Here is a 57,671-nt window from a genome sequence, read left to right as displayed (position 1 = left end):
CAAATTTACCAACTACTTTTTTCTCACGTAGTACTTGAGTTACTTTAAGTGCTAAGTCAGTAGCCGTTGTACCTTCAGGGAAACTACCTGTTAATTTAACCCCTACTACTTCTGGTGTTGGGAAGTAAGATGGTTGACCAAGCATTCCAGCTTCAGCTTCAATACCACCTACACCCCAGCCTAATACACCAAGACCGTTAATCATCGTCGTATGAGAGTCTGTACCAACAAGTGTGTCTGGGAACGCATCATACGTACCATCTTCTTGTTGTTGCTCATGTACAACGTTTGCGATGTACTCTAAGTTTACCTGGTGAACGATACCAGTTGCTGGTGGAACTGCACGATAGTTATCGAACGCTTTTTGAGCCCAATGTAGGAACTCATAACGTTCTTTGTTACGATCGAACTCAATTTCCATATTTGCTTTAAGAGCATCTGGTGTACCATATTTATCAACCTGTACAGAGTGGTCGATAACTAAATCTACTGGTACTTCTGGATTGATTTGATCAGGGCTTCCTCCCATATCAACCATTGCTTTACGTAGTGAAGCTAGGTCAACCACTGCAGGTACCCCTGTGAAGTCTTGTAAGATTACTCGTGAAGGTTTAAAAGGAACATCTACAGAGTCCCCATTACCCCATTGCGCTAATTTTTCAACGTGTTCGTCTTTAATGACATGACCATCATGTTGACGTAAAACAGATTCTAAAAGCACGCGGATTGAGAAAGGAAGACGAGAAATCTTGCCTAAACCTTTATCTTCTAATGCTTTTAGATGGTAATAGTTATACGTCTTACCATTCAATTCAAATTGCTTTTTCGCATTAAAGGCATTTGTGTTCACGTTTTTACCCCCTTAATGAAAATATGTAGTTTAATAGATGATTCTTACAATAGAATCACTCATTTTCTGCACTTCTACATTTTATATGAAAATATTGTAGAAGTAAAACATTTGGAAACAATTTTTATAGATTTAACGTTTTAAAGCCTTGAACATTAACCATTCACTTAATTTCTACCAATTTTTTCAAAACAATGTCCTCTTCATTCTCACTAATCGTCCTAAAATCCATCAAAACTTGTTCATCTTCTATTCTAGTGATAATCGGTGGATTCATTTTCCTTAATAAATCCTTAAGTTCTTTTGAGGTATACTGTTCACTATTGATTGTCACCCCATAAGAGTCTAAATTGATCTCTGGTAACGTGCCCCCTCCTATTTTTGAAGATAAAATCTTTTCATTTAAGACTAGCGATGTATCGTCATAAGTTAAATATCGTTCTATAAACCTCTTAACACGAATTTTTAGTTCCTCTCGAGTTAATAGAATATCTCTTAAGGTTGGGATATTTTTGTTTTGATTGATGAAAATCCATTGTTTTAATGTTTCTTCTAAAGCTGCATAAGTCATTTTATCTACTCTTAACACTCTAGCTAGCTGGTGTTTTTTTAATTGATTGATATATTCCTTTTTACCTGCAATAACTCCAACTTGGGGTCCACCTAATAACTTATCTCCACTAAAAGAGACAAGATCAATGCCTGATTCTATAATATCCCTAACCAACGGCTCCTGACCAATACCGTGCTCAGTTAAGTCATATACCATTCCACTTCCGAGATCTTCATAAGTTAAGACATCATGTTCTCGAGCCAATTTTACTAGGTCTGTTCTTTCGACTTGTTTTGTAAAACCAATCATATGAAAATTGCTCGTATGCACTTTCATCATCATGCTCGTATGCTCATTTATAGCTTGTTCATAATCATACAAGTGGGTTTTGTTTGTCGTTCCAACTTCTTTAAGAGTGGCTCCACTCTCTTCCATAATGGATGACACGCGAAAACTACCGCCAATTTCAACTAATTCTCCTCTAGATACGATCACTTCGCCACCTTTAGAGAAAGCGGATAATACCATATACACACTTGCAGCATTATTATTAACAACTATAGCAGCCTCAGCACCTGTTAAATCTTTTATATACTGTTCTACTAAGTCATGTCTTGAGCCTCGATCTCCTGTTTGTTTGTTATATTCTAGAGTCGAATAATGTCTTGCCACCTCAACTACACGTTGAATAGCTGCTTCGGATAAGCGAGCCCGTCCTAAATTTGTGTGTAAGACTGTCCCTGTAGCATTTATGACTGGTTCAATTTGGTTTGACATATAGGACTCAATCGAATCTTTTGTATTAGATAGGATATAATCACGGACTTCTTCCCTGCTTTCAAATGTCAGTTCTTTACTTAAAATGTCTTTGCGAGTTTGATCAGTCTGTTGTTGGATAACTCTTTTTACAAATGGCTCATTCAAATTATGCTCATCAACTAAATGTTTTAAAGTTTTCGATTGTAGTAACTCATGAATGGGTGGAATCAATCTAACGACATTTGACATTTATCATATTCCTTTTCGTATATTTTTTAAAATCAAGTTAATTAAAGTAACTCATACGTATTCATTGTTTTCTTTATTTACAAAATAACTATTAATCGTCTCAACCAAATCTTCTGATGAACAATCAAGGTTTTTAACCATTATATTAACTTGAGTATTAATCAAGCCCTTATTCATACGATTAATTACTCGCCTCAATCCAGAAGCACGGTTAATAATTAATTCCGGGTCTTTTGTATAAATTCCAAGAAATTGTTGACTACCAAACCTAACAAACTCGAAACCTTCGATCTCATCCCATCTTATTAATCCAGGCCCTAAATAACTAGAGTAATCACTTATTCCTTCATCCGAAATAATTAATGCAGGTTTACGTTTTATTAAAACTTTTATGTAATAAAACAAGCAAAAGCCAAAAATTAAAACTAAGAGGAAACCAATAACCGTAAGTGTTAGATCATCTTCAATTAACCCTACATTATAAAAAATGATACCTAAAATAACAAAAAGCAAGGACAAAATTCCAAAACCTATCATTCTTCCTCTTTTAGGATAAATGACTAGCTCATTCACAATATGTTTCTCCCCTTTTAATCTCTATCAATAACTGAGATTATGAATTTATTGGAATTTAAATCGTTATGAAAAAGGCTGTCGAAGGTTGTTCGACAGCCTACAGTTTAACAGCATTTATCGCGTACTTTCTTCCTTTTCTTTAAGTCGTTCTATTATCTCATCACTGTCAGGAAATACCCCAGTATCCAGTTTCGAGTAAACTTTTTCACCATCCACTAAAACTTCAAAAGCTCCTCCAGATGAAGGTGTTAAGGTCATTTCTGTGATAGTATGTCGAAACTCTGAAAATAAACTTTCTGCGAGACTCGCAGCTTTAGGTGCGTAGTTTCACATCATACAGAACTCAATTGATACTTTGTAACTCATCCGTATTACCTCCTATCATTTCTATTATTAGAATATTAAAAGAGTTTTACTTTTTCAACTTTTAACTACTTTAGTATAATGACATTATATAACCTAAGGGGGTGAATAATTTGAGTCGAGATCAAGAAGAGATTTTAAAATTAACTTCTCTATCTTCAAAAGCTGGTTGAGGATGTAAACTCGCCCCGAGCGAATTGACTCAAGTTTTGAGTCAGGTTCAAACACATCAAAAAGATCAAAACGTTCTTTTTAGTCAAAATCATTCTGATGATGCTGGAATTTACTTATTAACCGACGATATAGCTCTAGTCCAAACTGTTGATTATTTTACCCCTATTGTAGATGATCCATACACATTTGGCCAAATTGCGGCTGCAAACGCATTGAGCGATGTTTATGCGATGGGTGCTGAAGTGAAAACAGCCCTAAACATCGTCGGTTTCTCGGTTAAAAAATATGGTAGTGATATTTTAGCTCAAATTTTACAAGGTGCTGAAGATAAAGTTCATGAAGCAGGAGGTTCGATCATTGGAGGACATTCAATTGACGATGATGAACCGAAATTTGGATTGTCTGTAACTGGGCTTGCACATCCAAATCAGATTGTACGAAATGATCAAGCAGAAGTTGGTGATGTTTTAGTATTAACAAAGCCAATTGGAATTGGTATCATCACAACTGCGATTAAAAAAGGGCTAGCCCCAAGTGACATATCAGAACTTGCTATAAAATGGATGACCATGCTAAATAGAAAAGCAAGTCAATTATTTCAGCAGCATGATGTACATGCTTGTACAGATGTAACTGGGTTTGGTTTACTGGGTCACGCCTATGAGATGGCTAAGGGTAGCCAAGTTAGTTTGGAAATATCCTATCAAGATGTTCCTGTTATTCATGGAACTAAAAAGTTAGCAGAAAAGGGATCGATCCCTGGTGGTTCAAAAGCAAATTTAAAATGGTTGAGTCAAAACGTATCTTTTGATCCCGCATTTGACCAAATAGACCAATTAATATTATCTGATGCCATCACTTCTGGAGGGTTATTAATATCAATGAGAGAATCAGAAGCTGAACAATACATTAAAGAGTTTGGAGAGCCTGCATCGATTATTGGGAAGGTAACAGAAAAACGTGAGCATACGATATCTGTTTACTGATCAAAAAACATCTGGATTTAACTCTAATTAGGTCATTTTTGAATTGCAAAAACCAAGTAAACTTCAAAACAAACACTCTAATCCATAAGTGAATTAGAGTGTTTGTTTTTGTTGATGTTGATATAAAGAGTTTTGAGAGGGGGATTATTCCCTAATTAACAGCACCATTTTTAGAGAGTAAATCTATTACATCCTTATATGACAAATAACAAAAAACATTAACCTATAGGTATAAATAAGTATAATAGAAGGAATCAGGCTTCCTCTACTCATTATATTGAAGAGAGATATTATAAAGTGTGTGATGAAATAAGTCTGGATCTTCAAATGGTATATTATGTGATAATCCATTAAAATAGACCATTTCTTTATAAGGGGCTTTTAAGGATTTATAAAATTCTTTTACTAATTGATTTGGAGTATTATAATCAAATTCACCCATCAAAAAATAAACAGGAACCTTTACGTCCTTAATTTGTTTCAATAGATTAACCTCTAAGACCTCCGCCCACATAGTTTTAAGAGAAAAAGAGTTTCCTTCTTGTAGTCTTTTGAGATCATTTTCGTTATACTCTGGCCTTTCTTGAATTAAATCTCCGAGCTTACTAAAAAAATCTCGATCGTTTGCTACAACTCCACCAAAATAATTTAGCCATTTTCTTTGAGTAGATAACCCTTTAATCATATCTTTATATGGGGGTTTCCCAATCTCAGTTAATTCTTGTATTGCCTCATCTATATTATTTGTTTTTGCTTGTTCTAGCGTGAAATCATAGCTTAAAGACTCTCCACGTTGTAAATGTACGCTCTGCCCTACACCAATATAAGCATGAAATAACTCAGGGTACTTTTGTATTAATGACATTCCAATAATAGTTCCCCAAGAATGACCCACAATAAATATTTTACGTTTATTAAACCTTTGTACTAAGTATTTGGATAGATCGTACGCATCATGAATAAACTGTTTTATATTCATTGATTCTTTATTTAAATCGTCATAATATGAAAGGCCCGCACCACGTTGATCCCAATTAACAACAATAAAGTTTTTTTCTAATTTGGATTGAAAATTTGGCGCCCAACCTATTTGTGCATTACCTGGTCCACCATGAAGGCATAAAACAATAGGACTACTAATGTCCTCACCCCTAATTAAAATCCATTGTTTCAAATCACCTAAAGTTACACTCTCTAGAACACTAATACTTGATTTACCTTTAATTAATGGAGTATACCCGCTCATAAAACACCTCATTTGTATGGCGTACAGAATTCTGAAAATTAACGCAACTATAGTAGCGTATCTATAAAATATTTTCAACTCCCTATCTCATTAAAAATGAGGTGCGAATTACGCCTTAATAAATTTTTGATTTTATTAGTTGACTAACCACTTTCTTATATTCTCAAATCGACGTGTATACTGAAGTTTATCCAGTTTTTCTAAAAAAGGGATGATATATTTGCGAGAAAGCTCTAATACACCCTTTGCCTCTTTCACTTCAAACTCATCACCAGTTTCTACTCTTAATCGCTTTATTGCATCTTCAAAAACATTACGTTCTACAAATAACTCATCTGTTAAGGAAACAATATAATTATGTTGAATTAAAAACTTAATCCACTCGTCTATATCGTTTATCTTTTGATGACTTAAATAATGATGAATGGATTCTACCTTTAGGTCATCCCGCTTTAATTCATCTAAAATACTATTTAATTTCCGTTGTTGATCTGATGAAAGATTGACTTCGAATGTATTTAAACTAATAAAATGTTGATTTTGTTTAATGAGACCTTGGTTAATGAAGTAATCAAATAATAATTTTCCTTCACCTGTCTTCAAGGATAATTTTGACATAATTTCTGATTTGTCTTCCCCAAGTAGTAATGGATGCTGCTCATGAAACGTTTTTAATATTTGAACAAGAGATGACTCGATAGATTCTATATATTGTTTCGTAAATAACAGATTCTCAAGTTTAATAACTTGCTTTTGATGAATTAATTGATGGAGGTTTTCTTTAGTAACGAGTTCTCCTAAATCATTTAAAGTAGAACCAGGTTGCTGTTCAATTAAGCTTAATGCATACTCCTCAGGACTAAAGGAAGCTTTCTCCTTTAAAACGTCTATCGTTTCCTGAGTATGTGAATGTTTTTCAGCAAACGGATCTATAATTTTCCCTCCACCAATTAATTCAACTGGAGTTGCACGCCTTAAGATGAATCGTTGATCTTTCATAACATAAATTGATTGATCTAATTGAAGTTGAACATACATAATCTCTGAATTTGGTTCTAGCTTATGACGGTCAAAGAAAATAATCCTTCCATAAACTTCACTCGTCCCAGTATGTAATTTGATTGGAGACCTTTGCTTAATCGTTGACTGTAAAAGAGAACTAACGTTAAGTTCGATATCAATTCGATCGGAAGCTTTTGCCCATTTATAATCCGTTAATACCGTTCCACGCTTAACTTCATCTAACTCAACATTATTTAGAGCAATAGCCGCACGTTGTCCAGCAAAAGCCGATTGAACAGAGTGATTAAAATGATGAATGCTTTTAATTTGTACTTTCTTACCTTCAGGCATTAAATAAACGGGGCGATCTACATCAATGCTCCCGTTTGCAATCGTTCCTCTTACAATCGTACCTATACCATGTAAGTGAAAGCTTTGGTCAACTGGTAAAAACAAGGATCCTCGATGTGATTTCGGCTCTATCTTAGCTAATCGTTCTAGAAGGTTTTGTTTTAAAGGATCAATCCCATTAAGAGTCATTGAATCAACTTCAAAGATAGGTTCTCCTTCAAATACGGTCCCTTTTGTAGCTTCTAATATATCCTCTCTCACAATGTTTCTTAATTCTTCATCTGCTTTAGTTATTTTAGTCATGACGATGATGCCATTACTGACTTTTAGATGATTCAAAATATCTAAATGCTCTAAAGTTTGTGGCATGACACCTTCATCTGCTGCAATAGCTAATATCGTCAAATCTATTGATGTGACACCAGCAATCATTTGTCTAATAAACTTTTCATGTCCCGGTACATCAATAATCGATACATCTAAATCATCGGTTTCAAATAAAGGGGCATAGCCTAACTCTATTGATATTCTACGTTCTTTTTCTTCTTTTAATCGATCTGTATCAATATTAGTCAGTGCTTTTACTAATTCTGTTTTTCCATGGTCTATGTGCCCAGCCATTCCAATAGTAAAATGCCGTTTCTTCATGTCGTTACACCAACTATCAATAAAATCTAATTCTGAAAATGCTACCATTTTCTTCGTTATCGAGTACACTTAGTGAAGCATGATGCTTGTCTAAAATTTGTTTAGTTACCATTAAACCTAAACCAGTTCCTTTTTCCTTAGTAGAAAGAAAGGGTTCTCCTATTCGATCTTTAAGTTCAACAGGAACGCCTTCACCTTCATCTATGACATCTACTGTTAAAACGTCATCTTGGTATACTTTCACTTGGATGGTTCCAGGTTCTTTCATCGCTTCAATTGCGTTCTTAATTAAATTGATAAAGACTTGTTTAATTTGAGACCGATCACAGTTGAGATGATATTGTTCTTCTTCAGATATAAACTCAATACTGATTTCATTTAACCGAGCTTGTGACCTCATCAATAAACATACTTCTTTTATAATGGTTGTTAAATCTTCATTTTGCACCTTATTTGGTGAAGGTTTTGCTATGTATAATAATTCAGAAGTAATAGATTCAATCTTCTCAATTTCTTCAGTCATGATATCAAAATAAACTTTTTGTTCTTGTGTATCTTTTTCTAGTAATTGTAAGAAACCTTTAATAGAAGTTAATGGATTCCTAATTTCGTGAACAACACTTGCAGCTAACTGGCCAACGGATGATAGTTTTTCGGAATTCATTAACATTTTACGGGCCGTTTTTAACTCCGAAATATCATTTATGATCCCAATATAGTAAGTCTTGCCTTTATGATTATCTATAATTTTACCTAGATGAGTTGAGGTATGCACTGTATTTCCATCACTGTTTTTAAAAGCTATTTCAACTGTGACTCGGTCGAAACCTAATGAATTGACACTCTTTTTAATCAGGTCTATGTGATCCTCGCTTACATAGTCCAACAAATGACTGCCATATAAACAATCTTTTGTATATCCGAATATAATTTCTGCTGAATAAGATATATAAACGATTTTATAATTCTCATCAAAAATCAGTTTAACATTCGTTGAATGGTTATCGAACCACTGAAATGCTGATGTAAGTATATCTTGGTCAACTTCAAATTGGTCATCCTTATTAACCATTAGCGAGTGTTTTTTCATTCGATTAATCCCCCCAAAAAACGACCATATATAGTAAAACTTTATGAAACCTTTTGCACATTATTACACAATTCTTATTTTAACCAATAATTGTCTGAAAGGCAAAAAAACAATTAATAATAATTACAATTTTTAGAATATTCATTTGTGGCACTAATCTATCATTGTCTTATGACTTGTATTCTATTATTTAACATTCTATAATGATGAGAGAAATGGGGCTGGTTACAATGCTGGTGCTTGTCACGGTCTTCAAAACCGCCTGGGAGACGCGTGTCGTCTTCGGTGGGTTCGATTCCCACACAGTCCCGCCATTTAAATGAATTAAAGAGAGTGAAATATATGTCTGAAACTGTAGGATATTTAATGATACTATGGGGCCTCATCATGATCACCTTATTGGGGATTGGTGGCTTCTTTATGTTTCGAAAATTTCTTAAAAAACTTCCAAAAGACGACGGGAAGTCCATTATTGATTGGGAAGAATACTATGTTGAGCAAACGTTGCACATGTGGGGAGAAGACGAAAAGAAGTTATTAAATGAGCTCGTAGAACCTGTTCCCCAACTATTTCGTGATGTAGCTAAACAAAAAATCGCGGCTAAAATTGGTGAGGTTGCGCTTCAGAAAAAGAAGAGAAAAATTACACTAGATACGATCATAGAGGGTTACATACTTGCTACGCCTAAACGTGATCACAAATTCCTTATCAAGCGATTAAATGAAAAAAATATTGATTTCTCCCCTTATGAACACCTATTAGAAAAGCAATGAGTGTAAAGAGATACACTCATTGCTTTTTTATTTGGGTAAAGAAAACCAAAACTCATTTATATGATTTGTTGAATTTAATCCAATTTTTCCATTATGTTTATGAATGATTTCTTTAACAATAGCAAGCCCTAAACCAGTTCCACTTGATTCATTTGAAGTTGAAGATTGTAATCGATAGTACCTTTTAAAAATGTTCTCATGTTCAGGTTCTGGAATTTCATTTCCCCTACTTCTGATTTTGAATTCATAACTTTGTTCATGAGATACACCCTTGATTTGGACGGACCCTTGTCCCTCATGATATTTCAAAGCATTATCTAACAAGTTGTTAATGACTTGTTGAATTCTTTCCTCATGGATTTCAATTACACATTTTTCAACCTTGACATCCAACGGTATCTCAGCGTTTTCAAAATTCCACTGGTAGACTGCAATACATTGGTGTATAACGTTGGCAATATCTATTTTAGATTTTTGTATAATTGATTCTTCTCTGATGAGGTCCCAGTCTTTTAATTGATCGAATTGATTAATTAACTGCTTTAACCTCTGCGATTCATTAAATAAAGATTTCGTCACTTCTGTTGTAGGAGCCATGTCACCATTCTTAAGTGCATATAGGTAACCATTTAAATTTTGTACAGGTGTTCTAATTTCATGAGAAAGGTCTGTGATCATCTTTTTTCTAAGTTTATTGTTTGTTTCAAGTTGTTGTAACAAATCATTATATTGGTCAACGAGTTCACCAACTTCATTGTTAGAATCATAATCAACTCTTTTAGGTGTTGCTCCCTCTTTTACTTGTTTAGTTGAATGAATTAGTTGTCTGATAGGCCTAATTAGATTTTTGGTCATATAGAAATGGAGTAAGCTACCTATCGAAATGGTTAGTAAACTAAAGACAATTAAATATTGTAACAACAATGATTCAAATTGAGTTTGCCGTCCTGGGTCTAATTCACCCATTGACTCAACTAATAAACAAGCCGTTTGGTAGATGGCAAAGCTGCTTATTAAAATACTTAATGTAATCATCAAAACATTTAATGAGGTTAATCTAAATAGTAAACCTTTAAACATGTTGTTTTTCCGAAACAAATTTATACCCCATTCCTCTTACTGTTTGAATTCGTTGAGGATGATTTTGATCGTTAATTTTCATACGTAACTTCTTTATATGCGCATCAACCGTTCGATCTAATACCTCGTGTTCATGGCTTGGGTATAATTGATTCATGAGCTGTTCACGGCTGAAAACAGTATCAGGATTAGACATAAAAAAGTACAATAAATTAAACTCATGTTTTGTCAGATTTACGTGTTCTCCGTGTAAAGTTACTTCACCTTTCCTCACCTTAATACATAGTCCATCATGGACAAGCTTTTGACAATATCGTCCTGTTCTTCTTAAAACAGCTTCTATATGAGCTAACAGTTCATCAGGATTAAAAGGTTTGGTTATATAGTCATCAGCTCCCATTTTTAATCCATCAATTTTGTCATTGACTTGTGACTTAGCCGATAACATGATAATGGAAACATCTTGTTGTTCCTTTCCTCTAACCCATTCACAAAATTCTTCACCAGATAATTTAGGTAACATTAGATCTAAAATAATGAGGCAAGGATGATGTTTGAGAAACAGTTTCTGAGCTTCTTCACCATCAGCAGCTTCAATGACATGATAATTCTCTTTTTCTAAATATAATCGAATTAGATTTCGAATCATCTCATCATCTTCAACAACTAAAATGGTCTGTTCCATCTCTATCACTCCTTTACCTCACTATTATAGAAAAAAATCTTAGGTTAATCCATTTTCTCGTATTCTTTAATCATCATTTCATAATTCATAGCACCCATTGACTTATGGGAGATGATTCCTTCTGAGTCAACAAAATAAGATGTTGGTATAGGTAGGATTTGGTATTCAGTTGATACGTCACCTTCGTCAATCAATATTGGGAATGTTAACTTGAAATCATCTCTAAAATTACGGACATCCATTAGACTTTGTTCAGTTTCAAATAAATCAATAGCTAAAATCTCAATATCTTTCTCTTCATAAAACTTTTGCATGTCTGGCATTTCGGCACGACAAGGCGGACACCAAGTTGCCCAGAAATTAAGCATAACTTTCTGTCCACGATAGTCGGATAACTTTACTGTTTCACCATCAAGATTCTCCAATTCAAAATCTGGTGCTTTGCTACCGACGTCTAAACCAACTTTAGACTCATCTACCTCCTCACCTTCTGGATCGCTACTAATCATAAAACCATCTTCTTCTACGTTTTCCTCATTCGTACCAGACTCATCACTCTCTGAAACGAAATCATAAATAGCCCAACCGAACATACCAACTAACACAGCAATAATAATGTACTTTTTCATTAGGACTCCCTCCTACTAACCTAAATTAGCCATCCAAGTATCTTGGACAATTCGTAATAAGAAGCTTGATATTCTTGACATTTGACCAGTAAATAATAAGACACCCATGATAATCATTATCGTACCGCCAGTCTTCATAATAATGCCACTATATTTGACAATCCATCTTGCTGATCCAATGAAAAAGGTTAAAACTAAAAATGGTAAAGCAAATCCAATTACATAAAAGATCGTATATAAAGTACCTTGTGTTGGATTACTAGCAGCAATCATTAAAATTGATCCAAAAATAGGGCCTATACAAGGTGTCCAACCTGCAGCAAAACCCATTCCTATAAACACAGTTCCTAAATAGCCACTCGGTTTATTAGCAAACTGAAAACGTTTTTCTTTCATAAAGGTCGTAATATTCAACCAACCTGCAACAAATAACCCCATAATGATAATAAATATACCTGCTATTTGCTGAATAAATTTACCGGACTCACCTACTAGAAACCCTTGTATCCATTGTCCTAAATAAGATGCCCCTAAACCAAGTCCAATGAAGACTAAAGACACCCCAAACAAGAATAAACTAGAGTGAATTAATAATAGCGATCTTACCTTTAAGCTTTTGTCATTTTGTAACTCTTTTACACTAACGCCAGTAATATATGAGAGGTACGCAGGAAAAAGTGGTAATGTACAAGGTGACAAAAAGGACAACACTCCTGCCCCAAACGCTAACCATATTGTTAAATCTGCTGTATCTACCATTATGACCCCTTCTTTCTTTTGCTTTCTATAGTTATAACGACAATGCCTAGTAAGCTAATTAATATGAAAAACCAAAAATCAATAAGATAACCAAAAACAGTTGTGAATGGTAATATGATTGATAACATTGATTGAACAAGACCATAAATAAAGAGAGCCAAACCACTCATTATGTTATATGATGTGCGATTTGAAAAAATTATATATAGTAGGGACAACCCAAATAATAGTGAAAGATAACGCCATGTGTACGAGTTATCATGCCATACGAGGTCGATAAACTCATAGAAAAATGATGATAAGATGAAAATGACCACCAATGTGTACATAAACGACTCAAATTGAATTGAACCATTTCTAAATTTCCAAGTCATAAGCAAGGCACTCAAGATAACGGCTATGTAAAACGCGCCAGAGAAACTAGGGTAAGCGAGTACTGCTAATGGATCACTCATAAATAAATCTAAGTTCCAGATAATCTTCCCTACCCAAATAAAGATAATGAAATTAACAAAGAAAGAAAAAACATCCTCCATGTTCTTCTTTTTCTCTTTTACCGTCTGTTGATCCGTGATAAAAAACACAAAAGCTCCCATGATAAAACTTACAATTAAAGTAGCTACTGAAATTAACACAGATGTTGCTGCCATGTCGTCACCTTCCATTCTAAATATATCTTATACCACTTATATGAAAGTTTGATGAAAATGAAATATAAAAAAAGTTCACGATCATTTAGTTTGATCGTGAACTTAAATTAACATTAAACTCCATGTTTTGTTTTATTTTCATGAATTTAATTAGCATAGCTACTCGCCACGTAAATAACATGCCAAATGCTAGCAGATAAAACATACCACTCGTTTCTCCTACTGATATACCTTGTCCGAGATATATTTTAAGTACAATCCTAAATAATAGAAGAAAAACTAAAATAAAAACAAAAGCTTTTGATGGTTTCAAGTAAATATCTTTACCTTTGATTTCAAAATTTGAAGTCCAAATTAAGAGTATAGAAAATAATACTCCTACCGAAATAGCTTCTAAAACCTGCAGCCAAGATACTTGAAAGTAGGGAAAAATAAACATCAGAGCTCCTGTACTCATAGCAAGAGGTGGTATAATAATTTTTTTAACAGTTGCTGGCTTCTTGGAAGCTCTTGATCGCACAATAATCATGGTAACGGCGATAAAGACAAACATCACAGAAGTTAGCACAGCAAATAACATACTCTCAAAGAACACCATTAAACACCTACATTTTGATTAGACTCATCTTCTGAATCTGTTGCAATTGAAAGTATGATGGTTAACGTAATTCCAACCACCACTAAATAAACACCTAAATCAAATATTAGAGCAGTAGCTAAATGTTTCTCACCAATTAGAGGTAGATGATAGTAACCATCAGCATGTGATAAAAAAGATGCACCGAATAACATAGAACCCATGCCTGCTAAGACAGCGATCAATAACCCTGTCACGGTTAAAGTTCTAAAGTTGATTGGAATAATCTTTTCAATCTTTTCAAAACCGTAAGTCATATACATAAGAATAATAGCAGCTGACGTCATTAACCCACCGATAAAACCACCGCCTGGTGCATTATGCCCTGCAAAGAATAAATACACTGAAAAACCAAGTAACATAAAAGCAATAATTTGAGTCGTAGTTCGTAATATTAGGTCGTTTGATTGCTTCATAACATAACTCCTTCACGATTCATGTTAGTTTTATTCTAATACACTTATTATATGAATGACAAATATTATTAAAAACCAGTAAACCCAAAGAAATTAGCTAAATATAATGTGAAATCTCTTAGCCAATCAAAGAACAGAGCGATTCCTAAAAAGATTAACACATAACCACCGATTTTTGTAATTTTTTGTGAGTTACGTTTTAACCAACCCATTTTGCCTATAAAGAATGATAATACAAAGAATGGGATGGAGAATCCTAACGAATACGCTGACATTAAGACTACGCCAGATTGAGGTTCTGTTGCTGCTAATGATATAACTGCACCTAGAATCGGACCTGTACAAGGTGTCCAACTCATCGAAAAAGCCATACCAATTAATAAAGTTCCGATATAACCAGCAGGTCTATTTTTAATAGTAACTTTTCGTTCTTTCATTAAGAACTCAAAATTAAATACACCAATCATGACGAAACCAAAGAAAATGATTAAAATTGCCCCTAATTGACGGATGAGATCTTGATGTTGTATGAAGAATTCTCCAACTAAGTATGTTGAAAAACCGATCATAATAAAGATTGATGAAAAACCAATTAAAAAGAACAAAGTATGTAATAAACTTCTTTTTCTCAACATAGCATTCTCAGTTTTCAACTCTTCTACGCTCATCCCAGTGACGTACGACAGAAACACAGGATAAAGCGGTAAGACGCAAGGTGAAATAAATGATAAGAACCCCGCACCAAAAGCTAAGAAGATATTGACATCCATTGAAACCCCTCCTTTATCAGACAACCTAATGCTATCGTACCAAATAAATCATATTCTTGTTGCGTTAAGGCTTGAAAATTTAGTGAAAACTAAAAAAGGATAGACTCTCTGCCTATCCCCTTTCAAGTTATTTTTTATTCGGTTGATCCATTTGTTGGTTCATTGCTCTCATCATTTGATTAATTTTCTTCTGTGAAGGTTTTTGACCCATCTGCATCATCATTGTGCGTAACATTTGTTCGTTAATTGGTGGGTTCTTCTTTAAGTAGTTCATCATCGTCTTACGAGCAATAAAGAAGCCTAAAACGAGACCAAGAATTAACGCACCTAGAGCAATTAATACGACCCATATTGTGCTCATTATTAAATTTTCCTCCTTCTAGTTGTCTCTCTCAATAAGTATATTAAAAGAACTGCCGTATGACAATATAGTTTTTATAGTGAATAGATTTGCTTTCCAACAAGCGGTGTAATCCATCCACATTCGTATGTTTCATAATTAACCGCAAAGATATGCGGATGAAACGTTTTAAGATACTGAAATAATAATTTATCTACATCCACAATAGACTCAGCTAATATAGTCATATCAAAATCGTTAACTTCGATATAGACTTGTTGTTGATTATAACTAACGGTAATTTGATTACGATCAATATTTAAAGAAATATCATGACTGACCCAATAATTTAAATGTAAGAAAACATCCTTTGCGTTAGCCTTGTCCAAAACCATTTTATACTGGTCTTTAGTTCGATCCGGGTTCTTCATCATTTGTTCATATAAAAAGCGATAAACGGTATCAATCTTATAATAAAAGTGCTGTGCATAATCTGACTTAACTAGATATAAAGAATATTGATACATGATATGTCCCCCTTTTGGGACATATCGTATCAACATTTTTAAGCGAAATTTGTCAAAGTTTAAAGCTTAACTTAAATTATTTTTGTCAAATTTTCTTATTTTAATAGCTCTTTTGCGCGTGAGACAACGTTCTCAACCGTAAAACCATATTCTTCGATAACTTTATTTCCTGGAGCCGATGCCCCGAATGTAGAAATGCCTAGTACATCTCCGTCAATTCCTGTGTAACGTTCCCAACCGAATGGAGAAGCCATTTCAACTGCTAGACGAGCTTTTACATTTTTAGGTAATACGGATTCTTTATATGCTTCATCTTGTTGGTCAAAAAGATACCAAGATGGCATACTCACGACTTGAGCATTAATCCCTTCTTCTTTCAATTGTTCACTTGCTTTGTGAATCAATTGAACTTCAGAGCCTGAAGCTAATAATAGAATATCTGGGTTTTCAACCTTATTTAATGCATACGCACCTCGGCGTACACCTTCAGATGCTTTATCTGCTATTTCCGGTATTACTGGTAATCCTTGTCTAGTTAGGACAAGAGCTGTTGGTGCATCTTCAGCTTGAACAGCAATCTCCCACGCAGCTTTTGTTTCGTTTGCATCTGCTGGACGTACTAAGTTTAAATTCGGCATTGCACGTAGTGAAGGTAATTGTTCAATTGGCTCGTGGGTTGGACCATCTTCACCAACTGCAATGGAGTCGTGTGTAAAGACATACGTGACCGGCGTACCCATTAAAGCGGATAAACGAACGGCAGGACGTAAATAATCGCTAAATACGAAGAATGTTCCACCATATACTTTTAATCCACCATGTAACGCCATTCCGTTAAGTGCACAAGCCATAGCGAATTCACGTACACCAAACCAAATGTTACGCCCTGAATAATCAGGATATTTAAAGTCGTCTTCATCTTTTAACATAGTTTTATTAGAACCTGCCAGGTCTGCACTACCACCGATTAAATTAGGAATGTTTTTAGCAAGACCATTTAACACTTCACCAGAAGCTGCACGTGTTGCTAAAGCCTTGGAATTTTCATCGTAAATAGGAAGATCTGCATTCCAATTTGCTGGCAGCTCGCCTTTCATTGCAAGCTCAAATTCCTCAGCAAGTTCTGGGAATTCATTTTTATACTGCTGTAATAATTCATTCCAGTTATTTTCTGCCTCTTGGCCACGTTTGATTGTTTTCTCTTCAAAATCAGCTGCTACTTCGTCAGGTACATGAAAATCCTCATGTTCCCAATTGTAGTGTTCTCTAACAAGCTGACGTTCTTCCTGACCTAAAGGAGCCCCATGTGCATCGGACTTACCACCTTTATTAGGAGAACCATAACCGATGACGGTTTTAACTTCAATTAGGGTTGGTTGGTCTTCAGTTGCTTTAGCATCTAACAATGCTTTTTCAATTGCCTCCGTGTCATTTCCATCTTCGACACGAATGACTTGCCAACCGTAAGATTTAAATCGGTCTTCAACACTTTCTGAGAACGAACGGTTTAAGTCGCCGTCTAATGAAATATCATTTGAATCGTACATGACGACTAATTTACCAAGCTTTAAGTGACCTGCTAATGAAGCTGCTTCTTGAGACACGCCTTCCATTAAGTCTCCGTCACCACAAATACTATAAGTATAATGATCAATTACTTGATGGTTGTCAGTGTTAAATTTAGAAGCTAAGAAACGCTCGGCCATGGCCATACCAACTGACATCGCAATTCCTTGACCTAGAGGTCCAGTTGTTGCTTCTACACCATCTGTATGTCCAAATTCAGGGTGCCCCGGTGTTTTAGAACCCCATTGGCGGAAGTTTTTAAGATCATCCATAGATACTTTGTAACCCGATAAATGTAATAAGGCATAAAGTAACATGGAGCCATGACCTGCTGATAATACGAAACGATCACGGTTGAACCATGATGAATTTTTAGGGTTATGATTCATGACTTTAGTCCATAATGTATAAGCCATTGGAGCTGCACCCATAGGCATACCTGGGTGACCTGAGTTTGCTTTTTCAACTGCATCGATTGCTAATGTACGAATCGTGTTAATAGACATTTGTTCAATGTTATTACTCATTTGTGTTCTCCTTTCTTCTCCGTTCAATTCAGTTACCACCATATATCCTATATGGTTTAGCAACATCTGACAAGTTATTTCTTGTTAAATTCACAATAATCTTAGTATACTCCAGCACTAAGATCATCATCCGTCATATGTATACCCATACAGTTTTCATTATAACAAAAATCGACGTATTTCATCATGTAAAAAACGACTCCTTTATTATTTAAAAGGAGTCGTCGTTATTAATGCTTTTGATTTTTTTCTTTTTCGTTTTTAAGTTTATCAGGTGTGACATCGGTTCCTTCTGGGTCCACAACCTTCACTGATTTAAGTTGATTTTTGAAGGACTGACGAAATGCTTGTAGATACTCTTCTCTTAATTTCTTTTGCTCTTTCTTCTCTTTTTCCGTTAGACCTTCCGTTTTCGATTTATTTGCCAATTCATTTATACGTTTAATTCTTTCATCCGAAATCATATTCAAAACTCCTTTTTATAAGGTCACTTGTCATTTTACATGGTGATAGTTTTTTAGACAAGTTATTCAAATTTTGCGAACGAATGTTTGCTTATACTGGTTAATATTGCTATAATAAACACAGGATAAATCGTTGAGGTGAAAAAATGAAGAAACTATCAAAAAGACAGAAAGAGATTTTTGATTTCATAGTTAATAATGTCAATTTAAAAGGCTATCCACCTTCCGTAAGAGAAATTGCAGAAGCTGTTGGACTAGCATCAAGCTCAACCGTTCACGGTCACTTATCTAGATTAGAAGAAAAAGGATATATTCGTCGTGATCCAACGAAACCTAGAGCCATAGAAATTGTTTATAATGACGAAAACGCTACACACGAACGCGAAGCCATGTATGCACCGCTAATCGGTAAGGTAACAGCCGGAGAACCTATTACAGCCATTGAAAATGTTGAAGAATACATTCCGATCCCTTCTACGGTTTCTGCTACGGAGGATGAGGTATTCGTCCTTTCGATTCAAGGAGACAGTATGATTGAGGCAGGAATTTTTGATAAAGACCTCGTGATCGTAAGAAAACAAGCGACAGCTAATAATGGAGATATTGTGGTGGCTATGACGGAAGAAGATGAAGCAACCGTCAAACGATTTTTTAAAGATGAAAATCATTACCGTCTAGAACCAGAAAACCCTACTATGGAACCGATTATCCTTAACCATGTTACGGTTTTAGGAAAAGTGATTGGATTATATCGTGAAATACATTAAAACTGATTTATAACGCATAAAAAAGTAACACCAGTTGTGATTATCGAAAATCATAACTGGTGTTTATTTTGATATGTATTTACAAACAGATTAGTTTCTGTGTGAAAGGAATTTTATTATAAAAAAGAATTCCCCTTGATGCTAATAAACATCAAGGGGTCCTCTATTTTAATAACTGTTAATATACTGTTCACGTTCCCAAGGATGTACTTGTGTTCTAAACATATCCCATTCGATTTCTTTGGATTCAATAAAGTGTTCAAGTAAGTGCTCACCTAGAGCTGTTTTAATGACATCATCTTTCTTAAGTTCTTGTAATGCATCATATAAAGTTGCTGGTAAGTCTTGAACGCCATTTGCTACACGCTCTTCTTTATCCATGACATAGATATTGCGATCAACCGGTTTAGGTGCTTCCATTTTGTTCTCGATTCCGTCTAATCCAGCTGCAAGCATAACAGACATAGCCATATAAGGGTTTGCTGCTGGGTCTACACTACGTACTTCAATACGTGTGCTTAGACCACGAGAAGATGGTACACGAATTAATGGGCTACGGTTTTGACCTGACCAAGCTACATAACAAGGTGCTTCATATCCAGGTACAAGACGCTTATAAGAGTTAACCGTTGGGTTCGTTACAGCTGTAAAGCTAACAGCGTGTTTAATAATACCAGCTGTAAACTGATAAGCTGTTTCACTTAATTCTTGTTCACCGTTAGGATCAAAGAACGCATTCTCTTTCCCTTTAAATAATGACATATTTGAGTGCATTCCTGAACCGTTCACACCAAATAATGGCTTCGGCATAAAGGTTGCGTGTAAACCGTGTTTACGAGCAATCGTTTTGACCACTAATTTAAATGTTTGGATATCATCACAATGTTTAACGGCATCTGAATATTTGAAGTCAATTTCGTGTTGACCTGGTGCTACTTCGTGGTGAGACGCTTCAATTTCAAATCCCATTTCTTCTAATTCAAGCACGATATCACGACGGCAGTTTTCTCCTAAATCTGTTGGCGCAAGGTCGAAGTAACCACCTTTATCGTTTAATTCCATCGTCGGGTCGCCTTTTTCATCTAACTTGAATAGGAAGAATTCAGGCTCTGTACCAATGTTAAACGCTGAGAAACCTAGTTTTTCCATGCGTTCTAAGTTACGTTTTAAGTTATAACGAGGGCAACCTTCAAACGGTGTGCCATCTGGATTGTAAATATCACAAATGAAACGCGCAACCTTCCCTTTTTCTGAAGTCCAAGGGAATACAACAAAGGTATCTAAGTCTGGGTGTAGTTTCATATCTGATTCTTCAATACGTACAAAACCTTCAATAGATGAACCATCAAACATCATTTCATTATCTAACGCTTTGTCTAATTGACTAAGTGGAATTTCAACGTTTTTAATGGTACCTAAAAGGTCTGTAAACTGTAAGCGGATAAATTTTACATTCTCTTCTTCAATAATTTTGTAAATCTCTTCTTTTGTAAATTTACTCATTTAATATGTTCCTCCTGTTTTTTGTTTCCATCCCTTAGTGATAAAACCTCGAAAGATCTCCTTGGTTAATGGATGGTTTATTTAAGTAACCAGATTCAAGAAGTTCACGGCGTAACAGTTGATGAAGTTCTTTATCTGTGAGGTCTTTTTTGTAATGTTTGGATTCTTCTTCAGACTGCTTTTTAGCTTCATTTTCTTGAACTTGGTTTTCTCGCAGTTTTAACACTTGCTTAATCCCCGCAAGGTTGACTCCTTCATCGATTAAACGTTTAATCTCGATTAATCGGTCCACATCATAGAAGCTAAATAATCTACGATTTCCTTCTGAACGTAACGGTGCGACTAAATTTTTCTCTTCATAATAACGAATTTGTCTAGCGCTGAGTTCAGTCAGTTCTGAAACAATACTAATCGGAAATAATGGCATCGCTTTACGATCTTTGTATTCCATCCCGCCACCTCCTAATTACTTAATATTATATACATCGGAAAAAGATGTGTCAACAGATGTAAGGAAAGTTTACACAAAAAGATAAAAAAGAACATAACAACGATGTGTTATGTTCTTATACCTCTATATTTTTCTTTTGTAACACCACTAACCCCTTTGTAATGGCTAACTTAACATGCTCATAAGTGAGTCCGCCTTGAACATATAACGTATATGGTTCTCTAATCGGACCATCAGCGGTCAATTCTAAACTAGCCCCTTGAATAAATGTTCCTGCAGCCATAATAACATCATGTTCATATCCAGGCATATAATCAGGATGAGGGGTTACATGTGAATTAATAGGTGATTGTTGTTGTACAACTTGTGCAAATTTAACCATTTCTTCTTTTGTTTTAAACGTAATCGATTGAATAAGATCCGTTCTTTTGTCTTCGGGTGATGGGGTGGTTAAATAACCGTGATTGGTTAGTAAGCTCGATGTGAATATTGCCCCTTTTAAAGCTTCACCAACGACATGAGGAGCTAGAAACAATCCTTGAAACATTTCTTGTAAACTATATAAACTGGCTCCTGTTTCTTTTCCTAAACCAGGAGCAACAAGGTAATTAGCACTTCGCTTAATAAATGGTTTTTTACCTACTAGATATCCACCAGTCTTGACGATCCCTGCACCTGGATTTTTAATAAGAGAACCCGCTATAAGGTCCGCCCCTACGTTCGTTGGTTCCTCTTGTTCAACAAATTCCCCATAACAGTTATCAACGAACACAATCACATCACGATTCATATCTTTCACAAATTTAATCATCTGTTCAATTTCTGAAATCGTAAACGACGGGCGATTAGCGTACCCTTTAGATCGTTGAATCATGACCATTTTAGTTTGTTGGTCTATTTTTTTACGTATTTGACCGTAATTAGGTTGCCCCTCGTTTGTTAAAGGAACTTCTTCATAATGGATACCATAATCTCTTAATGATCCATCCGTTTTATTTTGAATCCCTATAACATTTTCTAAAGTATCGTAAGGACGACCTGTAATAGAAACGACTTGGTCACCTGGCCTTAAATTACCAAATAAAGCTGTTGTAATAGCGTGTGTCCCAGATACAATTTGAGGTCTAACTAAAGCATCTTCCCCACCGAATACTTTTGAATATAATTCTTCAAGCTTATCTCGACCGATATCGTCGTAACCATAGCCAGTTGTCGGATTAAAGTGGTGATCTCCGACTTGTGTGTCTTGAAAAGCTTTTAGCACTTTTTCTTGGTTATAGGTTACAATCTTCGAGATTTCATCCAGTTGATCTTTGATGGTTTGTTCAGTTTGATCTATTAGCTTATAGCTTTCTGTTTGCATTAGATTGTTCACTCACTTTGTTAGTTGATGGTATAATGGCATGTCCTTATCTAGATAACCTGAAATTCGATAAGCATCTTGATCTTCTGCGAATTCTTGAGATACGACAATCGATTCGTGTTTTAATCGATGAATTAATTTTCCTTCATCCGCAGGAATAAAAACATCATAGTGTTCCCAATTCTGTTTTAATACTTCTTCAATTTTATGGGTTAAACGAATTAGATCTTCATTATTCTTAGCATTGATTTGAATACTTGGTTGTGAATATGGGATAAATTCTTGATTCAATAAATCCATCTTATTATAAACGGTTAAAACTGGTAAGTGGTCTGCATTTAACTCCGTGAGAATCTCTTTAACGGTCTTTTCGTGTTCGATCGCATTTTCATCAGAACAATCGACAACATGTAATATAAAATCCGCTTCTGTGACTTCTTCTAATGTAGAACGAAATGCTGCGATTAAGGTGGTAGGTAGTTTTTGGATAAAACCTACTGTATCAGAAATCAAAGCATGGAACCCACTTGGCAATGTAATTCGTCTAGTTAATGGATCAAGTGTTGCGAATAATTTATCCTCTTCTAATGATGCTTCTTTCGTGAGACGATTGAATAACGTCGACTTACCTGCATTGGTATAACCAACAATCGAGATTTGAAAAGCAGATCGTTTTTTACGATTTTCTCGATATTGAGCACGATGTTTCACTACTTGTTTTAACGACTCTTTTATATCGGTAATTCGATTACGAATATGACGGCGATCTGTCTCTAATTTTGTTTCACCAGGACCTCTTGTCCCGATTCCACCACCTAGTCTTGATAATTCCACACCTTTACCATGGAGACGAGGTAACATATATTCTAACTGTGCTAATTCCACCTGTAGCTTACCTTCTTTTGTTCGGGCTCTCATGGCAAATATATCTAAAATCAATTGAGTTCGATCGATAATTTTAATTTCTAAAGTGTTCGTTAAATTTCTGGACTGTGAAGGTGTTAGTTCGTTATTAATGATCGCCACTTCTACATCATGTTCTTGAATATAATGTTTAATTTCTTCTACTTTCCCTGTCCCTACATAATAAGCAGAGTGGATCTTTTCCCGTTTTTGAGTAAACGTTTCTAATATTTCTGCATCGACCGTTTCAGCCAATGCTTCTAATTCATTCATGGTTGATTCAAAAGTTTGATCGTTTTCATACTGGGTTTGACATCCAATTAAAATTGCTTTTTCGTCCATTGATTAACTCCTTTAAAGGTTTTGTATCTTTAGATAGTATGACCGCTTCACTAAAGAATAATAAAATAACATAAATGAAGCCTAACACCATATGGGGTTAGGCTCAACATTTTAATTTTATAAAATACTTATGACTCCAAATCAATATTTTTAGAAGGAGCAAATGTAGAAATTGCATGCTTAAAAATTAATTGCTGCTTCCCTTCTACTTCAATTAATATTGTAAAGTTATCGAACGATTTGACGACCCCTCGTAATTGAAAGCCATTTGTTAAGAAGACGGTTAAAGGTACCTTCTCCTTACGCAATTTGTTTAAATAAGTATCTTGTACGTTTGTAGAATTAGCCATACAAACTCCTCCTCTATCTATCTGTTATTATTTACTATTCTATAAAGGATGTATCTTTCCTTCTACTTTTTTGAAAATATTTTCAAACGTGGTCCAATAATTTTCTGGATCAATCGTGAACCAGTGGACATTTGGAATTTTATTTCGATAATAAGTTAACTGTCGTTTAGCATACCTTCTAGTGTTGCGTTTAATTAATTCGACAGCTCGTTGTTGGTCGTATTCGCCTTCAAAATAAGGTACCCACTCTTTATATCCAATTCCTTGCATCGGTTGAACATTACTACCAAATCGCTCATACAGTTGTTGGACTTCATTCATTAACCCTTCTTCAAGCATTTGCTCAACTCGGTCATTAATCCGATTATACAACGTTTCTCTTTCCATATTTAAACCTATCACCATTGGTTGATAAGGTGATGAAACCGTTTGTTTTGATTCAATTTCAGACATGGTTTGCCCTGAGAGATCATAAACTTCAAGCGCTCTTATAACCCTCCGAATATTGTGTGGATGTATTTTTTTAGCTTGTTCAGGATCAACTCGCTTTAATCTCTCATAATAAGGTTCTATACCTTTAGTTTCTATTTCTTTAAGGGCTTCTTCAACATATTCCGAATCACGCTTTACATCTGAGAATTGAAAATCAAACAATGCAGAATGGACATAAAAACCCGTTCCACCAACTAATACTGGAAACTTATTACGATTTGTTAATTTAGTTATTGTTTTTCTTAAGTCTGTTTTAAATTCTGCTGCTGAATAATCCTCTCTTGGATCTAAATGATCTATGAGATGATGAGGAATTCCCTCCTTCTCATCTTCTGTCACTTTAGCAGAACCAATATCGAATGATTTATAAAATTGCATAGAGTCTGCATTAATAACTTCACCATTAAACCTTTTACTTAGTTCAATTCCTAGCTTCGTTTTCCCAACTGCGGTTGGTCCTATAATACTTATAACAATAGGTTGTTCCACTTGTGACACCTAACCTTTACATGATTCGCTTAAACATACGCTGCAATTCATACTCACTAAAGTGTATCACAATGGGTCTTCCGTGTGGACAAGTAAATGGATCTCGACATGTCCGAAGTTCATTTAATAAGTATTCCATTTCTTGATGATTTAAATAATGGTTAGCTTTAATAGATCGTTTACATGACATTAAAATCGCAGCTTCTTCTCTTATTTTTTCTACATCAATTGCCCGTCCATCTATTAATTCCTCTACCATATCCCTGATAATTTGCTCTTCCTCACCAGTTGGAAACCAACTAGGATAAGATCTAACGATATAACTATAATCGCCAAAAGGTTCTAAAAATAAACCTACTTTTTCTAATGAATCTTTATTCTCATCAATAACTATCGCCTCTTGACTTGTAAACTCGAATGATAAAGGAACGGATAATTCTTGCACTTCATTAACTGGATGACCTAATTTCTTTTTGAAGTATTCATATTTGATTCGTTCTTGAGCGGCGTGTTGATCGATCATATATAGTCCTTTTTCATTCTGAGCTAAAATATAAGTCCCATGAAGTTGCCCAATTGGATACATGACAGGCACTCGTTCACGGTCATCTGAATGTTCTACTTCAATAGGTTCGTGCTCTTGAACCGGCTCATCAGTTGATTGTAAAAAGTCCATAGCGGTTTCATTGGCTGATTCTTGTCCATCATTAGGTTCACCAAACACTTCATTCACTTGAAAGCCGTGATTGAAATCTTTAAGCTCGTTCCTCTCTCTTTCTTCTTCTATTCTATCTCTCTTTAATGGATCAAAAGATAAAGACGTTTGGGTTGACTTGGTTTTTTCTTTTTTTACACCTGATGGAATAAGAGTTTGTTGATGAAGTACATCATATACCGACTGTTTCACTATGTCGAATAGTTCCTTTTCTTTACTAAAACGCACCTCTGTTTTGGCTGGGTGAACGTTCACATCTACCAAGTATGGATCCATTTCCATTTGTAATACGACAATCGGATATCGACCAATCGGTAAAAAGGTATGATAACCATCTAAAATCGCTTTATTAATAACAGGATTTTTAATAAAACGACCATTAACAATTAAAGAAATAAACGTTCGATTAGATCGGGTGGTTTCTGGTTTAGCTATATATCCAGTAATCTTATAATCTAATGAATCATTTTCAATCTTCATCATGTTTTGAGCAATTTTCTTACCATAGATTTGTTGAATGACTTGTAATAAGTTCCCGTTACCAGGTGTGAAAAACATACGTTTTCCATTATGATAGCATTCAAACCGAATATCAGGGTGAGATAGAGCCATTTTATTGATCGTTTCCGTGATATGACCTAACTCGGTATGAATCGTTTTTAAATATTTTAATCGAGCAGGGGTATTATAGAATAAGTTTTCTACAATGATTTCAGTTCCCTTACGTTTGGTGTGCTTTTGTTGGCTTAAAATTTCGCCACCATGAACAATCATTTCTGTTCCTGTTTGATCACCTGTTGAGGTTCTTAACGTTAATTGACTAACTGATGATATACTAGCCAACGCTTCTCCCCTAAAACCTAACGTTTTAACTCTAAATAAATCAAATTCATCAATAATTTTACTTGTGGCGTGGCGAAAAAAAGCTTTTTCACAATCCTCTGGCTCAATTCCATCTCCATCATCAATGACCTTAATGGATCTTAATCCCGCTTCTAGTAATTCTATTTTGATCCACTGACTATTAGCATCAACGCTGTTTTCTAGCAGTTCCTTCACAACGGATGCTGGGCGTTCAACTACTTCTCCTGCAGCGATTTTATTGGACAAGTCATCGGGCAATTGAACAATTTTTCCCATCATATGCCTCCTTTAGTCCAGCTTTTTCTTTAATTCATATAAGAAGTTCATCGCATCCATTGGGGTCATGTTTAATAAATTAACATCTTGTAACTGATCAATGACTTCTAGATTCGTTTGTACGGGTGGTTGTTCGTTGGCTTCAAATAAGGTTAATTGTTCATCAGTCGCACTCTGTTCACGTATGGCACTCGTTGCCTCATACGTATCAAGTAAATAGTTAGCACGAACAATAATGTCATCTGGTAAATTAGCAAGTTTAGCGACATGAACACCATAACTTTTATCCGCTTTCCCTTCTTTAATGCGATGTAAAAACACAACCTCTCCATTATGCTCATCCACTTCTACATGAACATTTTTCAATTGTTTTAACGATTCTTCTAATGACGTAAGTTCGTGATAGTGGGTCGAAAACAATGTTTTGGCTCCAATATGATCATGAATATATTCAACTATGGATTGGGCAAGGGCCATTCCATCATAAGTACTCGTACCACGTCCAATTTCATCAAATAAAACTAAACTATGTTTAGAGGCATTTCTAACCGCATGTTCAGCTTCTAGCATTTCAACCATAAATGTACTTTGGCCAGAAACTAAATCATCTGCCGCTCCAATTCTAGTGAAAATTTGATCGAACACCGGTAATTGGGCTGACTTTGCTGGTACGAAACAACCAATTTGAGACATGATGACAATGAGACCAAGTTGGCGCATGTACGTACTCTTACCTGCCATATTAGGACCTGTGATCAGCAAAATGTTAGTGTCCTCATCTAAGTAAAAGCTGTTTGGAACGAACTCGTCCTCCATAACTTTTTCAACAACTGGGTGTCTAGCATCTTCAATATTAACTAAGTGATTCTCTACCATTTGTGGCCTCACGTAGTTGTTTTCCTCACTGATATTTGCAAAACTTAGTAAAACATCAATCTGGCTAATGCGATCAGCTAATAACTGTAAGGATGGAATATATTCTTTCATTTGATCCCGAATATCAATAAAGAGATCGTACTCTAAGGCAACACTTTTATCGTTTGCCTCTAGAATTAAGCGTTCCTTCTCTTTTAACTCAGGTGTAATATAACGTTCTGCATTGGTTAGTGTTTGTTTACGTTCATAACGTGATAAATCCACGTTTGCTAAATTAGCTTTCGTCACTTCAATATAATAACCAAACACTTTGTTGTATCCTACTTTTAACGACTTAATGCCCGTTCGTTTTCGCTCTTCCGCTTCTAAATTAGCTACCCATGTCTTACCATTGCGTGAAGCTTCACGATATTGGTCTAATTGATCATGATAACCATCTTTAATAATTCCACCTTCAGTAATGGAAATAGGTGGTTCTTCTGCAATACCTTTTTCTAATAATTGATAAATCTCTTCATACGGCTTTAATTCAGGTAATAGATTTTGAATGGTTGTTTCTTCAATTTGACTTAATATCTGTTGTACTTTTGGTAGGGTATTGAGTGAACGCTTTAATTGCAATAAGTCTCTAGCATTCACATTACCGTATGAGATCCGTCCAGCTAAACGCTCAATATCATACATTTCTTTTAAAGCTTCTTTTAATTCTTCTCTTTCAAAGAAATGTTCTATTAATGCCTCAACTTGCTGGTGTCGCTGTTCAATGATAGATTTTGACAGTAATGGGCGGTCCATCCACTTTTTAAGCTTTCTAGCCCCCATAGCTGTCGCTGTTCGATCTAAAACAGATAGTAAGGTACCTTTTTTACTTTTATCTCGGATTGATTCCATTAACTCTAAGTTTCGTTTAGAATATAAATCTAATTTCATATATTGAGCTAATTCTATGTACTCCACTTTTTGCAAATGAAGTAAAAATCGTTTCTGAGAACGATAAATATATTGAAAGACTCGTCCAAAACCTTTGATTAATGGTTCATCTGTTAAATCTTCAACTAAATATTGATAATCTGTAGGAATTTGATCATTTTCTTCAATTGAAATCGTCGCATTTAAATAGTGAGCTAACTCTTCTTTAGCGTTCTCATCAAATTCACTTGGTACAACAATTTCTCGTACAGGTCTATTATAAAGTTCACTAATAACATCTTTAAACTCTTGCTTAATTAAGCTCACAAAACTTTCACCTGTTGATAGATCCACATAGGATATTACAAAGTCTTGGCCAACCGGTGTAACAGATGAAATGAAGTTATTTTCTTCATCATTAAGCATACTGTTTTCCATGATCGTACCAGGTGTAATCACTTGAACTACTTCTCGCTTTACGACACCCTTAGCTGTTTTAGGATCTTCGACTTGCTCACAGATTGCCACTTTATATCCTTTTTCAATTAACGTTTTTATGTATCTTTCAGCTGAATGATAAGGAACCCCACACATCGGGATTTTCTCATCACCACCGTCACGTTGGGTTAATGTAATCTCTAGTTCTTTTGCTGCTTTTAATGCATCATCAAAAAACATTTCATAAAAGTCACCAAGCCTAAAAAATAAAAATGCATCTTGGTTTTCTTTTTTTATGTTGATATATTGCTTCATCATTGGCGTGTATTTTGCCATGGTATATATCCCCCAATTACTTATATCTAATCGTCATTATAGCATACGTCATCGACAAAATTCATGAGAGTAAAGTCGATGACTGAAAGAATTTATCCATTTCTATACTTATTTTATAGCAAATAAAAAAGGCTGAGGGGTTCAGCCTTTTTAATCTTTATCAACATCAATTTCCGCTAATTCAGCTTCTAACTCATCGAAGTCGAAATCATCTTCATCGAAACCTTCTGGCTCTATTTTAGCCCATACTTTAGTTTCTCCAATAATATCAACGACGAATTCTCGTTCTAACTCAACCTTTATTTTGCCATGATCATCAATTGTGCACTCTAAAGTGTTAGGTTGCTGTGTTGCTCGAGCTACAACGTCAAATGAGTTCGAAATACATTTATCGTCTTTCATAACCACTGGAACTTTATCGACATATTGCTTTCTCTCAGTTACAACTTCCGTTTTTGTGTTGTCACTGTGTGAGTACCATACATTAATATCATAAGCTCCTGTTACTTCGACGATACGCCCTTTCTTTTTAGCTTCGTATTGATGGTTGATAATCCAGCATCCTAGAATGCTAGTTGGTTTATGGTTTGGAGTAACCATATGAAGTGTTTCTGTAAACTTTTTACCTTTACCACAAACCGCTTTAGTGATAATTTCGCGATAGTCGCGGTCGAACATGCGTGATCCTCCTCCTTTGTTAGCCAATGTATTTTATGCAAACTAGGTATTTGTTGTGATTCTTGGCCGGAAAGTTTTATGTTTCATACTCATTCATATGTCAATGCCCAGAAAAGTGTTAATCATAACGGAGGAGAATTTAATCATGTAGGAGCTTATTTGTTTTTTGGTCTTAACAAAGGGGAACAAATAACAAATTAAGAGCTTGCGTGTTTTATATTGTTTTTTACATAAAAACCCGTGGAATCATCCACGGGTTAGATTTTACAATGAACGTTGTACTTTTGAGCCAGTTTCACCTTTTAACACGTTTCCACCAGTTTGACGGATAATTTCATCCGTCACTTCGTTAGCTATGGTGTTCGTAATACGCTGTAAAATATCATTTACAACGACTTGAGAATCCTTAAATTCTTGTACAATCGGAATGGCATCTAATTCACCTTGAAGACGATCTAACTCTTCTTCAACACGCTTTAAAGCTTCACCTTTACCGTAATGCTGTAGGTTCACAGCTTGCTTTTGTAATGCTTTAATTTTCGTAATATAGCTCTGAACTTTATTGTTGGCATTAATTTTTGCCTCAAGTTCTTTAAAACGTTCAATTTCATCTATACTCGCTATTTTTTTAGCAAGTTCCTTTGCCTCTGCCACAACTTGTTGTCTTGTATATTCTGCCATTTATATCACCTCTACTGGTTCAGCGACGGTTTCTTCAACCATTTCACCGTCAAGCGTCCATGTTTTTGTTTCTGTAATCTTAACATTTACGATTTCACCAATTGCTGATTTAGGTCCTTCAAAATTAACGAGTTTTCCACGCTCTGTATAACCAGCTAGCTTATCGTCATTACTCTTACTCGTACCTTCTACAAGTACTTTTACAATCTTACCTTTATATTTTTCCATCGCTTTTCTCGAATACTCATTAACAACTTCGTTTAAACGATGTAGTCTTTGTTTTTTCACGTCTTCTGAAACATTATCTTCAATACGAGCGGCAGGTGTGCCGTCACGTGGTGAGAAGATGAATGTATAAGCCCCTTCAAAGCCCACTTCATGATATAAAGAAACTGTTTCTTCAAACTGTTCTTCCGTTTCGTTCGGGAACCCAACAATGATATCAGTTGTTAAAGCAGCATTTGGAATTTGTTCTTTTATTTTACGAACTAATTCTAAATAGCTTTCACGAGTATAACGACGGGCCATCACACGCAATACTTCAGAGCTTCCAGATTGAACGGGCAAGTGAATATACGGCATCAGGTTTCCACCTTTGGCTAGAACTTCAATAAGGCGATCATCAAAGTCCCTCGGGTGGGAAGTTGTAAATTTAACTCGTGGAATATCGATTTTACGAATTTCATCCATTAAGTCACCTAAGCCATAATCCATATCTAGGTCTTTACCATAAGCGTTTACGTTTTGTCCAAGTAACGTCACTTCTTTATATCCTTGAGCGGCTAAATGACGAATTTCTTGAATAATGTCTTCTGGACGACGACTACGTTCCTTACCTCGAGTATATGGAACAATGCAGTATGTACAGAACTTATCGCAACCATACATAATATTAACCCATGCTTTAATACGACCTTCACGACGCTTAGGGAGATTTTCAATGATATCTCCTTCTTTAGACCAGACTTCAACAACCATTTCCTTACTCATTAATGCATTATAAACTAATTGTGGTAAACGGTGAATATTGTGAGTACCGAAAATTAAGTCAACATATTGGTGCTTTTTAAGGATACGATTGACGACTGATTCTTCTTGCGACATACAACCGCAAACACCAATAATAAGATCTGGGTTTTCGCGTTTTAGTGCTTTTAGATGACCAATTTCCCCAAACACTTTATTTTCAGCGTTTTCACGTATGGCACAAGTATTCAAGAGAATAATGTCAGCTTCATTTTGATCCGTTGTAGCCTCATATCCCATTTCAGTTAAAATACCTGACATCACTTCTGTATCATGTTCATTCATTTGGCAACCATAAGTTCTGATCAAGAACTTTTTGCCATTTCCGAGCCCTTGAAATTGTTCTTCTATTTCAAAGTCATCATGGTATTCAACTTCTTTTCTTAAACGTTTTTTAGCTTTTTTCATGTTTGGCGGCTCATACGTTGCTTCAAAGTACTTTAAAAAGTCATCTGAAGTCTTCGATTTGAGTCGTTGTAAGTTTTCCTGTTCGGATTTTACGTCCGCAGGATCAACTTGGTTAATTTGACTCTGCTCTTTCCTTTGCTTTTCATTCATATATCGTTAACTCCTTTCACGACAAACTAAGAGATGAAATGCACACCTTTATCCATTTATACAGTATAAATCCTACAATAGATTTTAACAATACAGAACTATGAAATCCAAAGAAATATGCTAAATTTGTCATAAATACTAAACTTTGAGCGCGATTAATCTTGAATATAAAAAACGTTCAAATCCAACGTATGGATTTGAACGTTTCATCTCTGTCCCAATTATCTCGGTTCAACAATTAACTTAATAGCTGTTCTCTCTTCTTGATCAATTAAAATGTCCGTAAATGCTGGAATACAAATTAAGTCAACACCACTAGGAGCAACAAAACCTCTTGCAATCGCTACTGCTTTAACGGCTTGGTTAAGAGCACCCGCACCAATTGCTTGAATTTCTGCTGAACCGCGTTCTCGAAGCACATTAGCTAACGCACCAGCTACAGAGTTTGGATTTGACTTTGCTGAAACTTTTAATATTTCCATTACTAGTTCCTCCTTAATTGACTATTATGATTTTCATAACTAATTTATTCAGCATTCTATTGTTCTATTCCTTTTATTATGAACTAGTTTTCCGAAAAATTCAAATATTTCAATAACATTTAATTGAAATTAATATGATCAGCATTGATTAAAATTCTTTTTATACTTTTAGTTTTACCCGTTTTCTCATCAATTGAAACAGTTACGCCACTTAAAACGGTACGTTCTGTTTCAGGAACTTCAAATCGTGCGGGTAAGCCTGTTTTAAACTTACGAATGATGGACTCCTTCTCCATACCTAAAATACTATCATATGCTCCTGTCATTCCAACATCTGTAATATACCCTGTACCTTGAGTTAAGATACGTTCATCAGAAGTCTGAATATGAGTATGCGTGCCTACAACAGTTGATACTTTTCCGTCTAAATACCAGCCCATGGCTTGTTTTTCACTTGTCGCTTCAGCATGAAAATCTACAAAAATAAGATTTGTTTTCTTCTTAGCCTCATCGATTAAAGAATCAATGACTTGAAACGGATCATCTAAAGGGTTCATAAAGGTTCGCCCCATCAAGTTTATGACAGCTACATTTTTCTGTTTCGCTTTAATAAATTGTAATCCTTTACCTGGTGTACCTTCAGGATAGTTTCCAGGCCTTATTAAGCGATTGGCATCATCTATAAAATCAAAAATCTCTCTCTTATCCCAAGCGTGGTTCCCTAAAGTTACTGCGTCTGCTCCCCATTCGATGAACTGATTGTATAGTTTTTTAGTCAAACCTTTACCATGGGCAGCGTTCTCTCCATTAATAATCGTTAAGTCTGCTTTATATTGGTCTTTTAGTGTTGATAAGTGTTGTTGTAAGGCATACCTACCAGGCTTACCTACAATATCACCTATAAATAAGATATTCATACGTGTGTCCTTTCTATTTCTAAGTCTATATATACGTAAATAGTTACATAATCATTTATTAAAGTCAAAAATAAAAACGGCTTTATCAGCCGTTTTTATTTCGCATATTCGACTACTCGAGTTTCTCGAATAACCGTTACTTTAATGTGTCCAGGATAGTCTAGACCTTCTTCAATTTTCTTGCGAATCTCCCTTGCTAACTGTGAGGCTTTCGCATCATCAATATCTTCTGGTCGAACCATTATTCGAACTTCGCGTCCTGCTTGAATTGCGAAAGATTTTTCAACGCCTTCGTAAGTGTCAGCGATTTCCTCAAGTTTTTCAAGTCGTTTAATGTAATTTTCTAATGACTCGCTTCGAGCACCTGGACGAGCTGCCGACAAGGCGTCAGCTGCCGCTACTAATACTGAAATCGTGCTAGTAGCTTCCTCATCACCATGGTGAGAAGCAATGGCATTAATCACAACTTCATGTTCCTTGTATTTCTGTGCCAACTCTTTACCGATTTCAACGTGACTTCCTTCAACTTCATGGTCAACTGCTTTTCCAATATCGTGTAATAGACCTGCACGTCTAGCTAATTGCTCATCTTCTCCTAATTCAGCTGCTAATAAACCTGATAAATACGCAACTTCTAGAGAGTGTTTTAAGACGTTTTGACCGTAACTCGTACGATATTTTAGACGGCCAATAATCTTAATTAAATCTGGATGAATACCGTGTGCTCCGATATCAAAGGTTGCTTGTTCTCCGACCTCTCTAATATACTCATCTACTTCGCGACGGGATTTCTCTACCATCTCTTCAATCCGAGCTGGATGAATTCGTCCATCTTGAACTAGATTTTCGAGAGCGATTCTCGCAATTTCTCTTCGAATTGGGTCAAAACCAGATAAAATAACAGCTTCAGGAGTATCATCTATGATGAGATCAATACCAGTTAACGTTTCTAGCGTACGGATATTACGACCTTCTCTACCGATAATACGACCCTTCATTTCGTCATTCGGTAAGTTAACAACAGAAACAGTTGTTTCAGACACATGTTCAGCTGCACAACGCTGCATTGCAAGTGATAGCACTTGTTTCGCTTTCTTGTCTGCCTCTTCTTTTGCTCGATTCTCTGACTCTTTGACCATCAAAGCGGTCTCGTGCTCTAGTTCCTTTTCTACACGATCTAAAATAACTTGTCGAGCTTGATCTTGAGTTAGACCTGAAATGCGTTCGAGCTCTGCTTGCTGTGTCTTTAGTAACTCATCCACTTTGCTCTCGGTTTCATTTAGTTGTTGTTGTTTTTCATTTAACGATTCCTCTTTCTTTTCTAACATTAGCTCACGTTTATCTAATGTTTCACTTTTTCGATCAAGCGTTTCTTCTCTTTGTAAGAGTCGATTTTCTTGCTTTTGAACTTCTGTACGTCGTTCTCTCAACTCATTTTCTTGTTCTTGTCGTAAACGATGATTTTCATCTTTCGCTTCTAAAAGAGCTTCACGCTTTGCCGATTCAGCGTTACGTTTGCCTTCTTCGACAATCTGTTTCGCGAGTTCTTCTGCACTAGAAATTTTTGCTTCAGCAATCGATTTTCGAATCATATACCCAACAACAATACCGACAACTAAAAGCAAAATGGAGATGAGTATTGCCATACTATCCATACCTTCACCTCCTCTTGCTATTCAAATTTCTTTCTTTTTCTTTCATACATTTTAAGTCGGTAATGTACAATCAAATCATCATTTTTATAGGTAAAAATGAAAATTATACAATTTAATTTTAAGCTTGTCTATGCCTCGTGTCAAGGAATTGTCAAACTATTTACAGGTTCATTACATGAAATACCAGAACAATTAACATTCTTGAAGTCGCAGTTTGTCGATTTTTTAAGTCTATAACGACATAAAGATTGTCTATAAAAATAAAACCTTTCCCCTATAAAAATAGGAGAAAGATTTTGATCAAATTAATCTAGCTTTAGCTCTTCTTGGCCTTCATCTACAGCTTCGTCTTCTTCGCCTTTTTCAAAATTGTAGTGAGCTCTAATAGCTCTTGTCACTTCATCATAAATGTCTCGGTTATCTTTTAAGAACTGTTTGGCATTTTCTCTACCTTGCCCCAGCTTCTCACCATTATAAGAGAACCAAGCTCCGCTTTTTTGGACGATATCTAAATCAGACCCGATATCTAAGATTTCACCTTCACGAGAAATTCCTTCTCCGTACATAATGTCAACTTCTGCTTGTTTAAACGGAGGAGCCACCTTATTCTTAACGACTTTAATACGTGTTTTATTACCAACCATTTCATTACCTTGTTTTAATGTTTCAGCACGACGAACTTCTAATCTAACAGATGAGTAGAATTTTAACGCACGTCCACCAGGTGTTGTCTCTGGATTACCGAACATCACACCTACTTTTTCACGAATCTGGTTGATAAAGATCGCAGTGGATTTAGATTTATTGATGGCACCTGATAGTTTACGGAGTGCTTGAGACATTAAACGAGCCTGTAAACCTACGTGCGAATCTCCCATTTCACCTTCAATTTCAGCTTTAGGAACTAATGCAGCAACAGAGTCTACTACAATAATATCTACCGCACCACTACGAACTAATGCTTCCGCAATTTCTAACGCTTGTTCCCCTGTGTCAGGCTGCGATAGTAGTAGGTCGTCTATATTAACTCCCAATGCTTTAGCATATACCGGATCCAATGCATGCTCAGCGTCAATGAAGGCAGCTTGTCCGCCTTGTTTTTGCGCTTCTGCAATGGCATGTAATGCTACCGTTGTTTTTCCAGAAGATTCAGGGCCATAGATTTCGACAACACGACCACGTGGGTAGCCTCCTACTCCAAGTGCCACATCTAATGATAGAGAGCCACTTGAAACAGTAGACACCGTTTGTCCCTCTTGTTCTCCTAGTTTCATAATCGAACCTTTACCAAATTGCTTTTCTATTTGTTTTAAGGCCATATCTAATGCTTGTTTACGATCACTCATCTTTAATAGTCCCCCTTCGATTAAGTACTTCTATCATACTACTTTTTTGAATGTTTGCCAACAAAAAAGCGAATATTTGTTCTGTTTTTGTTCGTACAAAAAATAGATTATCTTACTGAGAAATTAACATTTTTACTATAAAGTTAAAAGAAAACGGTGTTTTCTAATCTAGTAAAATTTTTTTATGAAATTCAAAAGATACTTTAACCCTTCTTGAACTGCACGCTCCCTAATATCATTTCGACCACCGGATAGCACAACTTTATGTACGACCGTTTCTTCTTTAGAACTAATTCCAATAAATACAGTTCCTGGCTCTTGGCCATCTACTGGCTCTGCCCCTGCAATGCCAGTAAAACTAATTCCTATAGTCGTATTAAATTGCTCTCGAGTTTGTTCTGCCATCGTTCTAGCACACGGTTCACTGACAGCTCCAAATTCATCTAAAATTGAACTGGGTACACCTACAACATTTTCTTTGATTTCATTCGTGTATGAAACAATAGACCCTTTTAATGCTAAAGAAGCACCTTCATGTTGCACAATCGTTGAAGCAAATAATCCGCCTGTGACACTTTCACATGAACAGAGAGTAATCTCTTTCTCCTGGCATAAACGCAATAGTTGAATTTCTAAAGGAACATGCCCATAACCAGTAAAGTAAGTCCCGACTCGATCCATAATCTGTTGTTCTACGGGTTCAATTAATGTTTCACTTTCCTCTTTAGTTGCCGCTTTAGCCGTTAAACGTAATGTAACATAACTATTTCCAGCTAGAGGAGCAATGGTTGGATTCGTCTGATTCCTGATCAAATCTTGTAGTTCTGTCTCTAATGTCGATTCTCCAATACCTTGGAAGCTTAACACTTTACTGTATAGTTGTTTTGTTAATATGCCCTTTTCCTTAAAGAAAGGTAATATTTGTTCGGTGACGAGCCACTTCATTTCTCTTGGTACACCTGGCAGGAAAAACCACCATGTTCCATCATGTTCATAATGTAAAGCTGGAGCCATTCCTACTTCATTATCAAACACTAACCCGCCTTGAAATCCTAATGCTTGTTTTCGATTATTTTCAGTCATCATTTTATTTCTCGAAATAAAATAGCCTTCAATTTTATTCATCGTATCCTGATGAATTTCTAACTGTGTATCAAATAGTTGAGCAGCAACTTCTCGAGTTAAATCATCATCTGTGGGACCTAACCCTCCAGTAACAAATATAATGTTTGATCGCTTTTGAGCTCTTTCAAACACAGAAAAAAGGCGATCAAAATTGTCGCCTACTGTCTGTTTATAATACACGTTAATTCCAGAATTAGCTAAAACTTCAGATAGCCAAGAAGAATTGGTATCAACGATTTGTCCTAATAATAATTCAGTACCAACTGTAATAACTTCACATTTTGTTTCTTCAATCATTTTGAATCCCTCATAACATGCCAGTTTTTCTTAAAGTAATCGACACCGGAAATAACCGTAACAAGTGTTGCTGCATATAAAAAGATGGTTCCAATCGGTAATCCGATATAAGAAAATGGGAAGTGATGTAGTAATAAAAATCCTGCAGCACCAATTTGTAAAGTCGTTTTTAATTTTCCCATCTGACTAGCCGCTAAAACAATCCCTTCGCCTGCAGCAACTAAACGTAATCCAGTCACCGCAAACTCTCGACTAATAATAATGATCACTAACCATGCTGATGCTAAACCTAGTTCGACTAAACAAATTAATGCAGCCGATACTAATAACTTATCTGCTAATGGATCTAAAAACTTTCCTAAATTCGTTACTAAATTATATTTTCTCGCATAATAGCCATCTACCCAATCAGTTAATGAAGCTAAAAGAAACAAGATACCTGCTATTAAGTGACTGAGAGGAAGATCATATTCCCCAATGGAGTAGGTGTCCCAATTAAATGGTACGACTAATAACACAATAAAAATCGGGATTAGAAAAATACGTGAAATTGTAATTTTATTTGGTATATTCATTTGTTAGACCTCCAGTAAACATGAAATAAATCCTTTGCTTAGGGGCAAAGGATTATCACTTATTCTTCCACTAAATCAATGTAGATATGTTGACGTATATAATCATCGTTCTCTTCAGGGTCAAATTCATAATCTAATTCTTCTCCATTAACATAAATCGTTAACCCTTGAGTACTCCCAATGTTCAAATGAACTTGATCCTCTTCAATTTCATATTCTAAAGGAGAGTTGTCATTGTTAATGAATCCTGAAAAATAAACAGAATCCCCTTTAATTTCTAACCAGTTTTCACCTGTGGATTCTAAAGATAGATTTAATTGATCAGTATTACTAACTTCATAGTTTGTCGTCACACTACTTTCATCACTTGAAGCAACTTCAATTTGTGTTGAAGGTTCTTCAGGCTCCTCTTCAACCTCTTCTTCATTCTCTTCAGTATCCTGTTCTTCCTCTTCTTCTGCTGGTTCTTCTTCCTCTTCATCCTCTGGAGCCGTAATAATATTATCATCATTAGAGTCAGCTGGTGAAGAATCACCTGGTTCCATTAAATTAATGACTGCATAATAGATGGCAAATAATATAACCACAACTAATAGAACCACTAATAATTTAGGCAAAAAATTAAACATTGGGTTCGAACCATCTGATGTACGGTTTGATCTTGAAGGTGTTACATATTCATATGGTTGATCTGTGTGTGTTGGTAATTCTTCCTTATGTTCTTCTAATAACGCATCCCCATCTAATCCTACAGCTTCTGCATACTCTCTTACAAATGCTCTAACATAAAACTGTCCTGGTAATACAGACCAATCGTTTTTTTCGAGTGATTCTAAATATCTCTTTTGTATTTTTGTCTCTTTTTGGATATGATCTAATGATAATCCTTGTTCTTCTCTAGCTTCTTTAAGCTTTTCACCTAATTGCATGCCTAACACCGTCCAATTTTTTAGAAATCAAACATCGAGAAACCATCTTGTTCATCAAACTGAGGTTTATTAATTTCTTCATACGTAATTTCTTCGTCTTCATTGTTCCTTAACTCAATAAAATAATCAAAATCATCAAGTGAATATTCTGAATGTTGAACAAATACATCAGGATGTTCAACCACTTTTACCGCAGGCAACTGCATCACTTCTCGAATGACCTGCCAATGTTTTTCACTCGAACGCTTTACAGATACGATTCCATCTAAGATATATAAATAATCTTTATGATATTCGTGTTTAATTAATTGACTTCTAACTGTTTGTTTTAATAATGTACTTGATAAGAACAACCACTTTTTATTAGCACAAACACTTGCTGCAACGACGGATTCAGTTTTACCTACACGTGGCATTCCTCTAATACCTATTAACACGTGACCTTCTTTATTAAACAATTCCGCCATAAAATCGACTAAAATCCCTAATTCATCCCTGACAAATCTAAATGTCTTTTTATCATCCGAATCGCTCTTTATGTATCTACCATGCATCACGGCTAACCGATCTCGTAATTTGGGTCGTCGAATTTTTTTCACTTGAATGGTTTGCATCGTATCTAGTATAGTAACGAGACGCTTCATTTGTTTATCTTCTTTAGATAATAAAAGCATCCCGCGGTGGTTATCCTCAACTCCATTAATCATAATAATATTGATGGATAACATTCCTAATAATGAAGCAATATCTCCTAATAAACCTGGTCGGTTATGTAGAATCTCATATTCTAAATACCAATCTTTACGTTCATCCATGTCAAGCCCTCCAACCAAGTCCAATATGAAATAATTAACAATGTTAATACTATAATAAATTATTTTTCACCATAATAAAAGACTGTTTGTCATTTTTTACATGAAAATCCTATTATTCATATTATATACCGAGCCATAAAAGGAAATCCCGAAAGATATGACACCTTTCGGGAGAGAAAAATTAACGATCGGTTCCTTCGTTTTGAACTAATTTAACCATCGTACTAGCAAGTGCATGACGCTCTTCTTCAGAAGCAGCATTCCATAAATCACGAAGAATTGCTTCTTCATCATTTTTAGCATCGACCTGTGTCGATAAATGCTCTCCAACTTCATAAGCTAATTCGTTAATCGTTTCTTGTGGTACTCCATTTTGTTGAGCTTGATGTAAACGATCGCCTAAGAAGTCTTTCCACTGTTCAAAATTATCTAATACGGACATGTTAGTTCCTCCTTTGACATACTTTCAATTATTATTTTTTACGGAAGAGCTAACATTATACACATATTCTTCAAGATAATTGACCACCATTAACTCTTATAACTTGGCCTTGTATGTATGAAGCATCAGGTGAACATAAAAATAAGACAGCTTTAGCCACATCTTGTACCGTTCCCATTTTCCCTAGAGGAACATCAGTTAAAAATTCTTGTAATTCATGATCCGTTAAATGTTGATTCATTCTCGTTTGAATGATTCCAGGACTCACAGCATTAACTTGTATTTCAGATTGTCCGACTTCTTTTGCTAATGCTTTTACAAAAGAAGTTTGTGCACCTTTCATAGTTGAATAGATGACCTCATGACTGGCACCAATCTCACCCCAAATCGAAGTGACGATAATTATTTTTCCATTCTTCATCTTGATCATTCTAGGTAAATATAACTTCACAATCTCAATCGTGGATTTAACATGAATGTTATATAATTTGTCTATTGTATTTGATGATGTTTCGGTTAATAGACCATAGTGTGCTTCTCCTTGAGCAAAAATGATGATGTCAACCTGAAAAGGGATTGACATCATCATTTGATCAACAGAGGGTTGTGATAAATCAGCCTGAATAGTCATTAAAACTTGATCCTCACCTAACTCGTTCATTAATTGATCAATAGCTTCTTTATTTTGATTGTAATGTAAAATAAATTGATATGGATGGCTAGCAAATTCCCTTGCAACAGCTTGACCAATTTCACCACTCGCACCAACAATTAATACGGTTTGTTTCAATTATTGCTCACCCTCTGGTAACACCATACAAATGGAAATACGGTCTTCTGCAATCCACTCATGGGTTGCATTATTTACATCGTCTAAGGTTAACTGTTCTAGTACTTGAAACACTTCACGATAATCAATACCTAAATGATGATAATGAATAATGGTGTTAGCTGTACCTTCAAGCTCGTTAAACTCCCTGATTAATTCTCCATATTTTTTCTTTTTAGCCCGTTCGAATTCCTCTTGTTTAATCGGATCATTTTTAATCGATAGAAGCATTTCTTTAACTTTGTCCCCAAATTCCTCTGGTTTTGTCGTACTACCGCCAATTGCTGCAAACCCAAATGATTCTTCTAAGTATTGTTCTAATCTTAGCTTATCGATCACTAACCCCTCTTGATAAAGCTTTTCATAATACGAACCACTTTTAGAAAAATATAGGTCTAAAATCATATCACGAATTAAATCATTTTTAAGCAATTGATCTTTCTTTAGTTGGTCTTTCTTTTCTTTTACCGCTACCATACATTTCGGGGTCGTCACTGGCATATAGATTTTCTCAACGGGTTTGTAGACATGATCAGCTTCTTCTCCATAGAAGCGGTCTATACCATTTGGCTTATCAAATGTTTTATTATCTTGGTTATTTTTAATTAGATCAGTCATGCTATCCAAATCAAAATTACCGATGACGAAGATCGACATGTTAGATGGGTGGTAGAACGTGTTGTAGCACGTATATAAATCTTCATGAGTAATTTCATATATCGATTCAACTGTACCCGCAATATCAATTCTGACTGGGTGATTTTCATATAGCGATCCGATTGTACCGAAGAACAAGCGCCAGTCTGCTTGGTCATCATACATTTTAATCTCTTGTTCTATGATTCCCTTTTCTTTTTCAACTGTTTTTTCTGTAAAATATGGGTCCTGTACAAAATCTAATAACGTCTCCACATTCTTCTCTTCCTCTGTAGTACTGGAGAATAAATAAGCTGTTTGAGTAAAAGAGGTAAATGCATTGGCTGATGCTCCTCTTCCTGAGAAGTGTTGAAAGACATCACCATCTTCTTTTTCAAACATTTTATGCTCTAAAAAGTGAGCAATTCCATCGGGAACCGTAACTTTTTCATTTTCACCGATTGGAGTAAATGTTTGGTCAATAGAACCGTATTTGGTTGAAAAAATAGCAAACGTCTTTTCGACTTCTGGCTTTGGATATAGAAACACATCGAGTCCATTTTCTAGCGTCTCATGATACATATGTTCATTAATGCGTGGGATTTCAATTTTATTCATTCCCTTCACCTCCGTCTTCAGCAGTTAAGAAATAAACCGTATCGAGTTCCACCTTATTTGCTACTCTGACAATATCATCTTTGCTTGTTTGTTCAATCGAATCAAAAATTTGTTCAATATCTTGAAATTCACCTGCTATGACTTGTTGATAGAAGAACTCCACCATACCACCAGCTCGATCAATGGTTTCTTTTAACTGATGTGTAATAGCTTTTTTCGTTTGGTCAATTTCTTCGTCACTAATTTTTCCATTCTTAATGTCTTCATGCTGTTGGATGATAATATCTCGGGCTTGTTCAAATTTGTCAGGTGCAATACCACTAAATACAAGTAGAAGCCCTTTGTTACTTTCAATACGTGAAGCTGCATAATACGCTAATGAATGTTTCTCGCGTACATTAAGAAACAGCTTTGAATGAGGGAACATTCCAAAAATACCGTTAAACATCTGAAGCACTCGATAGTCTGGGTCACGGTATGTAATCCCTGTACGATAGCCTAAATGGAGTTTTGCCTGTTGAATTTTTTGTTTTTCCGTTACGGTTTCAACCTGATCAGCACGTGTTGGTTCTGAACGGACGACTTCAACCGAAGGCTTCCGATCAAATGTTAACACTTCTTCAATGACAGGCTTAACATCTTGTTCTTCAAAATCTCCTACAAAAAACACATCCAATGCGTCCTCGTGAATCATTTGTTGATAGGTTTTATATATACTTTGAGCATCTATTTGATCCATGTCATCTAAGTAACCGTGAGAATGGATACTATATTTTTCACCTTCACACATCTCATCAATTAAACGCATATTTGCGTATTGCATTTTTTCATCAACTATGGACTTTATTTTATTCGTTAGCGTTTCCTTTTCTTTATTGACAATGGCCTCATCAAAAGAACCATTTTCAGCTTTCGGATTAGCCGCTACTTCATAAAGAAATTGAAGACAATCCCTGACTAATTGGTTCGTATCCGGAATAAATTTATCGTTCGCAAAATCAAGAACAAAGGTAATAACATGATTTTCACCTTTTTTTCCTGAGTTAATTGAGAATTTTGCTCCATATAATTCATCTAATTTAAGACGTAATTCTTTTTCAGTTGGGTATAGCTTAGTTCCTTTTTGCAAGACGAACGGGAGCAACGCACGCTCCGTTATATTTTCACGCTCTAAAGGACGTGCGAACTTTAATGCCACTGTATTTGTTTTAAACTTTTTAGTCTGAATAAGGTGCAAATTATATTCACTTTTCTCATATTGTTGATGGGTTAATTTTGGCATATTATACCTCCTTTTTTACTCTTTCTTATATTCTACCCTAAATAGCTATTCAATACGAAAAAATCCCTCTCAACAATTGAAAGGGATTTCTTTAAAGTGTTATCGTGAGCCTTTAACAAATGGTGTACCTAGAGATTTCGGTGCTTCTGCACGGCCGACTAACCCTACTAGGGCTAAAATCGTTAACACATAAGGTGCAATTTGTAAGTATACGGAAGGAATGTTTTGTAATAATGGGATCCCGCTCCCGATAACACTTAAACTTTGAGCAACCCCAAAGAACAATGCAGCCCCTAATGCGCCAATAGGATGCCATTTACCAAAGACGACTGCGGCTAGTGCGATAAAACCTTGACCACTTATCGTGCCTTGATAAAAGTTACCTGCAAAGGTAAGGGCAAAAATCGCACCACCTGCTCCACCAAAGAAGCCTGATAACATGACAGCAATATATCTCATACGATTCACATTAATACCAACCGAATCAGCCGCAAATGGGTGTTCGCCTACAGACCTTAAACGTAGTCCAAATGGTGTTTTAAAGATGACATACCATACGACAAACGCTAAAATGACTGCAATCCAGTTTGTATAGTAAGTGTTTTCAAAAAAGATGGGTCCAATAATCGGGATATCACTTAGAAGTGGTATATCGGTCGACCTAAGCATTCCTTGGACCATGTCTGTTTGACCTTTGCCATAAATTTGTTTAATTAGGAATAGGCCGATACCTAATGCTAAAAAGTTAATCGCAACACCACTTACAACTTGATCAGCCCTAAACGTCACTGTAGCAATTGCATGTAAACTAGCAAACAAAGCTCCTACAATTGCCGCAATCAAAATCGAAACCCATGGAGTTAAGGATGAACCTAAGATATTATAAAGCTCTAAATTAACGATGACGCCAACAAATGCTCCCATAATCATAAGACCTTCTAGACCAATGTTTATAATTCCAGAGCGCTCACTCAAGACACCACCCAGTGCGGTAAAAATAAGAGGGGTCGCAAACATGAAAGCTGACGGAATTATCGATTGTAATACATCAATGATGGCACTCATTTATTTCCCCCTCCCTTTTTGCAATTTAGTTTTAACATTATTAAAAATATTCGTTAACTTTTCTCTGAATAAGATTATCATATAACTTGCAGCGACAAAGAATATGATAAGAGCTGTGATGATATCGACTAATTCATGTGGAACTCCAGCACTTAAAGGCATGTTTAAGGCACCGTTTTTAAGAACTCCGAATAAACCTGCTGCCATGACCACACCGACTGCAGTATTTCCACCTAATAACGCAATCGCAATACCATCAAAACCGATATTCGTAAAACCATTATTAAGCGTCATATAGCCAAAGTTTCCGATTCCTTCCATTGCTCCAGCTAGTCCAGCAAAACCACCAGAAATCGCCATGGAAACCATAATATTTCGTTTCACACTCATCCCTGCATATTCAGATGCATACGAATTATAACCGACTGCTTTCAGTTCAAATCCATACTTTGTCTTCTCTATGAAATACCAATAAAATAAAGCAGCACCTACCGCTAATATAATCCCTGCATGTACATTGGAGTTAGGCATTAATTGCGTCAACCACTCCACCTTTAAAGAAGCAGTTTCAGCCACGTGTTCAGTACGTTCTGATCCATCAGTTAATACATTACGTATAATAGCGTTAACTGAATAAAGTGCAACGTAATTCATCATGATTGTAATAATAACTTCATGAACATGAAATTTTGCTTTTAGATAACCAGGAATAAATCCCCATAATCCACCAGCTATAATCGCAGCTATAATGGCTAATGGCAAATGAATGATCATCGGTAAATTGAAAGCAAGCCCTATCCAAACAGATGCCAGCCAACCAACTAATACTTGACCTTCAACTCCAATATTAAGTAAGCCAGTTCGAAAAGCAAAGGCAACGGCTAAACCTGATAATATGTAAGGTGTTATCAACCTAATCGTTTCACCTGTATAATACGGCTCCTCAAATGCACCATTCCATAATGCAATATATCCAGCAACAGGATTATAACCAAAGAGAAGCATAATGATGGCACCAGCTAGTAAACCGAAAAATATGGAAACGAGCGGAATCCATACACCTGTTAATTTTTGTAATTTCATGGGTGCTTCACCTCTGCTTTCTCCTCATTACTTCCTGCCATTAGAAGGCCAAGCTCATCATGGTTTGTTTCATCTGGTTTTACTTCAGCGACAATTTTCCCTTCATAAATGACAGCAATTCGATCACTGAGGTTGAAAATTTCATCTAATTCAAATGAAATAAGTAATACTCCACGACCTTTATCACGTTCTTCAATTAATTTCTTATGAATGAATTCTATAGCTCCAACGTCTAATCCACGAGTCGGTTGAGCCGCAATTAATAAATCTGGAGATCGATCAATTTCACGTCCAATAATCGCTTTTTGCTGGTTACCTCCAGACAGGGACCTTGCCAAAGTTGATTCACTCGGAGTACGTACGTCATACTCTTTAATAATTTTTTTGGCATAATTATAAATTTCTTTAAAATTCAATGCCCATTTAGATGAAAAAGGCTTTTGATAATACGTTTGTAAAACCATATTTTCAGCGATTGGATAATCTAATACTAGGCCGTATTTATGTCTGTCCTGTGGAATATGAGACAAGCCTTTTTCATAAATATCACGTGGTTTGAAGTTGGTAATAGATTCATTGTTTAGTAGAATCTCACCAGCTTCGACTTTTCGAAGACCCGTAATAGCTTCTATAAGCTCAGACTGTCCATTCCCATCAACACCTGCAATACCTACAATTTCACCTTGTCGGACATTAAGGCTTAATCCACGAACCATATCGACATCACGATTATCTTTGACAATTAGATCTTTAATATCTAACACTAGGTCTTTAGGATTTGCTTGGTCTTTTTCCGTCTTGAAACTAACATCACGCCCTACCATCATTGAAGCTAGTTCATTTGTTGTTGTTTGATCAACATTCACAGTACCGATCCCTTTTCCTCTTCTAATGACTGTGCATCGATCTGCTACCTGCATAATTTCACTTAACTTATGCGTGATTAATATAATGGACTTCCCTTCATTCACTAAAGACTTCATAATTTGCATGAGTTCATCGATTTCCTGTGGTGTTAAAACGGCTGTTGGTTCATCTAATATTAAGATTTCTGCTTGTCTGTAAAGCATTTTTAAGATTTCAACTCTTTGTTGCATTCCAACTGAAATATCACGTACGAGTGCTTTTGGATCTACTCTAAGCCCGTACTGATCTGAAATTTTTTGAACTTCTTTCTCCGCTTCAGAAATATTTACTTTTAAACCCTTTGTGGGTTCAGAACCTAAAACGATATTTTCTGTTACCGTAAAAGTGTCTACTAACATAAAATGTTGGTGAACCATCCCGATTCCTAACTCATTCGCAATATTAGGACTTGTAATATGTACATCTTGACCTTGAACTCTTATATTACCTTTTTCAGGTTGATAAATGCCAAAAAGCACATTCATTAAAGTTGATTTACCTGCACCATTTTCACCTAATAGAGCATGTATTTCTCCCTTTTTGACTTGCAAATTAATCTGATCATTTGCCACAATACCAGGAAATTCTTTTCTGATATCTAGCATTTCTATTACATATTCCATCTCCTCACCCCTCGATCCATAAAACATTCCCCACATTAAGATTATGTATAAAACGGAAAAGACTATCGATGGTTAGTCTTTTCCGTTCATTTCATTACTGTAGGTTATTTAAGTATTCATCTAACTCATCATGATTAGACGGCACCGAAACGTCACCATTTTCGATTTTTTCTTTCCACTCATCTACTGTAGAAGCAATCTCATCAGTATAGGCATCTTCATTTGTATCCGCAATACTAATACCATTATCAGATAAACCGTATTCGATTACTTCGCCACCAGGGAAGTCACCTGACATAGTACGTTCAATAACGTCCTGAACGGCCACATCGACACGTTTAACCATTGAAGTTAACGTAACGTTATGGTCATCTACTTGACCTTCTTCGTATTGGTCACGGTCAACCCCAATAACCCAAACACTTTGATCTGGATTATTTCCTTTAATATCTTTTGCTTCTGTAAATACGCCGTTACCAGCACCACCAGCAGCGTGATAAATAACATCTACATCACTGTTATACATGCTATTAGCAATTTGACGTCCTTTCCCTGCATCAGAGAATGTTTCTGCATAACGTACATCTACTTCAATAGTTGGGTCTACTGATTTCACACCAGCTTCAAAACCTACTTCAAATTTGTTAATAAGTGGGCTATCCATTCCACCTACAAACCCAACTTTATCTGTTTCAGTTTTTAAAGCTGCAGCAACACCGACTAGGAACGAACCTTGGTGCTCTTTGAATGTGACACTAGCAATATTATCCCCTTCTGCGACATCATCGACTAAAGCATACTTAGAATCAGGATTCTGTGCAGCAACTGTTTCTAGTGCATCTAGTAATTTATAACCAATACCAAAAATGAGTTCATAATCTTGTTGTGTTAGACGTGTAATATTAGATTCATACTCAGAATCTTGATTTGATTGAGCATAATCAAAGTGTTCGCCTTTTTCTAAGCAGTATTCCTCACCATAAGCTTGTAAACCTTCCCAAGCCGATTGGTTAAATGATTTGTCATCTACACCGCCTTCATCAGTAACAATTCCTGCCTTAATTGCATTTTCATCAGGCTCACAATCCTTCTGGCTCTCGCCACTGTCACTGCCTCCACAAGCAGCTAGAATCATTGAAAGCGATAACATCAATGATAAAAATAAATAACGCTTTTTCAACTCTATTCCCCCTATTAAATAAAAAAATTGAGAACGCTACAAAATTGTAATAATCGTCACAATTTTGCAACCTTCTCATTTAATATAACACGATAGTCCTACAAAATAAAATATAAAGTAAATTTAAAAAATTATGAATTGGTTGTCTGTTGTTGTTCTTCTTCTTGATATTGGCTAACTAAAACTTTTCTCGGCTTACTACCTTCGTATGGTCCTACAATGCCCCGTTCTTCCATGGCATCTATCAGTCTTGCTGCTCGGGTATAACCGACTCTAAACTTACGTTGTAACATTGATACACTGGCACTTTGCATACTGACAACAAGTTGAACCGCATCTTCATACAACTCATCATCCACATCATTTGTAACTTCATTTACTTCATCCGGAATCATTTCTTCTTGATATTGAGCTTTTTGCTGTTCAATACAAAAATCTACAATTCGTTCCACTTCATGATCTGATAGAAACGCACCTTGTATTCGGGTAGGTTTTGAAGCGCCAACTGGGAAGAATAACATATCCCCTTTACCGAGCAGTTTTTCAGCTCCACCACCATCTAATATTGTTCTAGAATCCGTTTGTGAGGAGACACTAAATGCGATTCTAGAAGGAATATTAGCTTTAATGACACCTGTAATGACATCAACAGATGGTCTTTGAGTTGCAATAATTAAATGAATTCCAGCTGCTCTCGCCATTTGGGCAAGTCTAGTAATAGAGTCCTCTACTTCACTAGATGCTACCATCATTAAATCAGCTAACTCATCGATTAAGACCACAACATAAGGTAAATGTGGGTGGTTTTCTCCTTCTTTCTCGTTGATTTTGCTTACGTACTCGTTATAACCTTCAATATTTCGCGTTCCTGTATCCGAGAATAAATCATAACGTCTTTCCATCTCAGATACGATTTTCTTTAATGCTTGTGAAGCTTTCTTTGGATCAGTTACGACAGGCGCTAATAAATGTGGAATTCCGTTGTAAACATTTAATTCTACCTTTTTCGGGTCAATCATCATCATTTTCACTTCATGTGGTTTAGCTCGCAATAGAATACTCGTAATGATTCCATTAACACAAACACTTTTACCACTACCTGTAGCACCCGCAATTAATAAGTGAGGCATTTTATTTAATTCTGCTGTAATCGCTTCTCCCGCGATATCTCTACCTAAACCAAACAATAACTTCGAAGGATTAGTGTGAGCATGCTGTACGACTTCACGAAGCGATACCTGAGCGACTTCTGTATTAGGAACCTCTATTCCGATTGCTGATTTACCTGGAATAGGGGCTTCTATACGAATATCTTTTGCTGCTAAGGCTAAGGCAAGGTCATCGTGCAGGTTAACGATTTTACTAACCTTTACACCGACATCCGGGTATACTTCATATTTTGTTACCGCTGGACCAACATGAACTTTCGTCACCTTTGCTTTAACTCCAAAACTATTAAATGTCTTTTCTAGTTTTTGAACGGTTGATTGAATCTGTGATTTTTCATGTTGTTGAGAATGAGCAACTGGACTATTTAATAATTGTAGAGATGGTAGTTTATAAGATTCATTCTCTAACTCAGCCATTGGTAGAGCTTGTACATCTTCCTCATCTGATTCAGAATCATCTTCTTGGCTTACTGTATCCGTCCATTGTTTAGTTTCTAATTTGCTTGAAGAATCATCTACATACTCTTGGAAATCCTCGATAACTGGTTCTGGTTTGGCTTGTTCATCCTCATTCGCTTCGATGCTATAAGTTGTCTCTGGAATACCTTCTGCTTCTTTTTCTGATTTTTTCGCTTCAAGCTTTGCTTCTTTTCGCTCTTTTAGACGCTCATTGATACGATTGGTTACTCGTGATAAGCGTTCATAGATCTTACGTAACACTTCTCCAAGTGATTTCTCGCTTAACAACATAAACCCAATAAGAACACCAAAAACAGCTAAAACTTTAGCACCCGCTGACGATAGAAGATAGTAACTAGCCGCAAATAAGGTAGCACCAATCATGCCAGCACCTATGTATTGGTAGTCAAGTACTCCGGATTGATAACTTTCAAAATAATTCCATGTGATTCCAAAAATATGATCATCTGGATGCTGATTAATGATTGTATCGAATGTCTGAACATGTGTAAATAATAGAATGGAGCCAAATAATACATAAAAACCGACCCATTTAGATGTTTTAAAGTTAGGCCACTGTCTTTTTAACATTAAGAATAAACCAATAACAAATAAAGATAGACTTACTACGATGTACCAAAATCCAAATAACCATTGAAAGAGTGTGACAAATACATGAGGAATAAACCCTTCCCCAATGGTACTAATTCCACTTGAGAAGATGGCACTTAAGATTAATAGTAATCCGATCAGTTCAAATTGTAATACGTGACGTTTTTTTCGTCTTGATTGTTTTTTCTTTTTACGTTTAGCCATCGTATCCCTCCAAAAGTAAGGAAGCAGCCGTGTGTAGGCTGCTTTGCTGTAGATTATATTATACCATAGTTATCCAATATTTTGGATAAGACTTTATAAGTAATATGTCGTTCCAGGTTGTAATTCACTATTTAAATAATCTGCTGGATTTGTTGAAACCATATGAACGATTTGATATCCATTCAGTTCGGGATCACGACGTAATTTGACAGTTGCGTGATTGACTGTAACAAATTGATAAACACTTTGATCTTCATCTTCAAAAATTTCCTGTTCATTCAATGGTGTATATAAAATCACTGTACCACCTGCTCCCCTTTGTTGACAGCAATTAACTCATTGAGCTTTTCAATCGCTTCTTTAACACCACCAACATTATCGATTAGACCACAATCAACCGCATCTTTGCCGACAACGTTTGTCCCGATGTCACGTGTCAAGTTTCCTTTAGCAAACATTAACTCTTTAAAATCTTCTGCATTAATTTTAGAGTTCTTTACGACAAAATTGATGACTCGATCTTGCATTTTATCCAAGTATTCAAATGTTTGCGGAACACCAATCACGAGACCTGTAAGTCTTATAGGGTGAATGGTCATCGTTGCCGTTTCAGTAATGAAAGAGTAGTTAGCTGAAACAGCTATAGGTACCCCAATCGAATGTCCACCCCCAAGAACAATCGAGACAGTTGGTTTTGAGATTGAAGAAATCATTTCAGAAATGGCTAACCCAGCCTCTACATCTCCACCTACTGTATTAAGTAATAAAATCACACCTTCAATTTTAGGGTTTTGTTCAATAGCCACAATTTGAGGAATTAAATGCTCATATTTTGTTGTTTTATTTTTCTGTGGTAATTGTAAGTGTCCCTCAATTTGTCCAATAATAGGGAGTACGTGAATATTGGACTCAGGGGCTTGCGGGACATTAGTCTGTCCTAATTGTTTAATTTTGTCCACTAGTGAACCAGATGCATCATCTTTGTTCTCATCATTTTGCTGATCATTTTGTTGTTCTTTATTCTTATCCTCTGACATTTATAAACACCTACCTTTGCCCTTTAGTGTTTACAAATGCTTGCTGTTCATACAAAAAGACCCTATTCAAAATTTAGAATAGAGTCTTTAAGTAAAAGTTATTGTAAGTCTGCTTTAAGCTGTTGTTCCTCATCACTTGTTAAAGGAACTAAAGGTAATCTAACTGAACCAACAGAAATTCCAGCTTGGTTTAATGCTGTTTTAACAGGTACCGGAGATGGGGCTTTAAAGAAAGCCTTCATCTTCGGTAATAACTGTTGGTGTAATTGAGCCGCTCTAGCTACATCACCATTTCGATAAGATTGAATCATGTCTTGCATTTCATTCCCATATAAATGAGACGAAACAGATACAATTCCATCTCCACCAACAGACACAATCGGTAATGTAAATCCATCATCACCACTATATAATTTAAAGTCATCATCAGTTTGATCAATAATGTCAGTGATGGCTAATAAATCTTGACTTGATTCTTTAACTGCAACAATATTAGGAACCTTAGACAATGCAACAATCGTATCAACATCCATATTAATGGATGTTCGACCTGGTATGTTATATAGCATTGCAGGTAATTTAGTCAACTCGGCAATGGCTTTAAAGTGCTGGTATAAACCTTCCTGATTCGGTTTATTGTAATAAGGCGCAACTAATAAGACGGCGTCCACACCTGTTTCTTCAACTTTCTGAGTGAATTCAATTGTTTCTTTCGTATTATTGCTTCCAGTTCCTGCTATTACAGGAATTCGCCCGTTGACAACTTTAACAACATGTTTATATAAAGTTAATTTTTCATCTTTAGTTAAAGTAGGGGATTCACCTGTTGTTCCACCTACAACTAATGAATCGGTCCCATTGTTAATTAAATGTTCAATTAATGCCTCAGTTCGATTAAGATCCAATTCATTTTGATCATCAAAGGGTGTGACCATTGCTGTTAAAACATTCCCAAAGTCCATGATTAATCTCCTTTCTTACTTAAAAAACTATCATGAAGAGCATTGACTGCTGCTTCTAAGTCTCTCTCTTTAATTAATACCCAAATAGTCGTATGACTATCAGCAGATTGTAAAATTTGAATATTATGAGATGCCAAAGCAGTCACAATTTTTGAGGCCACCCCTGGCACACCTTGAATTCCAGCCCCTACTGTTGAGACTTTTGCGCAATCTTCTTCTATATTATAGCTCAAATTCATTGATTCCATTATCGTCTTAGTCATTTGCCATTTATCCTTTGGGATCGTAAATGTTATGCCTTTGGACGAAATGTTAAAGAAGTCAACGGAAATACTAGCCTCGGCTAATTTTGCAAATACTTCATCGTGCAGTTGAATAAGATTGTCGTTTGCATCTATATTAATTTGATATAAGCCAGATACTTGAGCAATTCCTGTTACTAAACGATCTTTGATGGATCGGTCAATTGAATTACTTACTTTGGATGTCACTAAGGTACCTTCATCGTTTGAATAAGTTGAACGTACCCTTAAAGGTATTTTTTCTTGCATTGCTATTTCGACTGCTCTCGGGTGGATGACTTTTGATCCTTCATATGCTAAATGAACAATTTCACTATATGTCATCGCTTTAAGCGTCTCGGCATGCTTAACTAAACGGGGGTCAGCCGTTTTAATTCCATCTACATCAGTAAAAATATCTACAAAGTCAGCATTTAAAGCTGCTCCAAGTGCAACAGCCGAGGTGTCAGAGCCACCTCGACCTAAAGTAGTCATATTTCCAAAACTGTCTTGCCCCTGAAAACCTGCCACGACGATCACTTGGTTTGTGTTAAAAAGTGTGTGAATCAGATCAGGGTTTACTTTTTCAATTCGTGCATTTGTAAAATCGCTAGTAGTCATAATACCTGCTTTTGCACCAGAAATAGAAGTTGCTGAAACTCCTTGATTTCTAAGTTCATTCGCAAATACGACCGACGAAATAATTTCGCCACATGACATTAATTGATCGAGTTCACGTTGGGTAACCTGATGATCAGGAAATTGGATTAAATCAAGCAGTGTATCAGTGGCATAAGGTTCACCCTTACGCCCCATAGCTGATACTACAACGACCACTTGATGACCGTCATCAACAGCCGCTTTAACATGATTTATGGCATGCGTTCTAGCATCTGCATCTCTAACAGATGTCCCCCCAAATTTTTGAACGATTACTGTCATTTTAAACCTCCAGGTTGCTGAATCAGTTGTTGAGCAATCTGAACAGAGTTCCACGCTGCACCTTTTAATAAATTATCTGAAACGACCCAGAAATGAAAACCATTTGCAACATCTAAGTCTTTACGAATACGTCCCACAAACACATCTGTTTTCCCTTCAGCAGAAAGTGGTGTTGGATAAACTTGATTGTTGATGTCATCCTCCAACACAACACCAGGCTGATCTTTTAATGTATTTTGAAGGTCTTCAATTGAGATATCATCACCATCTATCTCAATATAAATACTCTCGGCATGAGAATAGAAGAATGGTAAACGGACACAAGTTGCAGCTACTTTTAGCTCTGAGTCATGCATGATTTTTTTAGTTTCATTAATCATTTTCATTTCTTCAAACGTATAATGGTTATCTTCAAATACATCAATTTGAGGTAACGCATTAAACGCAATTGGATAATGATTTGGTTCAGATTTTACCGGTAAAATATTTGTCTCAGGATCTTCTCCATTTAACAATGCTTGGGATTGATCTTTTAATTCCTCAACCGCATCATTTCCAGCACCAGAAACAGACTGGTAAGTTGAAACAATTACTCTGTTTAAACCATACTTCTGGCGAATAGGTTCTAATGCTACAACCATTTGAATTGTTGAGCAATTTGGGTTAGCTATAATCCCTTTATGCTTTTGTATATCTTCAGGATTAACCTCAGGTACCACTAATGGCACTTCAGGATCCATTCTGAACGCACTTGTATTGTCAACAACAACTGCACCGCGTTGAACCGCTTCATGAGCTAGTTGTTTGGAAACCGAACCACCAGCTGAGAATAACGCGATATCGACTCCTTCAAACGCGTCTGGTGTTGCTTCTATTATTTCAACAGATTCCCCTTTAAAAGTTACAGTTTTGCCCGCTGAACGTTTTGATGCTAAAGGATACAATTTTTCTACTGGAAAATCTATTTGCTCCAGCATTCCTAACATCTTTTGGCCAACGGCTCCAGTTACTCCAACTACTGCTACATGGTATTGTTTGTTATTTGCCATGTTGATTTCCCCTCCTCGAACACTTTAACGTCATTTTAACACAATTTGAAATTCTTTAAAGTGATTTTCTAGTATTGTCTCAATATAGGCTGTAATTGTTGGCCTTCTAAAGCACTTTCAATCGTTTCTGGCAATAGATTCATATGAGCAACTAATGAAGTTGGTTTCTTGATTGGATCATCTTGACCAAAAGGCACAAAATAAATATTTTTAGCTGCTAATAATTTGGCTAAATTGGTTCCATTTAATCCTAATGCGTCATTTGTTGATATCGCTAAAACAACTGGGCTTCTATTTCGCAATGTTGCTTTAGCTGCCATTAAAACAGGACTATCAGTTAAAGCATTCGCAAATTTACTTAATGAGTTGCCTGTCATCGGGGCTATAACCATACAATCTAATGGTTCCTTTGGCCCTAAAGGTTCTGCTTCTGGAATGCTTGATATAAGAGACTTCTGTGTAATATCCTGTATTCTATTTAAGTGATCGGCGGCATCACCAAATTTCGTATCGGTTGACTGCACCGTATAAGATACAATCGGTACCACTTCTGCGCCTAAATCCATCAAACGCTGTAGTTGCGGAAATGTTTCGTCATACGTACAATGAGATCCTGTTAACCCAAAACCAATTCTCTTTCCTTTTAAATCCAATGAGAACAAGCTCCTTTCTTAGGCATTCTCTAACATAATGTTATGAATGACGCGCGCTAAAATCCTTCCAGCTGTTTTAGAGGCCACTAAACCAGGTAACCCAGGCGCTAACATGGCTTTAATGCCTCTTTTTTTTGCAAAACGAAAATCAACGCCACCAGGTTTAGATGCTAAATCAATAATTAAGCTATCTTTTGGTAAAGCACTAATGAGTGAAGGTGTCACAATTAAAGCTGGAATCGTATTGATTAAAATATTACAATTTCTAAGAGATTGTTCTAGTTCTTCATACCTAATAGGTGTCGCTTGATATTCGAAAATACGTGCCAATTCATCATCATGTCTTGAATAGACTGATACATTGGCCCCTAACCCTTTAAAAGTATGGATCAATGTTTTACCTACACGGCCAAGGCCTAAAATCGTGACGTTTGCATTATGAATTGTAAAATCTGTATGTTGAATCGCAAACATCACCGTTCCTTCAGCTGTTGGAATTGAATTGTAAATCGCTACATCATCTCGGTCGAATAACTTTATAATCCTGTTTTCAAACATCGACAATTCACTTAAGAATGGGGTCATAATACCGGTAAATAACAAACAATGCTCAGGAAAACCATTCAACCACTCTTCAGTTATTTGAGGAGAAGACTCCGCAAAATGCCCCTCAGCATACCCCTTTTGATCTAATCCAGTAACTGGTAAAATGATGGCATCGATTTTTTCTTTTGGAATGTGATCAACATCCGTTAGAAACAATCCTTCAATTTCGTCGTCTAATTCTTCATATCCAATGGCATATACCGT

The 57,671-nt window shown here is 35.8% G+C and carries 56 protein-coding genes, 1 tRNA gene and 1 pseudogene (2 of these 58 running past the window's edge); 4 read left to right on the top strand and 54 right to left on the bottom strand.

Annotated elements, in window-relative coordinates:
• From acnA to BMY57_RS16445, 4 genes and pseudogenes are all read right to left on the bottom strand, one after another.
• Window positions 1-850 carry the beginning of an aconitate hydratase AcnA gene (gene acnA, locus BMY57_RS01190; RefSeq protein WP_091772183.1) on the bottom strand. Its footprint begins 1,862 nt before the window's first position, so 850 of the gene's 2,712 nt are visible here — the first part of the coding sequence; it begins with the start codon at window positions 848-850; its stop codon lies beyond the left edge, outside the window.
• A gap of 163 nt (window positions 851-1,013) precedes the next feature.
• Window positions 1,014-2,411, bottom strand: a complete 1,398-nt coding sequence (gene selA, locus BMY57_RS01185; RefSeq protein ID WP_091772182.1) for an L-seryl-tRNA(Sec) selenium transferase — start codon at window positions 2,409-2,411, stop codon at window positions 1,014-1,016.
• A 51-nt stretch (window positions 2,412-2,462) separates the two neighbouring features.
• Window positions 2,463-2,984 (bottom strand): STM3941 family protein, encoded by a 522-nt coding sequence (locus BMY57_RS01180; protein WP_091772181.1) that lies wholly within the window; start codon window positions 2,982-2,984, stop codon window positions 2,463-2,465.
• A gap of 117 nt (window positions 2,985-3,101) precedes the next feature.
• Window positions 3,102-3,302: pseudogene (locus BMY57_RS16445) on the bottom strand (Rdx family protein); the annotation flags it as partial.
• Window positions 3,303-3,484: 182 nt separating this feature from the next.
• On the opposite strand from BMY57_RS16445, the gene selD reads away from it, so the two are divergent.
• Window positions 3,485-4,510: a selenide, water dikinase SelD gene (selD, locus tag BMY57_RS01170; RefSeq protein ID WP_423809601.1), complete on the top strand. Its 1,026-nt coding sequence runs from the start codon at window positions 3,485-3,487 to the stop codon at window positions 4,508-4,510.
• A 265-nt stretch (window positions 4,511-4,775) separates the two neighbouring features.
• Here the strand turns inward: selD and BMY57_RS01165 are convergent, their stop codons facing one another.
• The 3 genes from BMY57_RS01165 to BMY57_RS01155 are packed head-to-tail and all read right to left on the bottom strand — an operon-like array spanning window position 4,776 to window position 8,847.
• Window positions 4,776-5,834: an alpha/beta fold hydrolase gene (locus BMY57_RS01165; protein ID WP_091772178.1), complete on the bottom strand. Its 1,059-nt coding sequence runs from the start codon at window positions 5,832-5,834 to the stop codon at window positions 4,776-4,778.
• Between the two features lie 57 nt (window positions 5,835-5,891).
• Window positions 5,892-7,757, bottom strand: a complete 1,866-nt coding sequence (selB, locus tag BMY57_RS01160) for a selenocysteine-specific translation elongation factor (protein WP_177176303.1) — start codon at window positions 7,755-7,757, stop codon at window positions 5,892-5,894.
• Window positions 7,758-7,773: 16 nt separating this feature from the next.
• The gene (locus tag BMY57_RS01155) at window positions 7,774-8,847 is read right to left on the bottom strand and encodes an ATP-binding protein (protein WP_091772176.1); all 1,074 of its coding nucleotides are present in this window, start codon (window positions 8,845-8,847) and stop codon (window positions 7,774-7,776) included.
• Between the two features lie 217 nt (window positions 8,848-9,064).
• Here BMY57_RS01155 and BMY57_RS15985 point away from each other — a divergent pair.
• Together BMY57_RS15985 and BMY57_RS01150 are read left to right on the top strand one after the other, a co-directional pair.
• Window positions 9,065-9,161 (top strand) — tRNA-Sec (locus BMY57_RS15985).
• A 28-nt stretch (window positions 9,162-9,189) separates the two neighbouring features.
• On the top strand, window positions 9,190-9,621 hold the full coding sequence (locus BMY57_RS01150; protein ID WP_091772175.1) for a DUF2621 family protein: 432 nt from the start codon (window positions 9,190-9,192) through the stop codon (window positions 9,619-9,621).
• A 27-nt stretch (window positions 9,622-9,648) separates the two neighbouring features.
• On the opposite strand, the gene BMY57_RS01145 is transcribed toward BMY57_RS01150, so the two are convergent.
• The 12 genes from BMY57_RS01145 to BMY57_RS01090 all read right to left on the bottom strand — a co-directional run bounded on the left by BMY57_RS01145 (window position 9,649) and on the right by BMY57_RS01090 (window position 18,671).
• Window positions 9,649-10,719 carry a sensor histidine kinase gene (locus tag BMY57_RS01145; protein ID WP_177176302.1) on the bottom strand — a complete coding sequence of 357 codons (1,071 nt, stop codon included), beginning with the start codon at window positions 10,717-10,719 and terminating at the stop codon, window positions 9,649-9,651.
• Window positions 10,694-11,386: a response regulator transcription factor gene (locus tag BMY57_RS01140; protein WP_091772173.1), complete on the bottom strand. Its 693-nt coding sequence runs from the start codon at window positions 11,384-11,386 to the stop codon at window positions 10,694-10,696. The genes BMY57_RS01145 and BMY57_RS01140 overlap by 26 nt, the downstream gene beginning before the upstream one ends.
• Window positions 11,387-11,430: 44 nt before the next feature.
• Window positions 11,431-12,015 carry a redoxin domain-containing protein gene (locus BMY57_RS01135; RefSeq protein ID WP_091772172.1) on the bottom strand — a complete coding sequence of 195 codons (585 nt, stop codon included), beginning with the start codon at window positions 12,013-12,015 and terminating at the stop codon, window positions 11,431-11,433.
• A gap of 15 nt (window positions 12,016-12,030) precedes the next feature.
• Complete coding sequence (locus tag BMY57_RS01130) at window positions 12,031-12,774, bottom strand: cytochrome c biogenesis CcdA family protein (protein WP_091772171.1); 744 nt, start codon at window positions 12,772-12,774, stop codon at window positions 12,031-12,033.
• On the bottom strand, window positions 12,774-13,424 hold the full coding sequence (locus BMY57_RS01125; protein ID WP_143063766.1) for a hypothetical protein: 651 nt from the start codon (window positions 13,422-13,424) through the stop codon (window positions 12,774-12,776). Before BMY57_RS01125 ends, BMY57_RS01130 begins: the two co-directional genes overlap by 1 nt.
• An 85-nt stretch (window positions 13,425-13,509) precedes the next feature.
• Window positions 13,510-14,004: a CcdC family protein gene (locus BMY57_RS01120; protein ID WP_091772199.1), complete on the bottom strand. Its 495-nt coding sequence runs from the start codon at window positions 14,002-14,004 to the stop codon at window positions 13,510-13,512.
• A gap of 17 nt (window positions 14,005-14,021) precedes the next feature.
• Complete coding sequence (locus BMY57_RS01115) at window positions 14,022-14,477, bottom strand: Na(+)/H(+) antiporter subunit B (RefSeq protein WP_091772169.1); 456 nt, start codon at window positions 14,475-14,477, stop codon at window positions 14,022-14,024.
• A gap of 68 nt (window positions 14,478-14,545) precedes the next feature.
• The gene (locus BMY57_RS01110) at window positions 14,546-15,247 is read right to left on the bottom strand and encodes a cytochrome c biogenesis CcdA family protein (protein ID WP_091772168.1); all 702 of its coding nucleotides are present in this window, start codon (window positions 15,245-15,247) and stop codon (window positions 14,546-14,548) included.
• Between the two features lie 127 nt (window positions 15,248-15,374).
• Window positions 15,375-15,608 carry a YneF family protein gene (locus BMY57_RS01105; protein ID WP_091772167.1) on the bottom strand — a complete coding sequence of 78 codons (234 nt, stop codon included), beginning with the start codon at window positions 15,606-15,608 and terminating at the stop codon, window positions 15,375-15,377.
• Between the two features lie 74 nt (window positions 15,609-15,682).
• A complete protein-coding gene (gene sirA / locus BMY57_RS01100) occupies window positions 15,683-16,114 on the bottom strand; it encodes a sporulation inhibitor of replication protein SirA (RefSeq protein WP_175614630.1) in 432 nt (143 codons plus the stop codon).
• A gap of 95 nt (window positions 16,115-16,209) precedes the next feature.
• Entirely contained in the window at window positions 16,210-18,207 is a 1,998-nt protein-coding gene (gene tkt, locus BMY57_RS01095) for a transketolase (protein ID WP_091772165.1), read from the bottom strand.
• A 230-nt stretch (window positions 18,208-18,437) separates the two neighbouring features.
• Entirely contained in the window at window positions 18,438-18,671 is a 234-nt protein-coding gene (locus BMY57_RS01090; RefSeq protein ID WP_091772164.1) for a DUF896 domain-containing protein, read from the bottom strand.
• A 146-nt stretch (window positions 18,672-18,817) separates the two neighbouring features.
• Between BMY57_RS01090 and lexA the strand changes: the two genes are divergently transcribed.
• Window positions 18,818-19,438: a transcriptional repressor LexA gene (gene lexA / locus BMY57_RS01085; RefSeq protein WP_091772163.1), complete on the top strand. Its 621-nt coding sequence runs from the start codon at window positions 18,818-18,820 to the stop codon at window positions 19,436-19,438.
• 168 nt (window positions 19,439-19,606) lie between these two features.
• On the opposite strand, the gene glnA is transcribed toward lexA, so the two are convergent.
• From glnA to dpaA, 35 genes are all read right to left on the bottom strand, one after another.
• Entirely contained in the window at window positions 19,607-20,941 is a 1,335-nt protein-coding gene (gene glnA / locus BMY57_RS01080; RefSeq protein ID WP_091772162.1) for a type I glutamate--ammonia ligase, read from the bottom strand.
• 34 nt (window positions 20,942-20,975) lie between these two features.
• Window positions 20,976-21,392 (bottom strand): MerR family transcriptional regulator, encoded by a 417-nt coding sequence (locus tag BMY57_RS01075; RefSeq protein ID WP_091772161.1) that lies wholly within the window; start codon window positions 21,390-21,392, stop codon window positions 20,976-20,978.
• A 115-nt stretch (window positions 21,393-21,507) separates the two neighbouring features.
• Window positions 21,508-22,755 (bottom strand): methionine gamma-lyase family protein, encoded by a 1,248-nt coding sequence (locus BMY57_RS01070; RefSeq protein ID WP_091772160.1) that lies wholly within the window; start codon window positions 22,753-22,755, stop codon window positions 21,508-21,510.
• Window positions 22,756-22,767: 12 nt separating this feature from the next.
• Window positions 22,768-24,000 carry a GTPase HflX gene (gene hflX, locus BMY57_RS01065; protein WP_091772159.1) on the bottom strand — a complete coding sequence of 411 codons (1,233 nt, stop codon included), beginning with the start codon at window positions 23,998-24,000 and terminating at the stop codon, window positions 22,768-22,770.
• A 128-nt stretch (window positions 24,001-24,128) separates the two neighbouring features.
• Window positions 24,129-24,350, bottom strand: coding sequence for an RNA chaperone Hfq (hfq, locus tag BMY57_RS01060; protein WP_091772158.1), 222 nt, complete (start codon window positions 24,348-24,350; stop codon window positions 24,129-24,131).
• Window positions 24,351-24,389: 39 nt separating this feature from the next.
• Window positions 24,390-25,331: a tRNA (adenosine(37)-N6)-dimethylallyltransferase MiaA gene (gene miaA / locus BMY57_RS01055; protein WP_091772157.1), complete on the bottom strand. Its 942-nt coding sequence runs from the start codon at window positions 25,329-25,331 to the stop codon at window positions 24,390-24,392.
• Window positions 25,332-25,347: 16 nt separating this feature from the next.
• Window positions 25,348-27,186: a DNA mismatch repair endonuclease MutL gene (mutL, locus tag BMY57_RS01050; protein ID WP_091772156.1), complete on the bottom strand. Its 1,839-nt coding sequence runs from the start codon at window positions 27,184-27,186 to the stop codon at window positions 25,348-25,350.
• Window positions 27,187-27,198: 12 nt separating this feature from the next.
• On the bottom strand, window positions 27,199-29,745 hold the full coding sequence (gene mutS, locus BMY57_RS01045) for a DNA mismatch repair protein MutS (RefSeq protein ID WP_091772155.1): 2,547 nt from the start codon (window positions 29,743-29,745) through the stop codon (window positions 27,199-27,201).
• A 150-nt stretch (window positions 29,746-29,895) separates the two neighbouring features.
• The gene (gene cotE / locus BMY57_RS01040) at window positions 29,896-30,423 is read right to left on the bottom strand and encodes an outer spore coat protein CotE (protein ID WP_091772154.1); all 528 of its coding nucleotides are present in this window, start codon (window positions 30,421-30,423) and stop codon (window positions 29,896-29,898) included.
• Window positions 30,424-30,687: 264 nt separating this feature from the next.
• Window positions 30,688-31,104, bottom strand: coding sequence for a YlbF/YmcA family competence regulator (locus BMY57_RS01035; protein WP_091772153.1), 417 nt, complete (start codon window positions 31,102-31,104; stop codon window positions 30,688-30,690).
• The gene (gene miaB, locus BMY57_RS01030) at window positions 31,105-32,688 is read right to left on the bottom strand and encodes a tRNA (N6-isopentenyl adenosine(37)-C2)-methylthiotransferase MiaB (protein ID WP_091772152.1); all 1,584 of its coding nucleotides are present in this window, start codon (window positions 32,686-32,688) and stop codon (window positions 31,105-31,107) included.
• Between the two features lie 221 nt (window positions 32,689-32,909).
• On the bottom strand, window positions 32,910-33,170 hold the full coding sequence (gene spoVS / locus BMY57_RS01025; protein WP_054751438.1) for a stage V sporulation protein SpoVS: 261 nt from the start codon (window positions 33,168-33,170) through the stop codon (window positions 32,910-32,912).
• A 119-nt stretch (window positions 33,171-33,289) separates the two neighbouring features.
• Complete coding sequence (locus tag BMY57_RS01020) at window positions 33,290-34,087, bottom strand: TIGR00282 family metallophosphoesterase (protein WP_091772151.1); 798 nt, start codon at window positions 34,085-34,087, stop codon at window positions 33,290-33,292.
• A 95-nt stretch (window positions 34,088-34,182) separates the two neighbouring features.
• A complete protein-coding gene (gene rny, locus BMY57_RS01015; protein WP_091772150.1) occupies window positions 34,183-35,742 on the bottom strand; it encodes a ribonuclease Y in 1,560 nt (519 codons plus the stop codon).
• Window positions 35,743-36,047: 305 nt separating this feature from the next.
• Entirely contained in the window at window positions 36,048-37,088 is a 1,041-nt protein-coding gene (gene recA, locus BMY57_RS01010) for a recombinase RecA (RefSeq protein WP_091772149.1), read from the bottom strand.
• A gap of 168 nt (window positions 37,089-37,256) precedes the next feature.
• Entirely contained in the window at window positions 37,257-38,510 is a 1,254-nt protein-coding gene (locus BMY57_RS01005) for a competence/damage-inducible protein A (protein WP_091772148.1), read from the bottom strand.
• Window positions 38,507-39,085: a CDP-diacylglycerol--glycerol-3-phosphate 3-phosphatidyltransferase gene (gene pgsA, locus BMY57_RS01000; protein WP_091772147.1), complete on the bottom strand. Its 579-nt coding sequence runs from the start codon at window positions 39,083-39,085 to the stop codon at window positions 38,507-38,509. Before pgsA ends, BMY57_RS01005 begins: the two co-directional genes overlap by 4 nt.
• Before the next feature lie 59 nt (window positions 39,086-39,144).
• On the bottom strand, window positions 39,145-40,014 hold the full coding sequence (locus BMY57_RS00995; protein WP_091772146.1) for a helix-turn-helix domain-containing protein: 870 nt from the start codon (window positions 40,012-40,014) through the stop codon (window positions 39,145-39,147).
• A gap of 20 nt (window positions 40,015-40,034) precedes the next feature.
• Window positions 40,035-40,829 carry a DUF3388 domain-containing protein gene (locus BMY57_RS00990; RefSeq protein ID WP_091772145.1) on the bottom strand — a complete coding sequence of 265 codons (795 nt, stop codon included), beginning with the start codon at window positions 40,827-40,829 and terminating at the stop codon, window positions 40,035-40,037.
• 181 nt (window positions 40,830-41,010) lie between these two features.
• Window positions 41,011-41,271, bottom strand: a complete 261-nt coding sequence (locus BMY57_RS00985) for a DUF3243 domain-containing protein (RefSeq protein WP_091772144.1) — start codon at window positions 41,269-41,271, stop codon at window positions 41,011-41,013.
• A gap of 70 nt (window positions 41,272-41,341) precedes the next feature.
• Window positions 41,342-42,061 carry an elongation factor P 5-aminopentanone reductase gene (ymfI, locus tag BMY57_RS00980; protein ID WP_091772143.1) on the bottom strand — a complete coding sequence of 240 codons (720 nt, stop codon included), beginning with the start codon at window positions 42,059-42,061 and terminating at the stop codon, window positions 41,342-41,344.
• Window positions 42,062-43,354: an EF-P 5-aminopentanol modification-associated protein YfmH gene (gene yfmH / locus BMY57_RS00975; protein WP_091772142.1), complete on the bottom strand. Its 1,293-nt coding sequence runs from the start codon at window positions 43,352-43,354 to the stop codon at window positions 42,062-42,064.
• Window positions 43,347-44,636, bottom strand: a complete 1,290-nt coding sequence (gene yfmF, locus BMY57_RS00970) for an EF-P 5-aminopentanol modification-associated protein YfmF (RefSeq protein WP_091772141.1) — start codon at window positions 44,634-44,636, stop codon at window positions 43,347-43,349. Before yfmF ends, yfmH begins: the two co-directional genes overlap by 8 nt.
• A gap of 99 nt (window positions 44,637-44,735) precedes the next feature.
• The gene (locus BMY57_RS00965) at window positions 44,736-45,701 is read right to left on the bottom strand and encodes an ABC transporter permease (protein WP_091772140.1); all 966 of its coding nucleotides are present in this window, start codon (window positions 45,699-45,701) and stop codon (window positions 44,736-44,738) included.
• Window positions 45,702-46,784, bottom strand: a complete 1,083-nt coding sequence (locus tag BMY57_RS00960) for an ABC transporter permease (protein ID WP_091772139.1) — start codon at window positions 46,782-46,784, stop codon at window positions 45,702-45,704.
• On the bottom strand, window positions 46,781-48,313 hold the full coding sequence (locus BMY57_RS00955) for an ABC transporter ATP-binding protein (protein WP_091772138.1): 1,533 nt from the start codon (window positions 48,311-48,313) through the stop codon (window positions 46,781-46,783). Before BMY57_RS00955 ends, BMY57_RS00960 begins: the two co-directional genes overlap by 4 nt.
• A 94-nt stretch (window positions 48,314-48,407) precedes the next feature.
• Entirely contained in the window at window positions 48,408-49,493 is a 1,086-nt protein-coding gene (locus BMY57_RS00950) for a BMP family lipoprotein (protein ID WP_091772137.1), read from the bottom strand.
• Window positions 49,494-49,624: 131 nt separating this feature from the next.
• The gene (locus tag BMY57_RS00945; RefSeq protein ID WP_091772136.1) at window positions 49,625-51,937 is read right to left on the bottom strand and encodes an FtsK/SpoIIIE family DNA translocase; all 2,313 of its coding nucleotides are present in this window, start codon (window positions 51,935-51,937) and stop codon (window positions 49,625-49,627) included.
• 93 nt (window positions 51,938-52,030) lie between these two features.
• Window positions 52,031-52,237 carry a YlzJ-like family protein gene (locus tag BMY57_RS00940; protein WP_091772135.1) on the bottom strand — a complete coding sequence of 69 codons (207 nt, stop codon included), beginning with the start codon at window positions 52,235-52,237 and terminating at the stop codon, window positions 52,031-52,033.
• The gene (locus BMY57_RS00935) at window positions 52,234-52,974 is read right to left on the bottom strand and encodes a ClpP family protease (protein ID WP_091772134.1); all 741 of its coding nucleotides are present in this window, start codon (window positions 52,972-52,974) and stop codon (window positions 52,234-52,236) included. Before BMY57_RS00935 ends, BMY57_RS00940 begins: the two co-directional genes overlap by 4 nt.
• A 98-nt stretch (window positions 52,975-53,072) precedes the next feature.
• Entirely contained in the window at window positions 53,073-53,939 is an 867-nt protein-coding gene (gene dapA, locus BMY57_RS00930) for a 4-hydroxy-tetrahydrodipicolinate synthase (RefSeq protein ID WP_091772133.1), read from the bottom strand.
• Window positions 53,939-55,159: an aspartate kinase gene (dapG, locus tag BMY57_RS00925; RefSeq protein ID WP_091772132.1), complete on the bottom strand. Its 1,221-nt coding sequence runs from the start codon at window positions 55,157-55,159 to the stop codon at window positions 53,939-53,941. The genes dapA and dapG overlap by 1 nt, the downstream gene beginning before the upstream one ends.
• Window positions 55,156-56,208 (bottom strand): aspartate-semialdehyde dehydrogenase, encoded by a 1,053-nt coding sequence (locus tag BMY57_RS00920; protein ID WP_091772131.1) that lies wholly within the window; start codon window positions 56,206-56,208, stop codon window positions 55,156-55,158. The genes dapG and BMY57_RS00920 overlap by 4 nt, the downstream gene beginning before the upstream one ends.
• A 68-nt stretch (window positions 56,209-56,276) precedes the next feature.
• Window positions 56,277-56,861: a dipicolinate synthase subunit B gene (gene dpaB / locus BMY57_RS00915; protein ID WP_091772130.1), complete on the bottom strand. Its 585-nt coding sequence runs from the start codon at window positions 56,859-56,861 to the stop codon at window positions 56,277-56,279.
• Between the two features lie 18 nt (window positions 56,862-56,879).
• On the bottom strand, window positions 56,880-57,671 hold the 3' portion of the coding sequence (dpaA, locus tag BMY57_RS00910) for a dipicolinic acid synthetase subunit A (RefSeq protein ID WP_091772129.1). It continues 84 nt past the right edge of the window; 792 of the gene's 876 nt are visible here — the last part of the coding sequence; its start codon lies beyond the right edge, outside the window; its stop codon occupies window positions 56,880-56,882.

The sequence above is a fragment of the Piscibacillus halophilus genome (genome assembly GCF_900110685.1).
In the GTDB taxonomy this organism is placed as follows: domain Bacteria; phylum Bacillota; class Bacilli; order Bacillales; family Alkalibacillaceae; genus Piscibacillus; species Piscibacillus halophilus.
The sequence above is the reverse complement of the archived record's forward strand: the minus strand, read 5'-3'. Positions and strand labels throughout refer to the sequence as shown.

What these genes read in the sequence shown, in the direction of transcription:
- selA (WP_091772182.1), bottom strand. Translation starts at nt 2,411, where the DNA reads ATGTCAAATGTCGTTAGATTGATTCCACCCATTCATGAGTTACTACAA.
- selB (WP_177176303.1), bottom strand. Translation starts at nt 7,757, where the DNA reads ATGAAGAAACGGCATTTTACTATTGGAATGGCTGGGCACATAGACCAT.
- BMY57_RS01155 (WP_091772176.1), bottom strand. Translation starts at nt 8,847, where the DNA reads ATGAAAAAACACTCGCTAATGGTTAATAAGGATGACCAATTTGAAGTT.
- BMY57_RS01150 (WP_091772175.1), top strand. Translation starts at nt 9,190, where the DNA reads ATGTCTGAAACTGTAGGATATTTAATGATACTATGGGGCCTCATCATG.
- BMY57_RS01140 (WP_091772173.1), bottom strand. Translation starts at nt 11,386, where the DNA reads ATGGAACAGACCATTTTAGTTGTTGAAGATGATGAGATGATTCGAAAT.
- BMY57_RS01135 (WP_091772172.1), bottom strand. Translation starts at nt 12,015, where the DNA reads ATGAAAAAGTACATTATTATTGCTGTGTTAGTTGGTATGTTCGGTTGG.
- BMY57_RS01130 (WP_091772171.1), bottom strand. Translation starts at nt 12,774, where the DNA reads ATGGTAGATACAGCAGATTTAACAATATGGTTAGCGTTTGGGGCAGGA.
- BMY57_RS01125 (WP_143063766.1), bottom strand. Translation starts at nt 13,424, where the DNA reads ATGGCAGCAACATCTGTGTTAATTTCAGTAGCTACTTTAATTGTAAGT.
- BMY57_RS01120 (WP_091772199.1), bottom strand. Translation starts at nt 14,004, where the DNA reads ATGTTATTTGCTGTGCTAACTTCTGTGATGTTTGTCTTTATCGCCGTT.
- BMY57_RS01115 (WP_091772169.1), bottom strand. Translation starts at nt 14,477, where the DNA reads ATGAAGCAATCAAACGACCTAATATTACGAACTACGACTCAAATTATT.
- BMY57_RS01110 (WP_091772168.1), bottom strand. Translation starts at nt 15,247, where the DNA reads ATGGATGTCAATATCTTCTTAGCTTTTGGTGCGGGGTTCTTATCATTT.
- BMY57_RS01105 (WP_091772167.1), bottom strand. Translation starts at nt 15,608, where the DNA reads ATGAGCACAATATGGGTCGTATTAATTGCTCTAGGTGCGTTAATTCTT.
- sirA (WP_175614630.1), bottom strand. Translation starts at nt 16,114, where the DNA reads ATGTATCAATATTCTTTATATCTAGTTAAGTCAGATTATGCACAGCAC.
- tkt (WP_091772165.1), bottom strand. Translation starts at nt 18,207, where the DNA reads ATGAGTAATAACATTGAACAAATGTCTATTAACACGATTCGTACATTA.
- BMY57_RS01090 (WP_091772164.1), bottom strand. Translation starts at nt 18,671, where the DNA reads ATGATTTCGGATGAAAGAATTAAACGTATAAATGAATTGGCAAATAAA.
- lexA (WP_091772163.1), top strand. Translation starts at nt 18,818, where the DNA reads ATGAAGAAACTATCAAAAAGACAGAAAGAGATTTTTGATTTCATAGTT.
- glnA (WP_091772162.1), bottom strand. Translation starts at nt 20,941, where the DNA reads ATGAGTAAATTTACAAAAGAAGAGATTTACAAAATTATTGAAGAAGAG.
- BMY57_RS01075 (WP_091772161.1), bottom strand. Translation starts at nt 21,392, where the DNA reads ATGGAATACAAAGATCGTAAAGCGATGCCATTATTTCCGATTAGTATT.
- BMY57_RS01070 (WP_091772160.1), bottom strand. Translation starts at nt 22,755, where the DNA reads ATGCAAACAGAAAGCTATAAGCTAATAGATCAAACTGAACAAACCATC.
- hflX (WP_091772159.1), bottom strand. Translation starts at nt 24,000, where the DNA reads ATGGACGAAAAAGCAATTTTAATTGGATGTCAAACCCAGTATGAAAAC.
- hfq (WP_091772158.1), bottom strand. Translation starts at nt 24,350, where the DNA reads ATGGCTAATTCTACAAACGTACAAGATACTTATTTAAACAAATTGCGT.
- mutL (WP_091772156.1), bottom strand. Translation starts at nt 27,186, where the DNA reads ATGGGAAAAATTGTTCAATTGCCCGATGACTTGTCCAATAAAATCGCT.
- mutS (WP_091772155.1), bottom strand. Translation starts at nt 29,745, where the DNA reads ATGGCAAAATACACGCCAATGATGAAGCAATATATCAACATAAAAAAA.
- cotE (WP_091772154.1), bottom strand. Translation starts at nt 30,423, where the DNA reads ATGTTCGACCGCGACTATCGCGAAATTATCACTAAAGCGGTTTGTGGT.
- BMY57_RS01035 (WP_091772153.1), bottom strand. Translation starts at nt 31,104, where the DNA reads ATGGCAGAATATACAAGACAACAAGTTGTGGCAGAGGCAAAGGAACTT.
- miaB (WP_091772152.1), bottom strand. Translation starts at nt 32,688, where the DNA reads ATGAATGAAAAGCAAAGGAAAGAGCAGAGTCAAATTAACCAAGTTGAT.
- spoVS (WP_054751438.1), bottom strand. Translation starts at nt 33,170, where the DNA reads ATGGAAATATTAAAAGTTTCAGCAAAGTCAAATCCAAACTCTGTAGCT.
- BMY57_RS01020 (WP_091772151.1), bottom strand. Translation starts at nt 34,087, where the DNA reads ATGAATATCTTATTTATAGGTGATATTGTAGGTAAGCCTGGTAGGTAT.
- rny (WP_091772150.1), bottom strand. Translation starts at nt 35,742, where the DNA reads ATGGATAGTATGGCAATACTCATCTCCATTTTGCTTTTAGTTGTCGGT.
- recA (WP_091772149.1), bottom strand. Translation starts at nt 37,088, where the DNA reads ATGAGTGATCGTAAACAAGCATTAGATATGGCCTTAAAACAAATAGAA.
- BMY57_RS01005 (WP_091772148.1), bottom strand. Translation starts at nt 38,510, where the DNA reads ATGATTGAAGAAACAAAATGTGAAGTTATTACAGTTGGTACTGAATTA.
- pgsA (WP_091772147.1), bottom strand. Translation starts at nt 39,085, where the DNA reads ATGAATATACCAAATAAAATTACAATTTCACGTATTTTTCTAATCCCG.
- BMY57_RS00995 (WP_091772146.1), bottom strand. Translation starts at nt 40,014, where the DNA reads ATGCAATTAGGTGAAAAGCTTAAAGAAGCTAGAGAAGAACAAGGATTA.
- BMY57_RS00990 (WP_091772145.1), bottom strand. Translation starts at nt 40,829, where the DNA reads ATGGATGAACGTAAAGATTGGTATTTAGAATATGAGATTCTACATAAC.
- BMY57_RS00985 (WP_091772144.1), bottom strand. Translation starts at nt 41,271, where the DNA reads ATGTCCGTATTAGATAATTTTGAACAGTGGAAAGACTTCTTAGGCGAT.
- yfmH (WP_091772142.1), bottom strand. Translation starts at nt 43,354, where the DNA reads ATGAATAAAATTGAAATCCCACGCATTAATGAACATATGTATCATGAG.
- yfmF (WP_091772141.1), bottom strand. Translation starts at nt 44,636, where the DNA reads ATGCCAAAATTAACCCATCAACAATATGAGAAAAGTGAATATAATTTG.
- BMY57_RS00965 (WP_091772140.1), bottom strand. Translation starts at nt 45,701, where the DNA reads ATGAGTGCCATCATTGATGTATTACAATCGATAATTCCGTCAGCTTTC.
- BMY57_RS00960 (WP_091772139.1), bottom strand. Translation starts at nt 46,784, where the DNA reads ATGAAATTACAAAAATTAACAGGTGTATGGATTCCGCTCGTTTCCATA.
- BMY57_RS00955 (WP_091772138.1), bottom strand. Translation starts at nt 48,313, where the DNA reads ATGGAATATGTAATAGAAATGCTAGATATCAGAAAAGAATTTCCTGGT.
- BMY57_RS00945 (WP_091772136.1), bottom strand. Translation starts at nt 51,937, where the DNA reads ATGGCTAAACGTAAAAAGAAAAAACAATCAAGACGAAAAAAACGTCAC.
- BMY57_RS00935 (WP_091772134.1), bottom strand. Translation starts at nt 52,974, where the DNA reads ATGTCAGAGGATAAGAATAAAGAACAACAAAATGATCAGCAAAATGAT.
- dapG (WP_091772132.1), bottom strand. Translation starts at nt 55,159, where the DNA reads ATGACAGTAATCGTTCAAAAATTTGGGGGGACATCTGTTAGAGATGCA.
- BMY57_RS00920 (WP_091772131.1), bottom strand. Translation starts at nt 56,208, where the DNA reads ATGGCAAATAACAAACAATACCATGTAGCAGTAGTTGGAGTAACTGGA.